The sequence below is a fragment of the Bradyrhizobium sp. UFLA05-125 genome (genome assembly GCF_059803515.1).
The window spans coordinates 1-49,620 of record NZ_JBANBJ010000061.1 but is presented as its reverse complement, the minus strand read 5'-3'; the positions used below and the strand labels follow the sequence as shown (position 1 = coordinate 49,620).

The window sequence follows — 49,620 nt, the reverse complement described above, 5'->3', positions numbered from 1 at the left end:
ACCGCCAGCAGCAGGGTCCCTGCCTCCCCAACACCAGAACCGAAACGCCCTGCCGTGCGGCACCCCCCTCCCTGACCCTCCCCCGCAAGGGGGGAGGCAACGGAGAGAGTGGAGCCCGGCCTCGAAGAAGACAGGAAGCAGTCGGAGCGCGAGCAGGAAAGCTGAGGCTGGTCGAATCTCACGCCGCACCCCCGATCCGCAGCTCCTGCGTGTCGATCCCCAGCGGCATGTGGGTGGCGGCGATGATCATTCCCCCGCGCTCGAGGTGCTGTCGCATCAACCCGCAGAACATGTCCTGGCCGGCGACGTCGAGCGCGGTGGTCGGTTCGTCCAGCAGCCAGACCGGGCGGCGGACCGTCAGCAGGCGGGCGAGCGACAGGCGGCGGCGCTGGCCGGCGGAGAGGAAAGCGGCCGGCAGATGGGTGGCGTGGTCGAGGCCGACCGTCGACAGGCTTTCGGTGCCGTCGAAGCGCTCGCCGCCCAGAAAATCGGCCCAAAATGAGAGGTTTTCCGCCACGCTAAGCGCCGGCTTCAGCGCATCGCGGTGGCCCAGATAGTGGCATTGCTCGGCCAAGCTCAGCTCGGCATCGCCGCCGGAAAGCTCGATCTTGCCCCCGGCCGGAACCAGCAGCCCCGCGATCAGCCGCAGCAGCGAGGTCTTGCCGGAGCCGTTGCGTCCCACGACCGCGAGCGCCTCGCCAGAGGTGACCACAAAATCGAGGTCGGCAAACACCTCGCGGCCACCCCGCACGCATCTGATGCCACGCCCTGAGAGCTGCATGTCGCCTCTTACATCCACGCTCTCGAGCGGGCCCCCACCGATATCTTCAAGAAGAGCCCACCTTCAGAAAATCTTGGGGTAGCGCATCAGAATTTGTGGCTCCCGGATTGCCGCGGCACGATCGTCCTTGTGGCGGTGCGGTTAGAAAGCTTCTATAAGCCCGGAACTTGATGCAGCACTCCACTCGCTCCTGCAAGCGACCCAGCCGGATTTGCTGACGGTGTTAAAGTACCCTGTGCCGGGTATAACTAACAATTGGGATTTCCTACATGACCTCGCTCGACAGCTTCAAATGCAAAAAGACCCTCAAGGTCGGCGCCAAGACCTATGTCTATTACAGCCTGCCGACCGCCGAGAAGAATGGTCTGAAGGGGATTTCGAAGCTCCCCTATTCGATGAAGGTCCTGCTCGAGAACCTGCTGCGTAACGAGGATGGCCGTTCGGTCAAGAAAGAGGACATCGTCGCGGTGTCCAAATGGCTGCGCAAGAAGTCGCTGGAGCATGAGATCGCCTTCCGCCCGGCGCGCGTCTTGATGCAAGACTTCACCGGCGTTCCGGCCGTGGTCGACCTCGCCGCGATGCGCAACGCGATGCAGAAGCTCGGCGGCGATGCCGAGAAGATCAATCCGCTGGTGCCGGTCGATCTCGTCATCGACCATTCGGTCATCGTGAACTTCTTCGGCGACAACAAGGCTTTCGCCAAGAACGTCACCGAGGAATACAAGCAGAATCAGGAGCGTTACGAGTTCCTGAAGTGGGGCCAGAAGGCGTTCTCGAATTTCTCCGTCGTCCCGCCCGGCACCGGCATCTGCCACCAGGTCAATCTCGAATATCTGGCCCAGACCGTCTGGACCAAGAAGGAGAAGATGACGGTCGGCAAGAAGACCGGCACGTTCGAGGTCGCCTATCCCGATTCGCTGGTCGGCACCGATTCCCACACCACCATGGTCAACGGCCTCGCCGTGCTCGGCTGGGGCGTCGGCGGCATCGAGGCGGAAGCCTGCATGCTCGGCCAGCCGCTGTCGATGCTGCTGCCGAACGTGGTCGGCTTCAAGCTGAAAGGCTCGCTGAAGGAAGGCGTCACCGCGACCGATCTCGTGCTGACGGTTACGCAGATGCTGCGCAAGCTCGGCGTCGTCGGCAAGTTCGTCGAATTCTTCGGTCCCGGTCTCGATAACCTCTCGGTCGCGGACAAGGCCACGATCGGCAACATGGCGCCCGAATACGGCGCGACCTGCGGCTTCTTCCCGGTCGATGCCGCCGCGATCGATTACCTCAAGACCTCGGGCCGCGCGGCACCGCGTGTTGCGCTGGTGCAGGCCTATGCCAAGGCGCAGGGCCTGTTCCGGACCGCCAAGTCGGCGGATCCGGTGTTCACGGAGACGCTGACGCTCGATCTCGGCGACGTCGTCCCCTCAATGGCCGGACCGAAGCGTCCCGAAGGCCGCATCGCGCTGCCCTCCGTGTCGGAAGGCTTCTCGCTGGCGATGGCCAACGAGTACAAGAAGGGCGATGACGCCGAGAAGCGCTACGCGGTCGAGGGCAAGAACTTCGAGCTCGGTCATGGCGACGTCGTGATCGCGGCGATCACCTCCTGCACCAACACCTCAAATCCGAGCGTGCTGATCGGCGCGGGTCTGCTGGCACGCAATGCGGCCAAGAAGGGGCTAAAGGCAAAACCCTGGGTGAAGACCTCGCTCGCGCCGGGCAGCCAGGTCGTCGCCGAATATCTCGCCAATTCGGGCCTGCAGGCCGATCTCGACAAGGTCGGCTTCAACCTGGTCGGCTTCGGCTGCACCACCTGTATCGGCAATTCCGGTCCGCTGCCGGAAGAGATCTCGAAGTCGATCAACGACAACGGCATCGTCGCGGCCGCCGTGCTCTCCGGCAACCGCAACTTCGAAGGCCGCGTCTCGCCGGACGTGCAGGCGAACTATCTCGCCTCGCCGCCGCTGGTCGTCGCCCACGCGCTCGCGGGCAGCGTGACGAAGAACCTCGCCACCGAGCCGCTCGGCGAAGGCAAGGACGGCAAGCCGGTGTACCTCAAGGACATCTGGCCGACGACGAAGGAGATCAACGCCTTCATGAAGAAATTCGTGACCGCGTCGATCTTCAAGAAGAAGTATGCCGACGTGTTCATGGGCGACACCAACTGGCGCAAGATAAAGACGGTCGAGAGCGAGACCTATCGCTGGAACATGAGCTCGACCTATGTCCAGAACCCGCCCTACTTCGAAGGCATGAAGAAGGAGCCGGAGCCGGTCACCGATATCGTCGAGGCGCGCATCCTCGCCATGTTCGGCGACAAGATCACCACCGACCACATCTCCCCGGCAGGCTCGATCAAGCTGACCTCTCCGGCCGGCAAGTATCTCAGCGAACACCAGGTGCGCCCCGCCGACTTCAACCAGTACGGCACGCGGCGCGGCAATCATGAAGTGATGATGCGCGGCACCTTCGCCAACATTCGCATCAAGAACTTCATGCTCAAGGGCGCCGACGGCAACATTCCGGAAGGCGGTCTCACCAAGCACTGGCCCGACGGCGAGCAGATGTCGATCTATGACGCCGCGATGAAGTATCAGCAGGAGAACGTGCCGCTGGTCGTGTTCGCCGGCGCCGAGTACGGCAACGGCTCCTCGCGCGACTGGGCGGCGAAGGGCACGCGTCTGCTCGGTGTTCGCGCCGTGGTCTGCCAGAGCTTCGAGCGTATCCATCGCTCCAACCTGGTCGGGATGGGCGTGCTGCCGCTGACCTTCGAGGAAGGCACTTCCTGGCAGTCGCTTGGTCTGAAGGGCGACGAGAAGGTCACGCTGCGCGGCCTCGTCGGCGAGCTCAAGCCGCGCCAGAAGCTGACCGCCGAGATCGTCTCGGCCGACGGCTCGCTGCAGCGCGTTTCGCTGCTCTGCCGCATCGATACGCTGGACGAACTCGACTACTATCGCAACGGCGGTATCCTGCACTATGTGCTGCGCAAACTCGCGGCGTAAGCGCGGACTTGTGAACGATGGCTCACTGCGAAGTGAGTAGAACGTTAAGCGAAGGCGGCCTATCAAGGGCCGCCTTTGTTCGTTTGCGGTATGTTCCAGATGGGCTCGTCCGGCGAAAGATCTTCGTCTCGGATGATGCGGAGCGCACTGCACGCGCAGGATTTGTCCGTAAGACTACGGTGACCAATCGGCGATAAGTTTTCCCCTCGACATCAGCCAAGGTGTGCGGCGTTCAACATGACAATGATGGCCTCTAATCTGATTTCGCGATGGTCCGGTGCGATCTGGTCAGGTGCGATCTGGTCAAGTGCACTTGGTGTCTGCGCAATCATCGCGGTCATCCGTCCTGCCCACGCCGATCCCCGCGCGGTCGTCGAGCTCTTCACCTCGCAGGGCTGCTCGTCCTGTCCGCCCGCCGACAAGATTATCGGCGAGCTTTCCAACGATCCCTCGATCATCGCGCTGAGCATGCCGATCGACTACTGGGATTATCTCGGCTGGAAGGACACGCTGGCGGATTCACGGTTCTCGGCGCGGCAGCGCGCCTATTCGCGGATGCGCGGCGACCGCGAGGTCTACACGCCCCAGGTGGTGGTCAACGGCTCGGCGCATGTCATCGGCAGCGACCGCGCCGGCATCGAAAGCGCGATCGCAAAGACCAGCAAGGCCGACACGGTGATGAGCGTGCCGGTGTCGATGTCGCTCGCAGGCAAGCAGCTCAACGTCTCAGTGGCGGCGAGCAAGGAGGCAGTGGTCTCGCATGGCGAGGTCTGGATCTGCTCGATCACCAAGGCGGTGCCGATCTCGATCGGCCGCGGCGAAAATCGCGGGCAGCAGATCACTTACCACAACGTGGTGCGCAACCTGCTGAAGGTCGGTGACTGGAACGGCACTCCGGAAAGCTGGACCGTGCCGCTGGAGAACCTCACGCGTGACGGCGTCGATGGCGCGGTCGTCTATGTCCAGGATGGCAGCCGCGAGAAGCCGGGCCCGATGCTGGGCGCAGCGTACACGTCGCTGCATTGATCGCTGGATTAAAGTCTCTCATCCCTACCAGATACATATCCGCTCTCGATCCTCATGGTGAGGAGGCGCGCAGCGCCGTCTAGCGGACGATGCTTAGCATCGCGGCGAGAACCTGCAGGCCCACGCTCGGGCAACTCGGGCTCGATCCTTCGAGACGCTAGCTGCGCAGGCTCCTTAGCGAATCTTCGGCGGGGAGAAGTGCGTCGGCAGAAACATCCCCACACAAACAAAAAAGGACCAACTCGCGTTGGTCCTCCTTCGTGCGAACAGGCCCGATCCCGACGACCCCGGGGGGCTGGGGGCTGAGGAATCCGGAACCGAAAGGACCGGGCCAACGCACACGAATCTTTTCGCAGTGCAGGGCGGCAGGCGCTGGGCGGAAAAGCGGCGAGACTAAGATTATTGCTAACGATCCCGTGACGGTATGCCGCGACCGAGCTCCACAGCCGGAAGGTGTATTCGCAATGCGATCTGGAGCCGTGCGGGTAGGTGCCCCTTGCGGCCGGCCCCGGTTGGCGCAATCATACAACTGTCATGATCCGGGGTGCCGGGACGGTTTTTGCGGCCGCCGGTCATGCATTTGAAGCGACAGGAGGCGCTCCATGAGTCTGATGTCGGAGGATGCCGATCCGAGCGAGCAGCGCGCAGTGGCGCGAGGCGCCGCTGCGAGTTCCCAGCCTGGCCGGGTCACGTTCAACCGGCTCGAATTGCATCGCATCCTCAACCTCTACGGCCGCATGGTGGCCGACGGCGAGTGGCGTGACTATGCCATCGACTTCCTGAAAGACCGCGCCGTGTTCTCGGTCTATCGCCGCGCCTCCGAAGTGCCGCTCTATCGCATCGAGAAAGACCCACGGCTCGCCCGCAAGCAGGGCATGTACAGCGTGATCTCGGCGACCGGTCTGATCCTGCGTCGCGGCCACGAGCTCGAGCGCGTGCTGCTGGCGATCGACCGCAAGCTCGCGGTAGTTTAACCACTAGCTCAGTGCCGTAGGGTGGGCAAAGCGAAGCGTGCCCACCGCTTCTGTTTCCGTGGATGGATGGTGGGCACGGCGCAAGCGCCTTTGCCCACCCTACGAGAGTTCCCTACGTCGTCGGCACGCTCGTTGCGCCCTCGCCGAGGTCGCGCTGCATCATCACCGTATCCAGCCAGCGGCCGAACTTCAGGCCGACACTGGGATGCGTGCCGATCATCTTGAAGCCGGCGCGGGTGTGCACGCCGATCGAGCCGGCATTGGCGGAATCGCCGATCACGGCGATCATCTGGCGGAAGCCGCGCGCCTCGCATTCGACGATCAGCCGATGCAACAGCGCCGAGCCGATGCCGCGGCGATGGAACGAGGGCTCGAGATAGATCGAGTTCTCGACCGTGAAGCGATAGGCGGGCCGCGGCCGGTAGGCGCTGGCATAGGCGTAGCCGGCGATGCGGCCATCGAGCATGGCGACGAAATAGGGGTAGCCGCCGTCCGTCAGCGCCTTGTAGCGGCGCGTCATCTCGGCAAGGTCGGGCGGTTCGAGCTCGAAGGTCGCCGTGCCCTTGCGGACGGCGTGCTCGTAAATGGCGGTGATGGCGGGAAGGTCGGCCTCGGTTGTGGGCCTGATTTCAAGTGCAGACATGGGAGGCGAGGATAGCAGCGGCCCCGCTACGGGCAACGAGTGTTTCCGCATACGTCATGGCCGGGCTTGTCCCGGCCATCCACGGCCTTTCTTGCTCGCGGTCGGAAAGCTCGTGGATGCCCGGGGCATGACGGAGAGACTGCCAAACAAAAAACCCGGCCTTGCGGCCGGGGCTCTTGTCGTTCCCTCAGGCTGATCGCCTAGTCGCGCTGGCCGAGGAGCTGCAGCAGCAGCGTGAACAGGTTGATGAAGTTCAAATACAGCGACAGCGCACCGGTGATCGCCGCGCGTTCGGCAATGTCACCGCCGGCCGACGCGTAGCCGTAGATGTAGTCGTTCTTCAGCCGCTGGGTGTCCCAGGCGGTGAGGCCCGCGAACACCAGCACGCCGGCCACCGACACGATGAACTGCAGCGCCGAGCTCGCCAGGAACAGGTTGACGAGGCTTGCGATGATGATGCCGATCAGGCCCATGAACAGGAACGATCCCATCCCGGTCATGTCACGCTTGGTGGTGTAGCCGTAGAGGCTCAGCGCGCCGAAGGTGGCCGCGGTGATGAAGAACACCCGTACGATCGAGGTGTGCGTGAACACCAGGAAGATCGAGGACAACGAGATGCCCATCAGCGCCGAGAACACCCAGAACAGGATCTGGGCGGTCGAGGGGGCCAGGCGGTTGATGCCGGCCGAGATCACGAACACCATGGCAAGCGGCGCCAGGATGAACAGCCATTTCAGCGGGCTCACGAACATCGCGTAGCCGAACGGCGTCAGGAACGCATTGCCGATCTTGGCGGCGGCGCCCGACGGGTCATTGGTCACGGCCGCCATGTAGACACCGAGTGCGGCAAGGCCGGTGATGGCCAGGCCGATGCTCATGTAATTGTAGATGCGCAGCATGTATGCGCGCAGGCCGGCATCGACCGTCGCGGCGTCGACACGCCCGGCGGCCCTGCCGAAAGGAGAAGCATAGTTGCGGTCTAGGTCCGACATGGTCGAATTCCCGTTGGTTGGCCGGCCGGCACAAGGGTTGATGCCGCCGGGTCGTCAAAATTCTATCCCGGATACCGATGCCTGCCGACATTAATTTTGGCTAACAATCGGGGATCCGGACCCACTCGATATGTGGGAAACTAGCACATTCGCTGCAAGCGTTCACGCGCGGCTGAATGTCGCCATGGGCGCAGGTCTGAGGCGCAAGTCTGACGTGTGGACGTGGTTAACCCTGAAAATCCGGGGATTGGGGTACCGCGCCGCCGCCCGCTTCAATTTGTCACAAATTCCGCAACACCGTGGCGGGCTTTTGGTTCAACGCCAGCAGCGTGCCGGCAAGCCCGAGCCCTACCGTGACGACGAGCGCGGAGGCGACCACGCCGGCCGCGCTGCCGGCCTGCCAGACGAAGCTCAGCGTCATCAGCCGGGTCACGATCATCCAGGCCGCGATGCTGCCGGCGATGACGCCGAACACTGCGGTGGCAAGCCCGATCAGGAGATATTCGAGCGCATAGGCGCCGAGCAGCCGCAGTCGCGTTGCACCCAGCGTCTTCAGGATGACGGCGTCATAAACCCGGTGGCGATGCCCGGCGGCGAGCGCGCCACCCAGCACGAGAATGGCGGAAATCAACGTCACCGCGCTGGCGCCGCGGATCGCGAGCGTGAGATTGGTGACGACCGAACCGATCGTCTCCATGACCTCGCGGACCCGCACGCTCGTCACCATCGGATAGGCGTCGGCGACCTGCTTGATGATCCTGCCGTCGCCGGCCGCATCGCCGCCCTGTTCGGTCAGCGTCGCGATGTGGGTATGCGGCGCGCCCTTGAAGGCATTGGGCGAGAACACCAGAACGAAATTGATGCCGAGCCCCTGCCAATCGATGTTGCGCAGGTTGGAGATTTTTGCGGGAATGTCGCGGCCGAGCACGTTGACGACGACCTCGTCGCCGAGCTTGAGCCCGAGCCCGTCGGCGATTTTCTTCTCCATCGAGACCAGCGGGGGGCCGGAATAGTCGGCGTTCCACCATTCGCCCTCGACCACCTTGGAGCCCTTCGGCAACTCGCTGGTGTAGGTCAGGCCGCGGTCGCTTTGCAGCACCCATTCGGCATCGGTCGCGGGCTTCAGCTCCTCGGCCTTGACGCCGCGCGCGGCGACGATGCGACCGCGCAGCATCGGCACGTCCTCAACTCTTGCCCCCGGTGCGATCTGGCGCAGATAGCCGTCGAACTGCTCGGCTTGGGCGCTCGGGATGTCGATGAAGTAGAAGGATGGCGCCCGGTCCGGCAGCGCCGCGAGAAACTGCCGGCGCAGATTGCCGTCGATCTGGGTGATGGTGACCAGCACGGCGAGCCCCAGCCCCAGCGACAGCACCACGGACGGCGTCAGCGCGCCCGGACGGTGGATGTTGGCGATCGCAAGCCGCAGCATCGGCAGCCGCGTGCGCGGCAATCGCCGCGCGATCGTCATCAGGAGACCGGCAATGCCGCGCAGCACCGCAAACACCACGACGGACGAGAGCACGAATACCGTGGCGATGCGCTTGTCGAAGGACAGCCCGATCACGACCGCGACGAGAAGTGCGACCACCACGACCATGAAGGCGAGATAGCGCCAGCGCGGCCGGTGCCATTCGGCGCTGATCGTGTCGCGAAACAGCGCGGCCACTGGTACGTCATGGACGCGCCCGAGCGGCCACAGGCCGAAGGCGAGCGCGGTGAGCAAGCCATAGACGAGGGAGAGCGCCAGCTCGTCGGCATGCACGGCCGGAATCACCGGCAGCGGCAACAGCTTTCCGAACAGGCCGACGATGGCGAAGGGGAGCGCTGCGCCGAGGGCGAGCCCGATCACCGAGCCGATCCCGGCGAGCAGGATGACCTGCGCGAAATAAATCCCGAACACGTCGCGTCCGGTGGCGCCGACGGCCTTGAACGCTGCGATGACCTCGAGCCGGCGGTCGATATGGCTCTTCACGGCATTGGCGACGCCGACACCTCCGACCAAAAGTGCGGCGAGGCCGACCAGCGTCAGGAACTGGGTGAAGCGGCTGATATTGCGCTCGAGCTGCGGCGATGCATTGGAGCGGCTGCGGATCTCCCAGCCGGCCTGCGGCGCCGCGTTGCGGGCGTCGCTGATGAAGGCCTCGGTCGCGCGCTCGCTGTTGGCGCTGTCAGGCAGTTTGACGCGATAGACCCAGCGCGCCAGGCTGCCCGGCTGGATCAGGCCGGTGGCGCGCAAGGCTTCCTCGCTGATCAGGAAACGCGGGCCAAAGCCGATGCCGCCGGCGAGCTTGTCGGGCTCGGCCTCGACCGCGCTGCGGATCTGGAAGGTCGCGTTGCCGATGGTGACGCGGTCGCCGTTCTTGAGGGAAAGCCGCGCCAGCAGCGTCGGATCTGCGGCGGCACCGAACGCGCCATCGCGCTCCACTAGAAGATCGGACAGCGGCAGAGGCGGCGTCAGCGTCAACTGGCCGAGCATCGGATAATTGTCGTCGACCGCCTTCATCTCGACCAGCGCGAGCTTGCCGTCGGCCGCGCGCGCCATGCCACGCAAGGTCGCGGCCACCGACACCGTGCCGCGCGAACGCAGGAAAGCGATCTCCTCGGGCTTTGCCTCGCGCTGGAACAGCACGAACGAGACGTCGCCGCCGAGCAGCGTGCGGCCCTCGCGCGCGAGGCCCTCGCTGAGACTCGCCGCGACCGAGCCGACACCGGCAATCGCCATGACGCCGAGCGCGATGCAGGCGATGAAGACGTAAAAGCCGCGCAGGCCTCCGCGTAGTTCGCGCAGCGCATAGCGCAGCGACAGCGCGGCCGCGCCACTTCGCGCGAACGGTTTTGGCGCGACCGGTTTTGGCGCGAACGGTTCAGCGGCGATGCTCATGGCTGGGAATACTGCGTATCGATGCGCCCGGAGCGCAGGCGGATCACGCGGTCGCAGCGATGTGCGAGCGAGGAATCATGGGTCACCAGCACCAGCGTCATGCCGCGTTCGGCATGCTTGCCGAAGATGAGATCGACGATCTGCTTTCCCGTCGCTTCGTCGAGATTGCCGGTGGGCTCGTCGGCGACCAGGATCGCGGGGTCCGGCGCCAGCGCGCGGGCGAGCGCGACACGCTGCTGCTCGCCGCCCGAGAGTTGCGAGGGATAGTGATGCAGGCGATCGCCGAGCCCGACCGATTGCAGCTCCTGCGCGGCGCGCTTGGCCGCATCCGGATTGCCGGCGAGCTCGAGCGGCACCGCGACGTTCTCCAGCGCCGTCATGGTCGGGATCAGATGAAAGGATTGGAAGACGATGCCGACCTCGCGGCCGCGGAAGCGGGCGAGCGCGTCCTCGTCGAGGGCATTGAAAGGCGTGCCGCTGACCACCACCTCTCCGCTATCAGGACGCTCCAACCCCGCCATCACCATCAGCAGCGTGGATTTGCCCGAACCTGACGGGCCGATCAGGCCGATCGCTTCACTACGGCCGACCCGAAGGCTGATATCCTTGAGAATGTGAACGCGTGCCGCGCCCGTGCCCAGTGAGAGATTGACGTTGGTGATGGAGATGGTGTCCGGCGACGTGCCGGCCAGCGAAGAGGATTCGATGCGACTGTCCATGGTCCGGTCATATGGCAAGTCCGCGCACGCGGTCGAGAGGCGTTACGGATTGTTCATGCACATAGCCGTGTTGATGGTCGCTTTGATGACGGGGATTGCCGGCGCCAGCGCGCAGACCAAATCGCCGGTCAAGCTCGTCGTGCTCGGCGATTCCCTGAGCGCCGGCCTCGGCCTTCAGGGTCAGGACGCATTTCCCATGAGGCTCCAAAAAGCCTTGAAGGACAAAGGTATAGCCGTCGACATGATCAATGCCGGGGTGTCCGGCGACACCTCGTCCGGCGGCCGCGACCGGCTCGACTGGTCGGTGCCGGAGGGAACCGAGGGGGTCATCGTCGAGCTCGGGGCCAACGATGCGCTGCGCGGGCTCGACCCCGACGTCACGCGCGCCGCGCTCGGCGACATCGTGGCGCGGCTGAAGGCGCGCGGCGTTGCCGTGATGCTGTGCGGCATGCTGGCGCCGCCGAATTACGGGGCCGACTATGCCGCGCGCTTCAATTCGATTTATCCGGATCTGGCGAAAAAATTCGACGTGCCGCTGTATCCGTTCTTCCTCGACGGTGTCGCGGCCGACGCCAAGCTCAACCAGGCCGACGGCATTCATCCCACCGCTGCGGGTGTCGACATCATCGTCAAGAACATGATGCCCACCGTCGAGGCATTCCTTGGCACGATAGGCGGGCAACGGCGTTGAAAAGCAGGCAATACTAACCCTAATTCCCAGGGTTTTCCCGGAGTAGCCAGCGCTACGCTTCGCAGAGTCACATAACTGCGATAGGAATCAGGTTACCGGTGATTCGTCACCGGCTCTAATTTGGACATGGGCCTTTTTCAAGGCGCATGTCCAAGCATCGGGAGTGCTCAACGATGCCACGCTTGTTTACTGGTCTGGAAATTCCGGCCGAGGTCGGTCAGACACTTTCCAACTTGCGGGGCGGCCTTCCCGGCGCCCGCTGGATCGATCCCGAAAATTACCACGTCACGCTGCGCTTCATTGGCGACATCGACGGCATTTCCGCCAACGAGATCGCCTCGATGCTGTTTCGCGTCAATCGCAAGCCTTTCGAGGTGAAGGTGCAGGGGCTCACGAGCTTCGGCGGCCGCAAGCCACGCGCGGTCGTTGCAGCCATCGAGCCGAGCCGGCCCTTGATCGAATTGCAGGCCGAGCTCGAGCGGATGATGCAGCGCATCGGCCTCGATCCGGAAGGGCGCAAATTCATTCCGCACGTCACGCTGGCGCGGCTGCACGATGCCTCGGACCAGGACGTCGCCGATTATCTCTCGCTGCGCGGCTACTTTCCGAGCAAGGTGTTCACGGCCGAGCGTTTCGTGCTGTTCTCCTCGCGCGCGTCGACGGGCGGCGGGCCGTATGTTGTCGAAGATTCCTACGACCTGTGCGCGTAGGCGGTCGACGTCGCCGGAAGCCTTCGTTGACGCTGGCATTCCAGAATACGGCGCCTTAACGGCGCCGTAACCCACCAGCGCATACCCCCTGGCACCAATTCTCGGCTTGCATTTTCGGCCGGTCTCTGGCGGTAAGGGGACATGCTCTCCACCCCCAATTCATCGTTCCGAAGCGAATACCAGGCGCTGGTCTCTTCCGGCGCGATCGAGCCGGATGCGGCGCAGGCCGAGGTCGCGGAGGCCTATGCGGCGCTGGATCAGCGGCTTCAAAACTACAAGCCCGTGCGCAAGCAGGGGCTGCTCGGCCGACTGTTCGGCGGCGGCGACAAGGACGATGCGCCGCGCGGGCTCTACATCTATGGCGAGGTCGGGCGCGGCAAGACCATGCTGATGGATCTGTTCTTTCAGCACTCCTCCGTCGCGCACAAGCGCCGCGCGCATTTCCACGAATTCATGGCCGAGGTGCATGAGCGGATCTACGGCTATCGCCAGAACATCGCGCGCGGCGAGATCGCCGACGGCGATGTCATCGCGCTGACTGCGCATGCGATCTTCGAGGAGAGCTGGCTGCTCTGCTTCGACGAGTTTCACGTCACCGACATCGCGGATGCGATGATCCTGGGCAGGCTGTTCGCAAAACTGTTCGAGCTCGGCACGGTGGTGGTCGCGACGTCGAACGTCGCGCCCGACGATCTCTACAAGGGCGGGCTCAATCGCGCGCTGTTCCTTCCGTTCATCGCGCAGATCAACGATCACATGGACGTGCTGCGGCTCGATGCGCGCACCGACTTCCGGCTGGAAAAACTTCAGGGCGTGAAGATGTGGCTCGTGCCGGCCGATGCCGACGCCGATGCCGCGCTCGATCGCGCCTGGGCGAAGATGACTGGCCATGCCAAATGCAAGTCGCGCGACATTTCGATCAAGGGTCGCATCCTGCACGTGCCGTGCTCGGCACACGGCGTGGCCCGGTTCTCGTTCGCCGATCTCTGCGAGAAGCCGCTCGGCGCATCCGACTACCTGCGGCTCGCGCACGACTATCACACCATCCTGGTCGACCATATTCCAGTGATGGACTTCGCCGAGCGCAACGCCGCCAAGCGCTTCATCACGCTGATCGACACGCTCTATGACAATGCCGTGAAGCTGATGGCCTCGGCCAAGGCCAATCCGGTGTCGCTGTATCTGGCCAACGAAGGCAACGAGGCGAACGAGTTCAAGCGCACGTCCTCGCGCCTGATCGAGATGAGCTCGGAATCCTATCTGGCGCAGCCGCACGGCCGTAAGGATTCCACCGCCAGCGGCTCTACCAAGGGCCTGGTGGAGACTTAAGTCCTATTTTCCAACACCGTCATTTCGGGGCGCGCGTCAGCGCGAACCCGGAATCCCGCGCCACAACTTCGAGATTCCGGGTTCGCCCGCGCGATGGCGCGGGCGCCCCGGAATGACAGCGTTATCGTTGCGCGCCCCAATTCTCGGCAAGCTCGACAATTGAGCACTCGGCGACTTGAACGGGGGAGGCGAAAGGGATAACCACCCGTCTCAGTTTTCCCCTCCTTACGTGTCTAAAGGACAGGTTCACATGGCGCGCGACAAGATTGCTTTGATTGGCTCCGGTCAGATCGGCGGAACGTTGGCTCATCTCATCGGCCTGAAAGAACTCGGCGACGTGGTGATGTTCGACATCGCCGAGGGCGTGCCGCAGGGCAAGGCGCTCGACATCGCGCAGTCTTCGCCGGTCGACGGTTTTGACGCGCATTACACCGGCGCGAACTCCTACGAGGCGCTCGACAACGCAAAAGTCTGCATCGTCACCGCCGGCGTGCCGCGCAAGCCCGGCATGAGCCGTGACGACCTTCTCTCCATCAACCTCAAGGTCATGGAGCAGGTCGGTGCCGGCATCAAGAAGTACGCCCCCGACGCCTTCGTCATCTGCATCACCAACCCGCTCGACGCCATGGTCTGGGCGCTCCAGAAGGCCTCGGGGCTGCCGCACAAGAAGGTCGTCGGCATGGCCGGCGTGCTGGATTCGGCGCGCTTCCGCTACTTCCTGGCCGATGAGTTCAACGTCTCCGTCGAAGACGTCACCGCCTTCGTGCTCGGCGGCCACGGCGACACCATGGTGCCGCTGGTGAAGTATTCGACCGTCGCCGGCATTCCGCTGCCCGACCTCGTCAAGATGGGCTGGACCTCGCAGGCGCGTCTCGACGAGATCGTCGATCGTACCCGCAATGGCGGCGCCGAGATCGTCAACCTGCTGAAGACCGGCTCGGCCTTCTATGCGCCGGCGGCGTCTGCGATCGCGATGGCCGAGAGCTATCTGAAGGACAAGAAGCGCGTGCTGCCCTGCGCCGCGTACCTCAATGGCGAATACGCCGTGAAGGACATGTATGTCGGCGTGCCCGTCGTGATCGGCTCCAAGGGCGTCGAGCGTGTCGTCGAGATCGAGCTCGCCGGCAAGGACCGCGAGGCCTTCGACAAGTCGGTCGGTGCGGTGTCCGGCCTGATCGACGCCTGCAAGAAGATCGCGCCCGACCTTCTGGGCCGCTGATCGGAAAGAAATCTCGCCGAGGATCGGACCCGATCCTCGGCGCTTTCATGTCCGGAACCCCCGTCGGGAGGGTTTTCGGGTCCGGCAGTCCAGAGTCCAAAAGATTCCGGGTTGCAGTTGTTCTGGTATATGGTATGCCAGAGAGAATTAGAGGTGAACCCCCGAGGTCACCACGCGCGGGTTCAGGGAGCGACCAGATGAATATCCACGAGTATCAGGCCAAGGCGCTTTTGAACGAGTTCGGCGTGCCGATCTCCAAGGGCGTTCCGGTCCTGAAGGCGGCTGATGCAGAAGCGGCGGCAAAGGCTCTCCCGGGCCCGGTCTGGGTGGTGAAGAGCCAGATCCATGCCGGTGGCCGCGGCAAGGGCAAGTTCAAGGAAGCCTCAGCCGGCGAGAAGGGCGGCGTCCGCATCGCCAAGTCGGCCACTGAAGTTGCCGAATTCGCCAAGCAGATGCTCGGCGCAACGCTCGTGACGGTGCAGACGGGACCTGCCGGCAAGCAGGTCAACCGCCTCTACATCGAGGACGGCTCCGACATCGACAAGGAGTTCTATCTTTCGATCCTGGTCGACCGCGAGACCTCGCGCGTCTCCTTCGTGGTGTCGACCGAAGGCGGCGTCAACATCGAGGACGTTGCGCACAACACGCCTGAGAAGATCGTTACCTTCTCGGTCGATCCGGCGACCGGCATCATGGGCCATCACGGCCGCACCGTCGCCAAGGCGCTGAACCTGTCCGGCGATCTCGCCAAGCAGGCCGAAAAGCTCACCGCGCAGCTCTTTGCCGCGTTCGTCGCCAAGGACATGTCGATGCTGGAGATCAACCCGCTGGTCGTGACCAAGCAGGGCCAGCTCCGCGTGCTCGACGCCAAGGTCTCGTTCGACGACAACGCGCTGTTCCGTCATCCCGAAGTGGTGGCGCTGCGCGACGAGACCGAAGAGGACGCCAAGGAGATCGAGGCCTCGAAATACGATCTCAACTACGTCACGCTCGACGGCAATATCGGCTGCATGGTCAACGGCGCCGGCCTTGCCATGGCGACCATGGACATCATCAAGCTCTACGGCATGGCGCCGGCCAACTTCCTCGACGTCGGCGGCAGCGCGAGCAAGGAAAAGGTTGCCGCCGCCTTCAAGATCATCACCGCCGACCCGAACGTGAAGGGCATTCTGGTCAACATCTTCGGTGGTATCATGAAGTGTGACGTGATCGCCGAAGGCGTCACCGCCGCGGTGCGCGAAGTCGGCCTCAGCGTCCCGCTGGTGGTCCGCCTCGAAGGCACCAATGTCGAACTCGGCAAGAAGATCATCCGTGAATCTGGCCTGAACGTCGTGCCGGCCGACAATCTCGATGACGCCGCGCAGAAGATCGTGAAGGCCGTCAAGGGAGGCTAGGCCATGCCCCAGGACCATCTCGCCCAATCATCTCCGCTGCCGGAACACGCGCGTCTTGCCGCGTTCGCCGGTGAATGGAATGGCGAGGAGATGGTCTACCCGTCGCGCTGGAATGCCGGTGGGCCGGCGACCTCGCGCATCGTGGCGCGCATGGATCTCAACGGCTTCTATCTGATCCAGGACGCTGTCCAGATGCGCGACGGCAAGGAGATCTTCGCCACCCACGGCATCTTCACCTACGACCGCGACGACCGGACCTACAAATTGTTCTGGTACGACTCGCTCGGCTACACGCCGCCCTCGCCCGCCTCGGGCGGTTGGGTCGGCAAGACCCTGACGCTGGTGCGCGGCTCGCTGCGCGGCAATGCGCGCCACGTCTACGAGATCATCGACGACAATTCCTATTCGTTGAAGATCCAGTTCTCGCCGGACGCGGAAGGCTGGGCCGACGTGCTCACCGGCGTCTATCGTCGCATCCACTAAAGTTAGTTCGCGAAAGCAGACCTCATGTCCATCCTGATCGACAAGAACACCAAGGTCATCTGCCAGGGCTTTACCGGCAAGAACGGCACCTTCCATTCCGAGGCCGCGATTGCCTACGGCACCAAGATGGTCGGCGGCACCTCGCCGGGCAAAGGCGGCGCGACGCATCTGGGCCTGCCGGTGTTCGACACCGTGCGCGAGGCGCGTGAAAAGACCGGTGCGGATGCGTCGGTGATCTACGTGCCGCCGCCGGGCGCAGCGGACGCGATCTGCGAAGCCATCGATGCCGAGATCCCGCTGATCGTCTGCATCACCGAAGGCATTCCGGTCATCGACATGGTGCGCGTGAAGCGCTCGCTGGCCGGCTCCAAGTCGCGCCTGATCGGGCCGAACTGCCCGGGCGTCATGACCGCCGGCGAATGCAAGATCGGCATCATGCCCGCCAACATCTTCAAGACCGGCAGCGTCGGCATCGTCTCCCGCTCCGGCACGCTGACCTATGAAGCCGTGTTCCAGACCTCGCAGGAAGGCCTCGGTCAGACCACCGCGGTCGGCATCGGCGGCGACCCTGTCAAGGGCACCGAATTCATCGACGTGCTGGAAATGCTGCTGGCCGACCCCAAGACCGAGTCGATCATCATGATCGGCGAGATCGGCGGTTCCGCCGAGGAGGACGCCGCCCAGTTCCTCAAGGACGAGGCAAAGCGTGGTCGCAAGAAGCCGATGGTCGGCTTCATTGCTGGCGTTACCGCTCCTCCCGGCCGCCGCATGGGCCATGCCGGCGCGATCATCTCGGGCGGCAAGGGCGATGCCGGTTCCAAGACGGAAGCGATGAAATCGGCCGGTATCACCGTTTCTCCGTCCCCGGCGCGGCTCGGTCATACCCTTGCCGAAAAGTTGAAAGACTAGTTCAGTTCTTGGTACTTTTCCGGGCGAAAGTTCGCAACAGATAGGGTAAACGGTGCCTGACACGCCGATCCGCTGCCGGAGGATCGGTGTCGGCGCCGTTTTCATTTGCGCGAACCGAAATCGCCAGGAAGTCAAGAATGTCTCGCCAGGACGCGAACGCAGCCTTTGCCCTCTCATCCTTTTTGCAGGGCACCAACGCCACCTACATCGACGAAATCTACGCCCGCTATGAGAAGGATCCCTCCTCGGTCGACGCCGAGTGGCAGGAGTTCTTCCAGAGCCTGAAGGATCAGCCGGCCGACGTTCGCAAGAACGCGGAGGGGCCGTCCTGGGCCCGGGACAACTGGCCGGTGACACCCCAGGACGAGCTGACCTCGGCGCTCGACGGCAACTGGGCCCAGGTCGAGAAGGCGGTCGGCACCAAGATCGCCGCCAAGGCGCAGGCCAAGGGAGCCGATCTCTCCTCGGCCGACGTGCTCCAGGCCACGCGCGATTCGGTGCGTGCCTTGATGCTGATCCGCGCCTACCGCATGCGCGGTCATTTCCACGCCAAGCTCGACCCGCTCGGCATCGAGGCGCCGCGCAACCGCGAGGAGCTCGATCCGCGCACCTACGGCTTCAGCGAGGCCGACTTCGACCGCAGGATCTTCCTCGATCACGTGCTTGGTCTCGAATACGGCAATTTGCGCGAGATCGTCGCGATCTGCGAGCGCACCTACTGCCAGACGCTCGGCGTCGAATTCATGCACATCAGCAACGCGGCGCAGAAGGCCTGGATCCAGGAGCGCATCGAAGGTCCGGACAAGGAGATCTCCTTCACCCCTGAAGGCCGCCGCGCCATCCTGACGAAGCTGGTCGAAGCGGAAGGCTTCGAGAAGTTCTGCGACACCAAGTTCACCGGCACCAAGCGTTTCGGCCTCGACGGCGGCGAGGCGTTGATCCCCGCGCTCGAGCAAATCATCAAGCGCGGCGGCAATCTCGGCGTGAAGGAAATCGTGGTGGGCATGCCGCATCGCGGCCGCCTCAACGTGCTGACCCAGGTGATGGGCAAGGCGCACCGCGCGCTGTTCCATGAATTCAAGGGTGGCTCGGCCAACCCCGACGCGGTCGAAGGCTCGGGCGACGTCAAATATCACCTCGGCGCCTCCTCGGATCGCGAGTTCGACAGTAACCGCATCCACCTGTCGCTGACCGCGAACCCCTCGCATCTGGAGATCGTTGATCCAGTGGTGCTCGGCAAGGTCCGCGCCAAGCAGGATCAGCATGGCGACCCACCGGACATGCGCATCTCGGTGCTACCGCTCCTGATGCATGGCGACGCGGCGTTCGCCGGCCAGGGCGTGGTTGCGGAATGCTTCAGCCTCTCGGACCTGAAGGGCTACCGCACCGGTGGCTCGCTGCATTTCATCGTCAACAACCAGATCGGCTTCACCACCTATCCGCGCTACTCGCGCTCCTCGCCCTATCCGTCTGATGTGGCGAAGATGATCGATGCGCCGATCTTCCACGTCAACGGCGACGATCCGGAGGCCGTGGTATTCGCCGCCAAGGTCGCGATCGAGTTCCGGCAGAAGTTCCACAAGCCGGTGGTCATCGACATGTGGTGCTATCGCCGCTACGGCCACAATGAGGGCGACGAGCCGGCATTCACCCAACCGGTGATGTACAAGCGCATCGCGGCACATCCGTCGACGCTGACGCTCTACGCCAAGCGCCTGATCGCCGAGGGCGTGGTCACCGAAGGCGAGGTCGACAAGCTGAAGGCCGACTGGCGCGCGCGGCTCGATGCCGAGTTCGAGGCCGGCACCAGCTACAAGCCGAACAAGGCCGACTGGCTCGACGGCAAATGGGCCGGCTTCAAGATCGCCGACCAGGAAGAGGACGCCCGCCGCGGCGTCACCGGCGTCGAGATCGCCGTCCTCAAGGACGTCGGCCGCAAGATCACCAAGGTGCCCGACGGCTTCCGCGTTCACCGCACCATCCAGCGCTTCCTCGACAACCGCGCCAAGGCGATCGACAACGGCGTGGGCATTGACTGGGCGACCGGCGAGGCGCTGGCGTTCTGCTCGCTGCTGGAGGAAGGTCGTCATGTCCGCCTGTCCGGCCAGGACTGCGAGCGCGGCACCTTCTCGCAGCGCCATTCGGTGCTGATCGACCAGGAGGACGAGAGCCGCTACACGCCGTTCAACCATCTCGGCGTTGAGCAGGGACATTACGAGGTCATCAACTCGCTGCTCTCGGAAGAGGCCGTGCTCGGCTTCGAATACGGCTACTCGCTGGCCGAGCCGAATGCGCTGGCGCTGTGGGAGGCGCAGTTCGGCGACTTCGCCAACGGCGCGCAGGTGCTGTTCGACCAGTTCATCTCCTCGGGCGAGCGCAAATGGCTGCGCATGTCGGGTCTCGTCTGCCTCCTGCCGCATGGCTATGAGGGGCAGGGACCGGAGCACTCCTCGGCGCGCCTCGAGCGCTACCTGCAGATGTGCGCTGAAGACAACATGCAGGTGGTCTATCCGACCACGCCGGCGAACTACTTCCACGTGCTGCGCCGCCAGCTGCATCGCGAGATCCGCAAGCCCCTGATCCTGATGACGCCGAAGTCGCTGCTGCGGCACAAGCGTGCGGTGTCGCGGCTCGACGAACTCGCCAAGGGCACGACGTTCCACCGCATCCTCTATGATGACGCCCAGATGCTGCCGAACGAGGCCACCAAGCTGGTGCCCGACGAGAAGATCCGCCGGCTCGTGCTGTGCTCGGGCAAGGTCTATTACGACCTCTACGAGGAGCGCGAGAAGCGTGGCATCGACGACATCTATTTGATGCGCGTCGAGCAGCTCTATCCGGTGCCGCTGAAGGCGCTGGTCGCGGAGCTCTCGCGTTTCAAGAAGGCCGAAGTGATCTGGTGCCAGGAGGAGCCGCGCAACATGGGTGCGTGGCACTTCATCGAGCCCTATCTCGAATGGGTGCTCAACCAGGTGAACGGCGTAAGCCGGCGTCCGCGCTATGTTGGCCGCGCCGCCTCCGCCGCGACGGCGACGGGCTTGATGTCGAAGCACCAGGCGCAGCTCAAGGCGTTCCTGGACGAAGCACTGAGCTGATAGGTTTTTAAGACGTCGTCATGCCCCGCGAAGGCGGGGCATCCAGTACTCCGCGGCGTTCCTTCTGATCACGAAGGTCACGGCGTACTGGATTGCCCGCCTGCGCGGGCAATGACGTATGAAATTCATGACCGCACAAGCGATCTTAGGGAAAAGACCATGACTGAAATTCGTGTGCCGACGCTCGGCGAATCCGTCACCGAGGCCACCATCGGCCGCTGGTTCAAGAAGGCCGGCGATCCCGTCGCCGTCGACGAGCCCCTGGTGGAGCTCGAGACCGACAAGGTCACCATCGAAGTGCCGGCGCCCTCGGCCGGCACGCTCAGCGAGATCATTGCCGCTGACGGTGCGACGGTTGCGGTCGGCGCGCTGCTTGGACAGATCACCGATGGCGCCGGTGCTGCCAAGCCGGCCGCCGCTCCCGCCAAGCCTGCCGCTGCCGCCGCGCCAGCTGCGGCGCCCGCGCCTGCAGCGCCCAAGGCCGCGCCCGCCGATGCGCCGCTCGCCCCATCGGTGCGAAAGCTCTCGGCCGAGACCGGCATCGATGCCTCGACCGTTCCGGGCTCGGGCAAGGACGGCCGCGTCACCAAGGGCGACATGCTTGCCGCGATCGAGCGCGCCGCTTCCGCGCCGACCCCGGTCAACCAGCCGGCCGCGGCCGTGCAGGTGCGTGCCCCGTCGCCGGCCGACGACGCCGCGCGCGAGGAGCGCGTCAAGATGACCCGTCTGCGCCAGACCATCGCGCGGCGCCTCAAGGACGTGCAGAACACCGCTGCGATGCTGACGACCTTCAACGAGGTCGACATGACCAACGTCATGGCGCTGCGCGCGCACTACAAGGATGTGTTCGAGAAGAAGCACGGCTCCAAGCTCGGCTTCATGGGCTTCTTCACCAAGGCGGTCGTGCAGGCGCTGAAGGACATCCCGGCGGTCAACGCCGAGATCGACGGCACCGACCTGATCTACAAGAACTACTATCACATCGGCGTCGCCGTCGGCACCGACAAGGGACTTGTCGTTCCCGTGGTCCGCGATTGCGACCAGAAGTCGATCGCGGATATCGAAAAGGGCATCGCCGATTTCGGCCGCCGTGCGCGTGACGGCCAGCTCAAGATCGAGGAGATGCAGGGCGGCACGTTCACCATCACGAATGGTGGCATCTACGGCTCGCTGATGTCGACGCCGATCCTGAACGCGCCGCAGTCCGGCATCCTCGGCATGCACAAGATTCAAGAGCGGCCGATGGTGATCGGTGGCAAGATCGAGGTCCGCCCGATGATGTATCTGGCGCTGTCCTACGATCACCGCGTGATCGACGGCAAGGAAGCCGTGACCTTCCTGGTTCGCGTCAAGGAGAGCCTGGAAGATCCGGCGCGGCTGGTCCTGGACCTCTGACACCCAAAGTCTTGAAAGTGCCGTCGCCTGCACGGGCGACGGCCTGTGCGCAAGGATGGAGGCGAACGTGACGGACAAGGTTGCGATCATCACCGGCGGCAGCCGTGGCATCGGCCGCGCCACTGCGCTTGCAGCGGCGGCGCGCGGTTTTCGCGTGGTCGTCGGCTATGCCAGCAACAAGAAGGCTGCCGATGAAGTCGTCGCCGCGATCGAAGCCAGGAACGGCAAGGCGATCGCGGTGAAATGCGATGTCGCCGAGGAGCAAGATGTCCTCGCGCTGTTCAAGGCCGCCGACCAGTTCGGCACGCTCGGCGCGCTCGTCAACAATGGCGGTATTGTCGGCAAGAGCGGCGTGCGCGTCGACGAGATGTCGGCTGAGCGCATCCAGCGCGTGATGGCCGTCAACGTCACCGGCTCCATCCTCTGCGCACGCGAGGCGGTGAAGCGGATGTCGACCAAGCACGGTGGCAAGGGCGGCGTCATCGTCAATCTGTCGTCGGTCGCCGCCAAGCTCGGCTCGCCCAACACCTATGTCGACTATGCCGCCTCCAAGGGCGCGATCGATTCCTTCACCGTCGGCCTCGGCTACGAGGTCGCCAGCGAAGGCATTCGCGTCGCGGGCATCCGCCCGGGCCTGATCGACACCGAAATCCACGCCGCCGGCGGCGAGCCCGATCGGGCCCATCGTCTGGCCCATTCGGTGCCGATGAAGCGCGTCGGCACCGCCGAGGAAATCGCCAATGCCATCGTCTGGCTGATGTCGGACGATGCCTCTTACGTCACCTCAGCCATTCTCGATGTGTCCGGCGGACGCTGACACATCCTTTCACGCTTAACCTACGGGACTTCCTCTCATGGCTACCTACGATCTCGTCGTCATCGGCACCGGACCGGGCGGTTATGTCTGCGCGGTGCGCGCAGCGCAGCTCGGCATGAAAGTCGCCGTGGTGGAGAAGAATTCAACGCTTGGCGGCACCTGCCTCAATGTCGGCTGCATGCCGTCGAAGGCGCTGCTGCATGCTTCCGAGATGTTCGAGGAAGCCGCGCACTCCTTTGCCAAGATGGGCGTCTCGGTCTCGGCGCCGAAGCTCGAGCTTCCGGCGATGATGAACTTCAAGCAGCAGGGCATCGACGGCAACGTCAAGGGCGTCGAGTTCCTGATGAAGAAGAACAAGATCGACGTGCTCAAGGGCAACGGCAAGATCCTCGGCACCGGCAAGGTCGAGGTGTCCGCGGACGGCAAGTCGCAAGTCGTCGATACCAAGAACATCGTGATCGCCACCGGCTCGGACATCGCGCGGCTCAAGGGCATCGAGATCGACGAGAAGCGCATCGTGTCGTCGACCGGCGCGCTGTCGCTGGAGAAGGTGCCGGGCAGGTTGCTGGTCATCGGAGCCGGCGTGATCGGGCTCGAGCTTGGCTCGGTGTGGCGCAGGCTCGGGTCCGAAGTCATGGTCGTCGAATTCCTCGATCGCATCCTGCCGGGCATGGACGGTGAAGTCGCACGACAATTTCAACGCATGCTGGAAAAGCAGGGATTCGCGTTCAAGCTGGGCTCGAAGGTCACCGGCGTCGAAACGAACGGCAAGGCACTGCTTGCGAAGATCGAGCCGGCCGCGGGCGGTGCGGCTGAGACCATCGAGGCTGATGTCGTGCTGGTCTGCATCGGCCGCGTGCCCTACACTGATGGCCTGGGGCTGAAGGAGGCCGGCGTTGCGCTTGATAACCGCGGCCGCGTCCAGATCGATGCTCACTTCGCGACCACCCTGAAGGGCGTCTACGCCATCGGCGATGTCGTCGCCGGCCCGATGCTTGCGCACAAGGCGGAAGACGAAGGCGTCGCGGTTGCGGAAATTCTCGCCGGCCAGGCCGGCCACGTGAACTACGACGTGATCCCAGGTGTGGTGTATACCACGCCGGAAGTGTCCTCCGTCGGCAAGACCGAGGAAGAGCTGAAGCAGGCGGGCGTGGCCTACACGGTCGGGAAGTTTCCCTTTACCGCCAACGGCCGCTCCAAGGTCAACCAGACCACCGACGGTTTTGTGAAGATTCTCGCAGATGCGAAGACGGATCGTGTGCTTGGCGTGCACATTGTCGGCCGTGAGGCTGGCGAAATGATCCACGAGGCGTGTGTGCTGATGGAGTTTGGGGGCAGCGCGGAAGATCTCGCCCGCACCTGCCATGCGCATCCGACCCGCTCCGAGGCCGTCAAGGAAGCCGCGCTTGCAGTCGGCAAGCGGGCCATCCATATGTAGGCGACGCGCCGAGCCGAATCGGGCGGGAAACACATGCTGCGCCGCCTTCTTCAACCGGTCTGGGTCCTGCTGGCGATCATCTTTTTGATCGAAGCCTGGCTGTGGGACCATCTCGAGCCGATCGTGGCGCGTGTCGTCGCCGCGATCCCGCTCGCGCAGTTCAAGCAATGGCTGACCGAACGCGTCGATGCGCTGTCGCCGGCGATGACGCTGATCGTCTTCATCGTGCCGATCATCCCGCTGTTTCCGCTCAAGCTGGTCGGGCTGTGGTTGCTCACCCACGAATATTGGATGAGCGCGGTGTTCACGATCCTGTTCGCCAAACTGCTCGGCGTCGGCGTCACCGCCTTCGTGTTCGACGTGACGCGCGACAAGCTGCTGGAGATGGCGTGGTTCGAGCGGCTCTATGACTTCGTGATGATGATCCGCGCCAAATCGACGGCGCTGGTCGAGCCGATCAAGCTGCGCATCAAGAATGCCCTCACTGGTAACGGCGAAGGCTGGTCCTCACGGGCGCTCCGCCTGATCCAGCGCTTCCGCAAGAGTGTGCACGAGGCGCGGTAGCTCTCCGCCACATATTCGGTGTCATTGCCCGCCTTGTGCGCACTTGCGCACTGGAGCGGGCAATCCAGTATTCCAGAGACAGCGACGCATGAGCGGAGAAGCCGCGGCGTACTGGATGCCCCGGTCAAGCCGGGGCATGACAGCGGTATGTATGGTGACTGATTGCTGCGCCGTCTCCGGCGTCCTGCTACCCGTGCAGATGCAACAGATGCGGCCACCACAGGCCGAGCCCGGTCATCACCATGCCGGCGAGCGTCAGGATGCCGCCGACATAGGCGAGCGCAACGATGCCGGTGATGATGGTGGCGGACGCCAGCACGATTCCAATCTGGAAGGCGGCCGAGGCCAGCTCGAAGTGGTGATACTTTGCGGTCGCCTCGTCACGCTCGTGCTCGGCGTGCTTGGCCTTCTCCGCAAGCTGCTCGGTGCCTTCACCGGTCTCCGGCTCGGAGCGATAACGCGCCGCTGTCTTCTGCCAGTCCTCGATCTGCTTCTGGACGGCCGCCTTGGTGGCGTCGTCTGCGGCTGAGCCCAGCGTGAGCTTGCCCTGCTCGGCCGCGGTCTGCACCACGGTACGGCGAACGCTCTTGGCCTGGAAGAACGCCCAGAGATTGGCGGCCTCGACATTCTTGCTGATCGCCTCGGTCTGCGCACCCTTGCCGAGCGTCTCGGAGATCGCAAGGAACAGCGCCAGCACCGCGATCAGAAGGGCGATCTTCTTGTTCTCGCTGGATGCGTGCTCGGCATGCTCCGCGTGCTCCATGCTTTCGTGTGCGCTCATAATATTTCTCCTGCCTCGGTTCCCCACGATTGACCGAACTGCGCGGCGCGCGCAAGAGGCAAGCAAGTTGTGACGTCGGTGTGTCAGCGCCGCGGGTGCGCGCTGGCATAGACTTCGAGCAGCCGCTCGGAATCGATGCCGGTGTAGACCTGCGTGGTGGAAAGCGAGGAGTGGCCAAGCAGCTCCTGGATCGCGCGCAAATCGCCGCCGCGCGACAACAGATGCGTGGCGAAGGAATGCCGAAGCGCGTGCGGCGTCGCGCTGTCGGGCAGGCCGAGCGCGCCGCGCAGCCGCTCCATCGCGAGCTGGATGATGCGCGGGCTCAATGGACCGCCGCGCGCGCCGACGAAGATCGGTCCTTCGGCGGGAAGCGAATGCGGGCACATCGCGACATATTCGGCGACCAGGGCCAGCACATTTTGCAGCACCGGCACCATGCGCGTCTTGTTGCCCTTGCCGGTGACGACGAGCACATCGCCTTCGCCGGGGCGCGGCACGTCGCGCCGCTTCAGTCCAAGGGCTTCCGAGATGCGCAGGCCCGAGCCGTAGAGCAGAGCCATCACGGCGGCGTCGCGCACGAGGATCCAGGTTTCGCGCTCTTCGCCGGCGCGTTCGTCGGCGTCGGTGAGGCGTTTGGCAGATGCCATCGGGAGCGGCTTCGGCAGGCTCTTGGCCACCTTCGGCGCGCGGATCGCCGAGAGCGCGCCGACCTTGCCCTTGCCTTCGCGCTCCAGGAAGCGGCCGAACGAGCGAAGGCCCGCGAGCGCGCGCATCAGCGAGCGGCCTGCGACGTCGTCGGCGCGGCGCATCGCCATGAAGGCTCTGATGTCACTGGCCTCGAGCGCAGCGAAGCGCTTCACCGTCACGCGCTCGCCCCAATGGGTGCAGAGGAAATCCAGGCACTGCCTGAGGTCGCGGGCATAGGCCTCCAGCGTCTTCGGCGACAGCCGCCGCTCGGCGCCGAGATGCGACAGCCAGCGCATCATCTCCTGCGCGATGCTGTCATCGGCGCTGGCGAGCTCGATTTTCGGGGCGGCGGCCGCTCTGCTCATGAAGCCCTGACTTGAGCTCTGGACGTGGTGATTCCGCACAGTATATCGCATCCCACCCGTTTATCGTTCGCTAAGGCCGCTCGGCGGCGCTAGCCTGAACGTCCCAAGGTGCCGATTCTCCGTCAAAGACTGGTCATGGATCACTCGCCGCGCAACGCTCCCCAGGCCATTTCGACCCGCATGGTCGACGTGCTGGTGCCGGTCGCGCTCGACCAGACCTATTCCTACCGCGTGCCGCGCGGCATGGAATTGAAGGCGGGCGATCTCGTCGGCGTGCCGCTTGGCCCGCGCGAGGTGCTGGCGGTGGTGTGGGCGGAGAACGCCAATCCGGATCCGCGCCTGCACAATCGCCTCAAGGACGTCAGCGAGAAGCTCGAGGTCCCGCCGCTGAAGGGCGAGCTGCGCGCGCTCGTGGATTGGGTCGCCAACTACACGCTCGGTCCGCGCGGCATGGTTTTGCGCATGTGCCTGCGCATGGGCGAGAACCTCGGCCCCGAGCGGACGCGTGCCGGCGTGCGGCTGGTCGGCGATCCGCCAAGGCGCCTGACGCCGGCACGGCGGCGGGTGATCGAGGTGCTGTCGGATCGTCTGCTGCACGGCAAGTCCGATGTCGTGAAGGAGGCGGGCGTCTCGGCCGGGGTGATCGATGGCCTCGTCGACGAAGGCACCTTGACGGTCGAGCCGTTGCCGCCGCCGCCACCACCGCCGGCGCCCGATCCAGCCTACGGCCAGCCGGAGTTCACGCACCTCCAGCGCGCGGCGGTCGACGCGATGCGGGCGCTTGCGGCCAACGGCACCTTTCATGTCGCCCTGCTCGACGGTGTCACCGGCTCGGGCAAGACCGAGGTCTATTTCGAGGCGGTCGCCGAGACCATCCGCCGCGGCAAGCAGTCGTTGATCCTGATGCCGGAGATCGCGCTCACCGGCCAGTTCCTCGATCGCTTCACGCAACGTTTTGGCGTGCGGCCGCTGGAATGGCATTCGGAGCTGACCCCGCGCACCCGCGCGCGCAATTGGGCAGCGATCTCGGAAGGGATCGCGCCGGTCGTGGTCGGCGCGCGCTCGGCGCTGTTCCTGCCCTACGCCAATCTCGGCCTCATCGTCGTCGATGAAGAGCACGATCAGGCCTACAAGCAGGATGACGGCGTGCATTATCACGCCCGCGACATGGCAGTGGTGCGGGCGCATATCGCAAAGATTCCGATCGTGCTGGCCTCTGCCACGCCGTCGGTCGAATCAGAGGTCAATGCGCGCAAGGGACGCTATCAGCGCATCGCGCTGCCTTCGCGCTTCGGCGGCCAGCACATGCCGCATATCGAGGCGATCGACCTGCGCCGCGAGCAGCCGGCGCGCGGCCGCTTCATCTCGCCGCGGCTCGCCGGCGAGATCAAGACCGCGATCGAGCGGCGCGAGCAGGCGCTGCTGTTCCTCAATCGCCGCGGTTATGCGCCGCTGACGCTGTGCCGCGCCTGCGGTCACCGCTTTGCCTGCACCATCTGCGATGCCTGGCTGGTCGATCACAGGTTCCGCCAGCGGCTGGTCTGCCATCACTGTGGTTTCTCGATGCCGCGGCCGAACGTCTGCCCGCATTGCGCGGCGGAGGAATCGCTGGTCGCGGTCGGGCCCGGCGTCGAGCGGTTGCAGGAGGAGGCGGCTGCGCTGTTTCCGCAAGCGCGCACCATGGTGCTGTCGAGCGATCTGATCACCTCGATCGAGACCATGCGCTCGGAGCTGAATGACATTGCCGAGGGCCGCGTCGACATCATCATCGGCACCCAGCTCGTCGCCAAGGGTCACAATTTTCCGCGGCTCAATCTGGTCGGCGTCGTCGATGCGGATCTCGGCCTTTCCAACGGCGATCCGCGCGCCGCCGAGCGCACCTGGCAGTTGCTCAACCAGGTGATCGGCCGCGCCGGCCGCGAGCAGGGCCGCGGCGTCGGCTATTTGCAGACGCATCAGCCCGAGCATCCCGTGATGAAGGCGCTGATCGCCTGCGATCGCGAAGCCTTCTACGACAGCGAGATTGATCTGCGTGAGCGCACGCTCTACCCGCCGTTCGGGCGGCTCGCCGGCCTGATCATTTCCGCCGGCGATCGCCCGAGTGCGGAAGGCTTTGCGCGCCGGCTCGTTGCGCTGGCGCCGCGCGACGAGCGCGTGAAGGTGCTGGGCCCCGCCGAAGCGCCGCTCGCCGTGATCAAGGGCCGTTATCGTTTCCGGATCCTGGTGAAATCAGCGCGCGGCTTCGATCTCTCGGACTATTTGCGCAACTGGCTTGCCGTGGCGCCGAAGCCCAAAGGCAATCTCAAGCTCGAGACCGACGTCGACCCGCAGAGCTTTTTGTAGTTGCCCACTGTCATTCCGGGTTCGATGCTGCGCATCGCCCCGGAATGACGGCCGAGTGAAAAGCGACGGGTACACACGAAAAAGCCCGCCGTCCCCCAAGACGGCGGGCTTGTTTCGAACGCAGCAAATCTCACAAGGTCCGTTACGGACGATGAAGCTGCCGGGCTCGTTATGAGATGCGCGTCGAACGACGCGTCAGGAGACGACCTCGGCGGTCACGCGGCCGACGCCGGCGCCGGTCAGGCCGATGGCGCGGGCAGCGCCGGTGGAGAGATCGAGGACACGGCCGCGAACGAACGGGCCACGGTCATTGATGGTGACGATGACGCTCTGGCCGCCATGGGTGACGCGCAGCTTGGTGCCGAACGGCAGCGAACGGTGCGCCGCGGTCATGGCGTTCTGGTTGAAGCGTGCGCCCGACGCGGTGCGGCTGCCGGACTCGTTGCCGTAATAGGAGGCCATGCCGGAGAAGCTGTGGCCGGAACCCGAGGAGGGCGTCACGGAGGCGTTGGCGTTCATCCAGGAGCCTGCATTCGAATCGCTGGTGCTGGCCTCGTGGTGGTGATGGTGCCGGAAATGGTGGTGCCGGGGTTTGGCGGAAGCTTCGGTGGCAGTTCCACCGATGACGAGAGTGGCAGCGACGAAAGCGATCGCCGTCTGCGGCCGGGCGAACCCCAGCGGTTTCAATGACAACATTTATTGGTCCCTACGCTAGTATTGCCACATATGTGGCTAGTGGAGCCCCCATCAGGTTGTGAGCGATTGCGCGTTTCACGTTGCAATGCGGCATGAATTGGGCAGTAATTTCGTCATGTGTCGGGCTGAGACATCTTGTTATCCGATCGGATTTTTCTCGGATATTTTGTTGTCCCTGGCTTTAACGATTTATTAACCGATGGAATACTTGCGAATACTGTAGAGCCAAGTTATCGGCCGACGTGTTGAGAATTTGATAAGTAATTGACCAAGTGAAGCGGCGGCTGCCGACCTCACGCCTCTGCGAGCTGTGTTCATGGCCGGTATGCGAAAAAGGCAGGAACGAATTCCTGTCGGGCCGATCGGTCGGCGCTTCTGGGCGTCGTCAAAAATTGCGGCGCAGCCCGTTGGCCTCGCAGCACCTGTGACCACATCAGGGACGGAGAGCCGCAGCCTTTAATTTGGCGTCATGTTGCACCTGCGCGCCTGCTATGTTAGCAAAGCCGCGATTTTAACGAGCCCGGCACTTCCCTGTGTCGGTCGGAAATCGAAGTCCCGCTTGAATTCCAAGGGCTTGGATCGCTAGGCGCCGCTTCGTGGCGACGGTTTTTCCCTTGCGAATTTGACAGCTATAAAGAGCGCGTCTGTGGCTGCAGAAGATACGTCCGTTTCAGGTGTGTCCGGCCGTTATGCAACGGCCTTGTTTGAACTGGCCCGCGACCAGAATGTGGTCGATGAGGTCAAAGCCGATCTCGACCGGTTCGGCACCATGCTCAGCGACAGCGCCGATCTGAAGCGCCTCGTCCGCAGCCCGGTGTTCTCGGCGGATGCCCAGTCCAAGGCGCTGTCCGCGGTGCTGGACAAGGCCGGCATCACCGGCATTTCCGCCAATTTCCTCAAGGTGCTGACCGCCAACCGCCGGCTGTTCGCGGTGGCCGACGTCATCCGCGCCTACGGCGCGCTGGTCGCCAAGTATAAAGGCGAGGCCTCTGCCGACGTGACCGTCGCGGAGCCGCTCTCGGACAAGAATCTCGACGCCCTCAAGGTCGCCCTCAAGTCGGTGACCGGCAAGGACGTCGCGCTCAACGTGAAAGTCGATCCCTCGATCATCGGTGGCCTCGTCGTCAAGCTTGGCAGCCGCATGATCGATAGCTCGCTTCGCACCAAACTCAATTCGATCAAGCACGCGATGAAAGAGGCAGGCTGATGGACATCCGCGCCGCGGAAATTTCCGCGATCCTCAAGGACCAGATCAAGAATTTCGGCCAGGAAGCTGAAGTCTCCGAAGTCGGACAGGTGCTGTCCGTCGGCGACGGCATCGCCCGCGTCTATGGTCTGGACAACGTCCAGGCCGGCGAAATGGTCGAGTTCGAGAACGGCACCCGCGGCATGGCGCTGAACCTCGAAACCGACAACGTCGGCGTGGTCATCTTCGGCGCCGACCGCGAGATCAAGGAAGGCCAGACCGTCAAGCGCACCCGCGCCATCGTGGACGCGCCGGTCGGCAAGGGCCTGCTCGGCCGCGTCGTCGACGCACTCGGCAACCCCATCGACGGCAAGGGTCCGATCCAGGCCGACAAGCGCATGCGCGTCGACGTCAAGGCGCCCGGCATCATTCCGCGCAAGTCGGTGAACGAGCCGATGGCGACCGGCCTCAAGGCGATCGACGCCCTGATCCCGATCGGCCGCGGCCAGCGCGAGCTGATCATCGGCGACCGGCAGACCGGCAAGACCGCGATCGCGCTCGACACCATCCTGAACCAGAAGCCGCTCAACGCGCAGCCCGACGAGAACATCAAGCTGTATTGCGTCTACGTCGCGATCGGCCAGAAGCGTTCGACCGTTGCCCAGTTCGTGAAGGTGCTGGAAGAGCAGGGCGCGCTGGAATATTCGATCGTCGTCGCCGCCACCGCCTCGGATCCGGCGCCGATGCAGTACATCGCCCCCTTCACCGGCTGCACCATGGGCGAGTACTTCCGCGACAACGGCATGCACGCGGTCATCATCTATGACGACTTGTCCAAGCAGGCCGTCGCCTACCGCCAGATGTCGCTGCTGCTGCGCCGCCCGCCGGGCCGCGAAGCCTATCCGGGCGACGTGTTCTACCTGCACTCCCGTCTGCTCGAGCGCGCGGCGAAGCTCAACAAGGACCAGGGCTCGGGCTCGCTGACGGCGCTGCCGGTCATCGAAACCCAGGCCAACGACGTGTCGGCCTACATCCCGACCAACGTCATCTCGATCACCGATGGCCAGATCTTCCTGGAAACCGACCTGTTCTTCCAGGGCATCCGTCCCGCGGTGAACGTCGGTCTGTCGGTGTCGCGCGTCGGTTCGTCCGCGCAGACCAAGGCTACCAAGAAGGTCGCCGGCAAGATCAAGGGTGAGCTCGCGCAGTACCGCGAAATGGCGGCGTTCGCGCAGTTCGGCTCCGACCTCGACGCCTCGACTCAACGCCTGCTCAACCGCGGCTCGCGTCTGACCGAGCTGCTGAAGCAGCCGCAGTTCTCGCCGCTGAAGATGGAAGAGCAGGTCTGCGTGATCTGGGCCGGCACCAACGGCTATCTCGATCCGCTGCCGCTCAACAAGATCAAGGCGTTCGAGGATGGTCTGCTGTCGCTGCTGCGCGGCAAGAACGTCGAGATCCTCAATGCGATCCGCGACAGCCGCGATCTTTCGGACGACACCGCCGCCAAGCTGAAGGCCGTGGTCGAAGGCTTCGCGAAGAGCTTGGCTTAACAAAAAGCCGTCATGGCGGGGCTTGTCCCGGCCATCCACGCCTTACCGCGTGGAAAGGCGAAGACGTGGATGCCCGGGACAAGCCCGGGCATGACGACTGAGATAGGCTAGCGGCTTGATCGTAAGGGTCGAACCGCGGGGGTGAACTGAGAATGGCTTCACTTAAAGACATGCGGGTCCGCATCGCCTCCACCAAGGCGACGCAGAAGATCACCAAGGCCATGCAGATGGTGGCGGCGTCGAAGCTGCGCCGCGCCCAGTCTGCCGCCGAAGCGGCGCGTCCCTATGCAGACAAGATGTCTGCCGTGATCGCCAATATCGCCAGCGCCGCGGCGGCCTCGCCCGGCGCGCCTGCGCTGCTCACCGGCACCGGCAAGGATCAGGTCCACCTGCTCCTGGTCTGCACCGGCGAGCGCGGCCTCTCCGGTGCGTTCAACTCCTCGATCGTGCGTCTGGCGCGCGAGCGCGCGTTGGCCCTTCAGAACGAGGGCAAGGAAGTCAAATTCTTCTGCGTCGGCCGCAAGGGCTATGAGCAGCTCCGCCGCCTGTTCGACAAGCAGATCGTCGAGCATCTGGACCTTCGCTCTGTGCGCCAGCTCGGCTTCGTCAACGCCGAGCATATCGCAAAGAAGGTGCTGGCGCGCTTCGAGGCCGGCGAGTTCGACGTCTGCACGCTGTTCTACTCGCAATTCAAGTCGGTGATCGCGCAGATCCCGACCGCCCAGCAGGTGATCCCGCTGGTCGTCGAGGAGTCCGCCGCCGGCGCGACAACGACGTCCTACGAATACGAGCCGGAAGAGGACGAGATCCTCACCCGCCTGTTGCCGCGCAATCTTGCGGTGCAGGTCTTCCGCGCGCTGCTCGAGAACAACGCTTCGTTCTACGGCGCGCAGATGTCGGCGATGGACAACGCCACCCGCAACGCCGGCGAAATGATCCGCAAGCAGACGCTGGTCTACAACCGCACGCGTCAGGCGCAGATCACCAAGGAACTCATCGAAATCATCTCCGGCGCAGAAGCAGTCTGACCGGAAGCGAAATTCGGATCGAAGGAGACAGTCAATGGCTACAGCAGCCACCCAGGTCGGTCGCGTTACCCAGGTCATGGGCGCCGTCGTCGACGTGCAGTTCGAAGGCCACCTGCCGGCCATTCTCAATTCGCTCGAGACCAAGAACGGCAACAACCGCTTGGTCCTCGAAGTCGCCCAGCATCTCGGCGAGTCGACCGTCCGCACGATCGCGATGGACGCCACCGAAGGTCTGGTGCGCGGCCAGGAAGTGACCGACACCGGTCAGCCGATCTCGGTTCCTGTTGGTGACGGCACGCTGGGCCGCATCATGAACGTCATCGGCGAGCCGATCGATGAAGCCGGTCCCATCAAGGCCGAGGGCATCCGCGCGATCCACCAGGAAGCGCCGACCTACACCGAGCAGTCGACGGAAGCCGAAATTCTCGTCACCGGCATCAAGGTCGTCGATCTTCTCGCGCCCTACGCGAAGGGCGGCAAGATCGGCCTGTTCGGCGGCGCCGGCGTCGGCAAGACCGTGCTGATTCAGGAGCTGATCAACAACGTCGCCAAGGCGCACGGCGGTTACTCGGTGTTCGCCGGCGTGGGCGAGCGCACCCGCGAGGGCAACGACCTCTATCACGAGTTCATCGAGTCCAAGGTCAACGCCGATCCGCACAATCCGGATCCGAGCGTGAAGTCGAAGTGCGCGCTGGTGTTCGGCCAGATGAACGAGCCGCCGGGCGCCCGCGCCCGCGTCGGTCTCACCGGTCTGACCGTCGCTGAGCACTTCCGCGACCAGGGCCAGGACGTGCTGTTCTTCGTCGACAACATCTTCCGCTTCACGCAAGCCGGTTCGGAAGTGTCGGCGCTGCTCGGCCGTATTCCTTCGGCGGTGGGTTATCAGCCGACGCTGGCCACCGACATGGGCGCGCTGCAGGAGCGCATCACCACCACGCAGAAGGGCTCGATCACCTCGGTGCAGGCCATCTACGTTCCGGCCGACGACTTGACCGATCCGGCGCCCGCGACCTCGTTCGCGCATCTTGACGCCACGACCGTGCTGTCGCGCGCGATCTCGGAAAAGGGCATCTACCCGGCGGTGGACCCACTCGACTCGACCTCGCGCATGCTCTCGCCGCTCGTCGTCGGTCAGGAGCACTACGACACCGCTCGCCAGGTCCAGCAGGTGCTGCAGCGCTACAAGTCGCTCCAGGACATCATCGCCATTCTCGGCATGGACGAGCTCTCGGAAGAGGACAAGCTGACGGTGGCCCGCGCCCGCAAGATCGAGCGCTTCCTGTCGCAGCCGTTCCACGTCGCCGAAGTCTTCACCGGCTCGCCCGGCAAGTTCGTCGACCTCGCGGACACCATCAAGGGCTTCCGCGGCCTCTGCGAAGGCAAGTACGACCACCTCCCGGAAGCCGCCTTCTACATGGTCGGCACCATCGAAGAGGCGGTCGAGAAGGGCAAGAAGCTGGCTGCCGAGGCGGCCTAAGCAGGGAATTGCGAATAGGGAGTGGCGAATAGCCGCTCCCTTCTTTGCCACTCGCCATTCGCTACCCACCATCCGCAGGTTTCCTACATGGCCACCTTCCATTTCGATCTCGTCTCTCCCGAAAAGCTCGCCTTCTCCGGCGAGGTCGATCAGGTCGACATTCCCGGTTGGGAAGGTGATTTCGGCGTGCTCGCCGGACACGCTCCCGTCGTGGCCGCGGTGCGGCCGGGCATCCTGACGATCATCGCCGGCGGCCAGAAGCAGAAGGTCATCGTGACCGGCGGTCTCGCCGAAGTCTCTGACAACCGCCTGACAGTCCTCGCCGACGTCGCGACATCGATCGAAGAGCTCGATCAGGCGCAATTTGCCGATACGATTGCGCAGATGCAGGAAAAGCTCTCCGAGAAGGAGGGCTACGAACTCGATCTCGCGATTACGCGGCTTGATCGCTTCAAGAGCATCCAGCAGCAGCTCAACACGACGGCGATGCACTGATCTGGCGTGCATCGCCTCTTCGTCGAAAAACCCTAACAAATTCAGCGCTCGTCACTCTCGTGGCGGGCGCTGAAACGTTATTGCACCGCGTCCTGGATAACGGCATTCTGCCGCCGCATTTGGAGTTCCAGGGCTGGTGCAGATGAAACGCAAGATCGCGGCGATCTTTGCAGCCGATATTGCCGGCTATTCCAGGCTGGTCGCGGAAGACGAAGAGGAGACGCTGCGGCGTCTTGCGTCCTATCGGGCGGTCGTCGACGATTTCATCGCGAAAGCCGGCGGGCGGATCTTCAATACCGCCGGCGATGCCGTGCTCGCGGAATTTCCGAGCGCAGTGGATGCGGTGCGCTGTGCGATCGACATCCAGGAGTCCCTGCGGACCCGCAACATGGCCTATCCGCCGAGCCGGCAGATGTCGTTCCGCATCGGCATCACCATCGGCGACGTGGTCGAGCGTGACGGTGATCTGTTGGGCGATGGCGTCAACATTGCCGCACGCCTCGAAGGACTGGCCGAAGTCGGCGGCATCTGCGTTTCGCGCGCTGTGCACGAGCAGGTCGCCAACAAGCTCTCGGTGCAGTTCGCAGACATCGGGGCGCAGGAGGTCAAGAACATTCCGACCCCCGTGCATGCCTACATGGTCGCGATGCGCCGCGAGGACGGAAGCTATTCGACACCGCAGGTCAAGAAGCCGGGTGCGAAGGCCACGTCGACGCCGAACTGGATGTGGCCGCTGGTGGTCGCGGTGGTCTCGATCGTCGCGATCGGCGTCGCGGGCTTTCTCTACTTCACCAAGCTGGAGCAGTCATCGACGGCGGTTGCGACCTCGAGCCCGGCACCAAGCGCAACCTCGGCCGCCGTGTCGAGCGCGCCTGCGGCCAGCCCGGCGGCAACGCTGCCTGCAAGCGCGCCGACTGCGACCCCGACGGCAACCCCGACCGCGACCGCAGCAGCCAAGTTTCCGGCAGACTCCGTCCCCTTCGTCAGCGACCGCGTTCGTGGCTATCTCAGCAACGAATACGCGGCGGCCGCAGACTTCAAGGCGTTCGCGTTGAACATTGCCGGCTTCAACGCTGCGGTGTTCAATCAGCCGAGCGAGGACGCTGCACGAAATGCTGCCGTCGAGCAGTGCCAGAAGCACGCCGATACCGCACAATCTCCGCGCCGCTGCGAGATCTATGCGGTCGGCAACACCGTGGTCTATATGCACGGCAAGCCGCCGATGCCCGCGCAGCCCTTCATGCGGAACGACGCGATGACCCAGCGCGCCTTCGCATCGAAGGACGTGCCGCTGTTGCGCGATCCCGGCAAGCAACGACTCGAGACCATGTTCGTCCCGGGGGCCAAGTCGCGCGCGCTCGCGCTCGGCCCTGGCGGGACTCAGTATTTCATGAATATCGGCGCGTCGTCGCCCGACGAGGCGATGCGGCGCGCGCTGGAATCCTGCGGCGCGATCGCCGGCGCCGCCTGCATGATCGTCGCGGTCGACGATAATTTCGTCGTGCCGATTCCGAGCCTGTTCAAGGTCACCGGATTCTTCCACGCCGCGAGCAATGCGTCGATCGCGGCCGACGCGCGCGATGACGTCGTGCGCAAGCTCGGCGATGCGATGGGCTGGAACGCGGTCGCCGTCGGCACCACCGGACGTCCGGGCCTCGGGCTGAAGTCCGCGGACGAGCAGGGCGCCGTCAACACGGCGCTTAACGATTGTGCCAAGCGCGACAGCGATTGCCACGTCATCGCCATCGGCCCGTTCACGGTGGGGCCGAACTAGCTGGCCGAGCCGCACACGCAAACGTCTAACCCTCACCCTGAGGAGCCGCGCGTGCGCGGCGTCTCGAAGGGGAGGGCCACCAGCGGGGCCATTCATCCTTCGAGACGCGCGCGACAGCGCGCTCCTCAGGATGAGGAATTGGCAGGCCGAAATGTCGTCCTACAACTTCGTCAGCGGCCGATGCGCACTGGTCAGCGCGCGTACTTTGCAAACTGCAGTGCCACCGCGCGATAGACCTCGCGGCGGAACGGCACCACGAGATGGGCGACACGGTCGAGACGCTCCCAGCGCCAGGCATCGAACTCGGCGGGCTGTCCGTTGCGCGGCGTCAGCGGATCGATCTCCTCGTCACGCCCCGTGAAGCGCAGCGCGAACCATTTTTGCCGCTGGCCGCGGAATTTCGCCAGGCGATGCGTTTGCGGTCCGTCATAGGGTGGAAACTCGTAAGCGAGCCAGTCGCTCTCGCCGAGATAGTCGGCGTGGATCACGCCGGTCTCTTCCCAGAGCTCGCGCATCGCGGCATCGCGCAGATTCTCGCCGTCGTCGACGCCGCCCTGCGGCATCTGCCAGTCGAGCCCCGGCAGGATGATCTCGGGGCCGTCACCCCGGAAGCGGTGGCCGATCAGCACCAGGCCGTCGGCATTGAACAGCGCGATCCCGACATTGGGACGATAGGGTTTTTGATCGGGCACTGGTTCGCTTCTCGCTGTCATTCCGGGGCGCGAAGCGCGAGCCCGGAATCTCGAGGTTCCGGGTTCGATGCTGTCGCATCGCCCCGGAACGACGGGTCATGCATCAGTCGTGCGCCAACGCAGAGAATTCCTGCACCACGCGATCATAGACCGGGCGCTTGAACGGAATGATCAGCGAGGAAAGATTCTTCATCGGCTCCCAGCGCCAGGTGACGAATTCCGCCTTGTGACCGCCGCCGCCGGGGTGGGCGACGTCGATCTCGCTGTCCTTCCCGGTGAAGCGCATGGCGTACCATTTCTGGCGCTGGCCGCGGTAACGGCCCTTCCAGGCGCGGCCCGCGACCGTGCGCGGAATGTCATAGGTGAGCCAGTCGGCAACCTCGCCGAGCCGTTCCACCGAGCGCACGCTGGTCTCCTCGTAAAGTTCGCGCATGGCGGCCTCCCAGGTATCCTCACCGGGATCGACGCCGCCTTGCGGCATCTGCCAGACATGGCTCTCGTCGACATGCTCGATGCCGCCGGCGCGGCGCCCGATGAAGACCAGTCCGTCCTTGTTGAGCAGCATCACCCCGACGCAGGTGCGGTAGGGCAGATCCTCGTAACGCGTCATTCCGCCAAACCTCTCACCACTCGTGGCCGACCCTTTCGGCCCCCTGGGACCTGCCGTGCCAATCCGTTGATTCAGCTGGATTTTGATTTCAACATCGCGGTTGTCAATGGCACTAGCAGGACACCGCGATCGGGGAGCGTCTTGATCCAGGTACCAATCCGCTCGATCGAGACGGGAAGGGCGGAGGCGGTGCCGATGGCGACGCCGCGCTCGCGGGCAATTGATTCGAGCTTGTTCAGGGCGCGGTCGATCTCGGCGCCGGTCGGCACGGCGTCGATCGCGATGTCGCCCTTGCCGAACGGCATGGCCTGGCTTGCTGCGGCCTGGGGCGCGACGCTGCGCGGCGAGGAACCGTCGTCGAAGAAGCCGAGCCCGCGCTTGGCCGCCTCGCGCACGATCGGCTGCATCGCCGCGTCAGTGGCGACGAAGCGCGCGCCCATGAAATTGGCGAGCCCGGCATAGCCCTGCATCCGGCTCAAATGCCAGTACAGCCTGTCCATGTTCTGCTCAGTGCTCAGCGAGGTCAGCAGGGTCTGCGGACCCGGATCATTGTCCGGGAAGTCGTAGGGCTCCATCGGGATCTGGAGAAAGATCTCGTGGCGCTGCGCGCGGGCGCGCTCGGCGAGCTTGCCGGGATCGGAACCATAGGGCGTGAAGGCCAGCGTCACCGCGCCCGGCAGCTTCATGATCGCATCAGCGGTCTTGGCTGCACCGACGCCGAGCCCACCGATGACGATCGCGACAACGGGCATCTTGGCCGCCTTGGCGCGATCCGCTTCCGCCGCATAGACAGTGAACGGCTTCAGGTCGGCGGCCGCAATCGGGATCATGCCGTAGCGCGATTTCTCGAGCAGCCGCTGGTCGACACCGGACATGATGGCGGGCGCGGCGGAGGCTGGCTCGCCCTTGTCGGCAGCCTCGCTGCCGCTGCCGATCACGACGTCCTGGCGCGCACCGCTCGAGCCGTCGATGATGGTGACGGTCTTCTGGTCGCCGGGCGTCGCCTGCTTCGGCGCCGCCTTGGTCTCATGGCCCGAACTTTCGGGCGCGGCGACCGCCGGCTTGTCCTCGGCGGCCTTCTGCTCGCGGATGGCAACGCGCGTGATCGGCTCGCCGCCGAGTGGGTCCTTGTGGAAGATGGCGAAGCCGGCAAAGGTCGCGAGGAACAGGAGAAGCAGGACGGCGAGGACGTGCAGCCCCGTGAACGGCAGCCGCAGCCGACGTTTCCGGCGCGGCTTGTCCTGTCCGAGCGGGACGCTCAGATCATCGGCCGTTTCAGTCATGCGCGATCCCGAATCACTCGGCAATGACGATACCACGACGCGGTCAAGCGGCGGCAGGCCGGGGGTTTCCCGGGGGCAAGCTTCACAGCAAAAAGGGCGGCTCCAGGAGCCGCCCTTTCGAAACGTCTAGGTTGCTGTGTGGCGTCGGTTCGCCGCCTTAGTTCGCCGCTTTGGGCTTGTCAGCCGCGGCCTTGTCGGTACCCGGCGCGGGCGCCGCAGAGGCGCTGTTCTTGATGCCGTGAAGGAGGTCGTCGGCCATCTTGAGCGCCTTGTCGTCCTTGGCATCCGGCGGAACATAGGACTGCGAGCCGGTCTTCTCGTCGCCATCGTTCTTGAGGTGGCCGCGCAACGAAGCCTCGCCCTTGGTATCGGTGCGAGACTTCAACTCGTCCGGCACGTCCTGGAGCACTTCGATGTCGGGCACGATGCCCTTGGCCTGGATCGACTTGCCCGACGGCGTGTAGTAGCGCGCCGTGGTCAGTCGCAGCGCGCCGTTGCCGCTGCCGAGCGGAATGATCGTCTGCACCGAGCCCTTGCCGAAGGAGCGCGTGCCGACAATGGTCGCGCGCTTGTGGTCCTGCAGCGCGCCGGCGACGATTTCCGAAGCCGAGGCCGAGCCGCCGTTGACCAGCACGATCACCGGCTTGCCCTTGGTCAGGTCGCCCGGATGGGCGGAGCGGCGCTGGGTCTCCTCGGCGTTGCGGCCGCGGGTCGACACGATCTCGCCGCGCTCGAGGAACGAATCGGACACGGTGACCGCTTCTTCGAGAAGGCCGCCAGGATTGTTGCGGAGATCGATGATGTAGCCCTTCAGCTTGTCGCCGATCTGGGTCGAGAGATTGGCGATCTCCTTCTTCAGGCCTTCGGTGGTCTGCTCGTTGAAGGTGGTGATGCGGATATAGGCGATGTCGTCGGCCTCGACGCGCGCGCGCACCGAGCGGACGCGGATGTTGTCGCGCACCAGGGTGACGTCGATTGGATTGTCGACGCCCTTGCGGATGATCTTGAGCTTGATCTTGGTGTTGACGGGGCCGCGCATCTTCTCGACCGCCTGGTTCAGGGTCAGGCCCTGCACCGCCTCGTCGTCGAGATTGGTGATGATGTCGTTGGCCATGACACCAGCGCGCGAGGCCGGGGTGTCGTCGATCGGCGAGACCACCTTGATCAGGCCGTCCTCCATGGTGACCTCGATGCCGAGGCCGCCGAATTCGCCGCGGGTCTGCACCTGCATATCACGGAAGCTCTTGGCGTCCATGTAGCTGGAGTGCGGATCGAGGCCCGAGAGCATGCCGGAGATCGCCGATTCGATCAGCTTGGTGTCGTCGGGCTTCTCGACATAGTCGGAGCGCACGCGCTCGAACACGTCGCCGAACAGATTGAGCTGGCGATACGTGTCCGCGGTCGCGGCGCGCGCGCTCGAACCCATGAACACCGCGCGCGGCTGGGTCACGAACAGCGTCAGCGCCGCGCCGGTGGCCGCGCTGAGGAGGATAACTGAAGTCTTGCGCATCATCCGCGAACCTTCTCGCCTTCATTTGCGGCCCACCATGGGCCTGGATCGATTGGAGTGCCGTCTTTACGGAACTCGACATAGAGCACGGGTTGACTCGCATTGGTGGCGAGAATGGAGGCGACTTGGGATGTCGACCCCATGATCGCGACCGGCTCCCCCGTGAGCACGAACTGTCCGATGTTTACCGAAATGCGCTCCATCCCGGCGATCAGGACATGATACCCGCCCCCCGCGTTAAGGATCAAGAGTTGTCCATAGCTGCGGAAGGGGCCAGAATAAACCACCCAGCCATCACACGGCGTCGTGACCTGGGAGCCAGGCCGACTTGCCAAAGAAATGCCCTTTTGCACGCCGCCGACGCCGTCGGAACCGCCAAAATCCCTGATCTTGGTACCGTTGACGGGCAGCGGCAGTAGGCCCTTGGCCGAGGCGAAGGCGATCGCCGGGCTGGTCCGGGAACGGTCCTTGAAGGTGGCCGGCCCCGGCTTGGCGTTGGCGGCCGCCTTCGCCTCGGCCTGCTTTGCAGCCTCGGCCGCCCTGGCGGCGCTTTGCAGGTCCTGCTCCATCTTGGCAATCAGGCCCTGGAGGTCGCCCACCTGCCTGGAGAGCGTGATGGCACGCGCGTTCTCGGCATCGAGGTCCATTTCCCGCGAGGCCTGCTGGCGCTGCCGCTCGTCGACGAGGGCGGCAAGCCGCGTCTGATCGTTGCGGACCTTGTCGCGGTCGGCGGCGAGCTGGTCGCGCTCGGTTGCTATGGTCTTGCGCAGGGCCACGAGCTCGCCGAGCTCGCTTGCGAGCTTTTCGGCGCGGACACGCAGTTCCGGAACCACGGCGCCGAGCAGCATCGCAGTGCGCAACGATTGCAGCGCGTCCTCGGGTCGCACCAAAAGCGCGGGCGGCGTCCGTCGGCCGGCGCGCTGGAGCGCAGCCAAGACCTCCACGATGTCGGCGCGCCGCGAATTGAGCGAATTGCGCATCTCCTGCTCGCGCCCGTTGAGCGCGGTCAGCCGTGATTCGGCATCGCCGATCTTGGTCTCGACGGCGCGTACATTGGCGGCCGTGTCGATCAGTTGCTGGTTGAGCTGGGTGCGGTCCTGGCCGAGCGAGGCGATCTCGGCCTTCAGCTTGGCCTGTGCTTCCTCGGCACTCTTCTGCCGCTGCCGCGCCGCCTCGAGCTCCTGCTCGCGCTGCTTGATCGCATCGGCCGAGACTTCGGCAGTCTGCGACGCAGGCGTTGCAGTCTGCGCTGCCGCCGGTGCAAGTTGGCTGCCGGCAAAGCCTGCGATCAGCAACAGGTTGAAAAGCTGAGCCTGCATCGCGTCGGAAAAAGTGCTCGTTGAGGCGCGAATCACGCGCGATGATAGGGATGGCCGGCCAGGATGGTTGCGGCCCGATAAAGCTGTTCCAGAAGCATGACGCGGACCATTTGGTGCGGCCATGTCGCCGCGCCGAACGCGATCACGAGCTTGGCCTTACGGCGCAATTCGGGCGAAAGTCCGTCCGCCCCGCCGATGACGAATATTGTATGCGCGCTACCCTCGTCGCGCCAGCGGCCGAGATTCCGTGCGAATACGGTCGAATCGAGATTTTGCCCGCGCTCGTCGAGCGCCACGATCACCGACTTGTCGGGAATATGCGAACTGATGGCCGCGGCCTCTTCGGCCATGCGCGCTGCGGTATCGCGCGCGCGGCTTTCCGGAATTTCATGAATGGCGAGCTCGCGGAAACCAAGCTTGCGGCCGACCTCGTCGAACCGCTGGAAATAGCGATCGGCAAGCTCCCGTTCGGGGCCCTGCTTCAGTCGGCCAACCGCAATGACTGCAACACGCATGACGTCGTAAGAGCCGCGTTTTCAACCCGCGCGCACAACGCGCGCGCACGACGCTAGCATGCGCGTCAGCCGATTCGAAATCGGCCTCTTTGAGCCCTCTAGATCGCCTTCGCCGCCCCAGGGCCCTGCGTGTACAATCTCTCGAGATTGTAGAACTCGCGGACCTCGGGTCTGAACACGTGCACGATCACATCGCCGGAATCGATCAGCACCCAGTCGCAATTGGGCAGGCCCTCGACATGGATGTTCTTGACGCCGGTTTCCTTGAGGCTCTTCGTGACGTTTTCCGCGATCGCGCCAACGTGCCGGTTGGCCCGGCCCGTGGTGACGATCATGTAGTCGGAGTACGCCGATTTGCCGCGAAGGTCGATGGTGACCGTCTCTTCCGCCTTCATATCCTCGAGGCGGGAGAGGATCAGGCTCAGCGTCTTGTCGGCGTCGGGTTGCGCCTTCAAGGCCGCAGCTTGGGTCGATGTTTTACGCGTAGGCTTAGCAACCTTGGGTAAAACAGACTTGGACAATACAGATGTGGCCAGGGACCATTCCTTTCACTGTATCGCGAACGCCGAATCCGGCACTCACTGGTTACACTACATCATGTGGGGTTAAGGGTTTCAATATGCCAGAGCCTGTTTCCCGCACCACGTCCTCACGCCTCATCGGCCGCCTTCCAGCTCCCATCCGGGTTCCGCAAGGTGGTGGACGACAGGCTGAGCTTCAGCCCGGTGAGGAAGACCCATGCCGGCGCCCGCCGGTCCGCGAGTCGCGCCGCCTCGTTCTCGGGCAGGCGGTAACGGGCTAGCGCTCGGGCAGCGGGCGAGGCGAGGGCGCGAAAGCTTTGCGGCGGGCGGTCGATGACCGCCATCGGCACCTGGCCCGCGATGCGCTGCCAGTCCTGCCATCGATGGAATTGCGCGAGGTTGTCGGCGCCCATGATCCAGACAAATCGCAAGCCGCTTGCGCGGCGGCGCAAGAAGTTGATCGTGTCGATAGTGTAGCGCGTACGGATGACGGATTCGAGACAGCTCACCTCGATGCGCGGATCATCAGCAACGTCGCGCGCGGCCTTCATGCGCTCGCCCAGTGCGTGCAAGGCGCCGTTCTCCTTCAGCGGATTGCCTGGCGTCACCAGCCACCAAACGCGATCAAGCTTGAGACGCGTGAGCGCGAAGCGGCTGATCGCGCGATGCGCGTGATGCGGCGGATTGAAGGAGCCGCCGAGCAGCCCGATGCGCATGCCATCGGTGTAAGGCGGCAACGCTTGCGCCACGAAGCGCGGCACGACGAAATGGTTGCTCAATGCCCGCCCTGCGAGGTCACGGCCGCGTCTGTCCGGTGCCGTGGACGCGGTACTTGAAGCTCGTGAGCTGCTCGGCCCCGACCGGGCCGCGCGCGTGGAATCGGCCGGTGGCGATTCCGATCTCGGCGCCGAAGCCGAACTCGCCGCCATCGGCGAATTGCGTCGAGGCGTTGTGCAGCACGATCGCGGAATCCACTTCGCTCAGGAATTTTTGCGCGGCGGCTTCATCCTTGCTCACGATCGCATCGGTGTGGTGCGAGCCATGATTTTGGATATGCGCGATCGCGCCGTCGACGCCGTCGACGACTTTCGCCGCGATGATCGCGTCGAGATATTCGGTGTCCCAGTCGTCCTCGCTGGCAGCTTTGACGCGAGCGTCGATACCTTGCACCGCCTCGTCGCCGCGTACCTCGCAGCCGGCATCGATCAGCAACTCGATGAGCGGCTTCAGGCTCTTTGCAGCTCCCGCGCGATCGACCAGCAGCGTCTCGGCCGCGCCGCAGACGCCGGTGCGGCGCATCTTGGCATTTAGCACGATCGACTTCGCCATCTCGAGATCGGCGCTCGCGTCGACATAGACGTGGTTGACGCCTTCGAGATGCGCGAACACCGGCACGCGCGCCTCCGCCTCGACGCGCGCAACCAGGCTCTTGCCCCCGCGTGGCACGATCACGTCGACGGCGCCGTTCAGGCCTGCAAGCATCATCCCGACCGCCGCACGGTCGCGCGTCGGCACCAGCGTGATCGCAGCCTCAGGCAGCCCTGCCTCGCGCAGGCCCTGCACCAGGCATTGATGGATCGCGCGGCAGGAACGGAAACTATCGGAGCCGCCGCGCAGGATCACGGCATTCCCGGATTTCAGGCACAGCACGCCGGCGTCGGCAGCGACATTGGGCCGGCTCTCGAAGATCACGCCGACGACGCCAAGCGGCACGCGGACACGCTCGATGATCATGCCGTTCGGCCGCTGCCAGCTCTCGGTGACGACGCCGACGGGATCGACAATGCCGCGCACGATGGCAATGCCCTCGGCCATTGCCTCGACGCGCGCAGGCGTCAACGTGAGACGGTCGATGAAGGCGCCCGTTGCGTCGCCGCCGCTGCGGGCCTCGGCCACGTCCTCGGCATTGGCCGCGAGAATGGCCGCCGCGTTCTTGCGGATCGCCCGCTCCATGGCCTCCAGCGCCCGGTTCTTCTGCTCCGCCGGCGCCAGCGCCAACACACGCGCCGCAGCGCGGGCTTGGGCGGCAAGATCGGTCATCAGCGCCTGGAGATCGGCAGTGCCGTCGAGGGCTTTGAGGGGGGCGGCCATGAGTTCAACCTTCTGCTAAGGCGGTGTCCTAGCACGGAAATCCCGCATTTGCGAAGGCCGGGGAGGGTATGGCTGGTACCCCGATGACAGGCGTTGGCTGGGCCAATGGCCTAACCGCGGCGTCATGGCCGGGCTCGACTCGGCCATCCCGCGTTCTTGCCGGCCCGAAAGAACGTGGATGCCCGGGACAAGCCCGGGCATGACGGCTCGCCTGCCTTTGGGGCTACCCGCCCACCACCAGATCGTCGCGATGGATCATCTCGGACCGCCCGCTGATGCCGAGGATGGCCATTACGTCCGGCGAGGAGCGGCCCTTGATCCGCTCGGCCTCGTCGGCGTCATAGGCGATCAGGCCACGACCGATCTCGCGCATGTCGGGACCGCGCACGATCACGGCATCGCCGCGGGCGAACTGGCCCTCCACCTTGATCACGCCCGCCGGCAACAGGCTCGCGCCGGCGCGAAGCGCAGCGACCGCGCCGGCGTCGATGGTCAGTGTGCCTTTCGGCTCCAGCGAGCCCGCGATCCAGCGCTTTCGCGAGGTCACGGGATTGGCAGGTGTGAGGAACCAGGTGCAGCGGCCACCGTCGGCGATCGCCTGCAAGGGATGCTCGATCTTGCCGGAGGCGATCAGCATATGCGTGCCGCCGGTGGTCGCGATCTTCGCGGCCTCGACCTTGGTGCGCATGCCGCCGCGCGACAATTCGGATTCGGCGTCTCCTGCCACGGCCTCGATCTCCGAGGAGATGCTATCGACAACCGGAATCAGCTTTGCGTTCGGATTGTTCTTCGGCGGCGCGTCGTAGAGCCCGTCGATGTCGGACAAGAGCACGAGCAGGTCAGCGCTCGCCATGGTGGCGACGCGCGCGGCAAGACGGTCGTTGTCGCCATAGCGGATTTCGTTGGTTGCAACCGTATCGTTCTCGTTGATGACGGGGATCGCGCGCCACTCCAGGAGCTTGCCAATGGTCGAGCGCGCGTTGAGATAGCGGCGGCGCTCCTCGGTGTCCTGGAGCGTCACCAGAATCTGTCCAGCGCCGATGCCGTGGGCCCCTAGCACCTCCGACCAGATCCGCGCCAGCGCGATCTGGCCGACGGCGGCTGCGGCCTGGCTCTCCTCGAGCTTCAGCGGGCCGCGCGGCAGCTTGAGCCGGCTGCGGCCGAGCGCGATCGAGCCGGAGGAGACGATCAGGACGTCGCGCTCCTCGCGGTGCAGCTTTGCGAGGTCGGCCGCGAGCGCCGCGAGCCAGGACGCGCGCACTTCGCCGGCGTCGGAATCGACCAGCAGGGCTGAGCCGACCTTGACGACGATGCGGCGGAATTGACTGAGTTCGGGGCTGGCCATGGGCGCGCTCTAGAACGATCTGCTCTGCATTTGGGAAGCGGCGGAGCGAAAGAGGCGGCGCCGGTGAGGCCTGCTTTTGCAGCAGGACGATGGCCGGCGCAAGGCGGGGCTGCGGGTAATGGGGCTGCCGGTAGTCAGCGTTAACGGCCTTGTCTGCCGCGGCGGCACCTGTCTAATGCGCCCGGATACGAGGGAGGACACGCAATGGATCGCCGCGACTTCATCGCCGGATGTCTCGGGCTGCCGCTGCTGGCGCGGGCGGGCGGAGCGCAGGCCCAGGCCGGGCTGACCAAGATCATCTTCCCGTTTGCGGCGGGCGCCGGCGGCGACACGCTGTGCCGGCTGATCGCACAGGAGATGGCGCCGGCGTTGCAGAAAACCATCGTCGTCGAGAACCGCACCGGCGGTGATGGCCTGATCGGCATCAAGGCAGTGAAGGGTGCCAATCCCGACGGCAGCATGGTGCTGGTGACGACGGGGCCCACCATGTACCTGCTGCCGATGGTGGAGACGACGCCGACCTTCGATGCGGCAAAGGACTTCATGCCGGTGTCGCTGCTGGCGCGCTTCGAGTTCGCCGTCGTGATCGGACCCGCGATCGCAGCCAGCAATTTCGGCGAGTTCGTCGCCTGGCTGAAGGCGAATCCGGACAAGGCGACGTTCGGCGTGCCCAGCAATGGCACCATCCCGCATTTCATGGGCTCCAAGATGGAGAAGGACCTCGGCATTGCCCTGAGCCGTGTGCCCTATCGCGGCAGCGCGCCGATCCTCAACGACCTCGTCGGCGGCCACGTGCCGTTCGGCATCACGACGCTGGCGGACGCGCTGCCGCAGCATCGTGCCAAGGGCGTGACGATCATCGCTGTCTCAAGCGCCGAGCGTTCGCCGTTCGCGCCGGATGTTCCGACGCTAAAGGAGAGCGGCATCGATCTCGTCGCAGACGCCTGGTACGGCATGTGGCTTCCCGCCGGCAGCCCGCCGGAGTTTTCGCGCAGACTCAGCGCGGCCGCGAGCGCCGCGCTCGCCAAGCCGGAGGTGAAGGAGAAGCTCACCGCGATCGGGCTCATTCCCGTCGGCAGCACGGCGGAGGGGCTCACTCAGGAGCTGGCCGCGAACACGGCATTCTGGCAGCCGATCGTGAAGGCGACGGGGTACAAAATCGAGAATTGAGCCGCACCAAGAGCACCAGCACTCCGTCGTCATGGCCGGGCTTTCGCGGGTGATGACGGCCGAGAGCGTCGGCATCCCGCGCGCTCTCTTCGGCCGACCTGTCGAATGGCTTCGACGACTGCCGGGCTACTTCGCATGGGGTTGTTTTCGATGTTTTTGGTCGGCCGCCAGCAACCTCGGACCGAATCCCTCAAATTTGAACAAACCCCGCAGGTTCCCGTTCAGCACGCGCATTAAGGGCCGGAGAACCTGATGCCGCTAGAGTGGTGCGGTCGAGCGCAGTGCTCTTTTCAGTTGCCCGTTCAGTTGCTTTTGGGGAAGCCATGACCGCCTCAGCCAAACCCGCCGCCAAACGCAGGCTCCTGCTGGCCTCCGACCGCAGCGACCAGAGCAGCGAGCTTGCCCATATCCTGCAGTCCGTCGGCGAGGTCGCAACGGTCTCGACCCAGGAGATCCCCGAGCAGCCGGCGCGCGATCTCTCCGGCATCGTCGTCGACATCAATTTGCGTTCGCCCGAAAGCGTGCAGCGGGTGCGCAACAAGCTGCGCGGTGATGCCTACCGCTCCATGCCGCGGCTGTTCGTGCTGGCGGATGCGCTGCATCACGGCACCATGCAGGCATGGGCGCTGGGCGCCACCGATACGATCTCGCGGCCACTGCAGCCCGAAGCCATTTTGCAGCGCATTCGCGCCGCGTTCCCGGACACCACCACTTACGATTCCAGCGATCGCGGCAAGACGCTGAACCGCGGCGTCGAGGCGGCGCATGGCGTGCTGGCGAAAATGTTCGAGAAACTGCCGCTCGGCGTGCCCCTGACCTTCGATGACGTCGTCGCCGCAGAGAGCAAGATCCTGAAAGCGATCAAGCATTCCTCGCTGCGCGAGTGGCTCACCACCGTCGGCTGCCACCATGTCGGCAGCTACCGGCACTGTCTGTTCGTCACCGGCTTTGCAGTCGCCTTCGCGCAGCATCTCGGCATGCGCGAGGACGACCAGCGCCGCCTGACCCGTGCCGCCTTGCTGCACGACGTCGGCAAGGCCTTCGTGCCGGCACAACTGCTGGACAAGCCCGGCAAGCTCACCGACGAGGAGATGGACGAAGTCCGCCAGCATCCGCGCCGCGGCTATGAGGC

At 64.6% G+C, this 49,620-nt stretch carries 42 protein-coding genes; 24 read left to right on the top strand and 18 right to left on the bottom strand.

Going from position 1 to position 49,620, the window contains the following annotated elements:
• Positions 1–178: 178 nt before the first annotated feature.
• Complete coding sequence (ccmA, locus tag SO156_RS34765) at positions 179–781, bottom strand: heme ABC exporter ATP-binding protein CcmA (RefSeq protein ID WP_498537918.1); 603 nt, start codon at positions 779–781, stop codon at positions 179–181.
• A gap of 269 nt (positions 782–1,050) precedes the next feature.
• On the opposite strand from ccmA, the gene acnA reads away from it, so the two are divergent.
• The 3 genes from acnA to SO156_RS34750 all read left to right on the top strand — a co-directional run bounded on the left by acnA (position 1,051) and on the right by SO156_RS34750 (position 5,771).
• Positions 1,051–3,771: an aconitate hydratase AcnA gene (gene acnA / locus SO156_RS34760; RefSeq protein WP_498537917.1), complete on the top strand. Its 2,721-nt coding sequence runs from the start codon at positions 1,051–1,053 to the stop codon at positions 3,769–3,771.
• A gap of 237 nt (positions 3,772–4,008) precedes the next feature.
• Positions 4,009–4,797 carry a DUF1223 domain-containing protein gene (locus SO156_RS34755; protein WP_498537916.1) on the top strand — a complete coding sequence of 263 codons (789 nt, stop codon included), beginning with the start codon at positions 4,009–4,011 and terminating at the stop codon, positions 4,795–4,797.
• Between the two features lie 602 nt (positions 4,798–5,399).
• Positions 5,400–5,771, top strand: a complete 372-nt coding sequence (locus SO156_RS34750) for a DUF2794 domain-containing protein (RefSeq protein ID WP_458149006.1) — start codon at positions 5,400–5,402, stop codon at positions 5,769–5,771.
• Between the two features lie 112 nt (positions 5,772–5,883).
• Here the strand turns inward: SO156_RS34750 and SO156_RS34745 are convergent, their stop codons facing one another.
• From SO156_RS34745 to SO156_RS34730, 4 genes are all read right to left on the bottom strand, one after another.
• Entirely contained in the window at positions 5,884–6,414 is a 531-nt protein-coding gene (locus tag SO156_RS34745; protein WP_498537915.1) for a GNAT family N-acetyltransferase, read from the bottom strand.
• 200 nt (positions 6,415–6,614) lie between these two features.
• On the bottom strand, positions 6,615–7,406 hold the full coding sequence (locus SO156_RS34740; protein ID WP_458149008.1) for a Bax inhibitor-1/YccA family protein: 792 nt from the start codon (positions 7,404–7,406) through the stop codon (positions 6,615–6,617).
• A 280-nt stretch (positions 7,407–7,686) separates the two neighbouring features.
• Complete coding sequence (locus SO156_RS34735) at positions 7,687–10,287, bottom strand: ABC transporter permease (RefSeq protein WP_498537914.1); 2,601 nt, start codon at positions 10,285–10,287, stop codon at positions 7,687–7,689.
• Positions 10,284–11,006 carry an ABC transporter ATP-binding protein gene (locus SO156_RS34730; RefSeq protein WP_458149010.1) on the bottom strand — a complete coding sequence of 241 codons (723 nt, stop codon included), beginning with the start codon at positions 11,004–11,006 and terminating at the stop codon, positions 10,284–10,286. Before SO156_RS34730 ends, SO156_RS34735 begins: the two co-directional genes overlap by 4 nt.
• A 55-nt stretch (positions 11,007–11,061) precedes the next feature.
• On the opposite strand from SO156_RS34730, the gene SO156_RS34725 reads away from it, so the two are divergent.
• The 12 genes from SO156_RS34725 to SO156_RS34670 all read left to right on the top strand — a co-directional run bounded on the left by SO156_RS34725 (position 11,062) and on the right by SO156_RS34670 (position 25,050).
• On the top strand, positions 11,062–11,697 hold the full coding sequence (locus SO156_RS34725) for an arylesterase (protein ID WP_498537913.1): 636 nt from the start codon (positions 11,062–11,064) through the stop codon (positions 11,695–11,697).
• A gap of 173 nt (positions 11,698–11,870) precedes the next feature.
• A complete protein-coding gene (gene thpR / locus SO156_RS34720; protein WP_498537912.1) occupies positions 11,871–12,407 on the top strand; it encodes an RNA 2',3'-cyclic phosphodiesterase in 537 nt (178 codons plus the stop codon).
• Positions 12,408–12,548: 141 nt separating this feature from the next.
• Positions 12,549–13,736, top strand: coding sequence for a cell division protein ZapE (gene zapE, locus SO156_RS34715; protein WP_498537911.1), 1,188 nt, complete (start codon positions 12,549–12,551; stop codon positions 13,734–13,736).
• Positions 13,737–13,986: 250 nt separating this feature from the next.
• On the top strand, positions 13,987–14,955 hold the full coding sequence (mdh, locus tag SO156_RS34710) for a malate dehydrogenase (protein ID WP_458149013.1): 969 nt from the start codon (positions 13,987–13,989) through the stop codon (positions 14,953–14,955).
• A gap of 197 nt (positions 14,956–15,152) precedes the next feature.
• Positions 15,153–16,349: an ADP-forming succinate--CoA ligase subunit beta gene (gene sucC, locus SO156_RS34705; protein WP_498537910.1), complete on the top strand. Its 1,197-nt coding sequence runs from the start codon at positions 15,153–15,155 to the stop codon at positions 16,347–16,349.
• 3 nt (positions 16,350–16,352) lie between these two features.
• Complete coding sequence (locus tag SO156_RS34700) at positions 16,353–16,832, top strand: DUF1579 family protein (RefSeq protein ID WP_458149015.1); 480 nt, start codon at positions 16,353–16,355, stop codon at positions 16,830–16,832.
• A 24-nt stretch (positions 16,833–16,856) separates the two neighbouring features.
• Positions 16,857–17,741, top strand: coding sequence for a succinate--CoA ligase subunit alpha (gene sucD, locus SO156_RS34695; protein ID WP_498537909.1), 885 nt, complete (start codon positions 16,857–16,859; stop codon positions 17,739–17,741).
• 137 nt (positions 17,742–17,878) lie between these two features.
• Positions 17,879–20,836 carry a 2-oxoglutarate dehydrogenase E1 component gene (locus SO156_RS34690; RefSeq protein ID WP_458149016.1) on the top strand — a complete coding sequence of 986 codons (2,958 nt, stop codon included), beginning with the start codon at positions 17,879–17,881 and terminating at the stop codon, positions 20,834–20,836.
• Between the two features lie 159 nt (positions 20,837–20,995).
• A complete protein-coding gene (gene odhB, locus SO156_RS34685; RefSeq protein ID WP_498537908.1) occupies positions 20,996–22,231 on the top strand; it encodes a 2-oxoglutarate dehydrogenase complex dihydrolipoyllysine-residue succinyltransferase in 1,236 nt (411 codons plus the stop codon).
• A 55-nt stretch (positions 22,232–22,286) separates the two neighbouring features.
• Positions 22,287–23,048, top strand: coding sequence for an SDR family oxidoreductase (locus SO156_RS34680; protein ID WP_458149018.1), 762 nt, complete (start codon positions 22,287–22,289; stop codon positions 23,046–23,048).
• A 37-nt stretch (positions 23,049–23,085) separates the two neighbouring features.
• A complete protein-coding gene (gene lpdA, locus SO156_RS34675) occupies positions 23,086–24,486 on the top strand; it encodes a dihydrolipoyl dehydrogenase (protein WP_498537907.1) in 1,401 nt (466 codons plus the stop codon).
• A gap of 33 nt (positions 24,487–24,519) precedes the next feature.
• Positions 24,520–25,050 (top strand): hypothetical protein, encoded by a 531-nt coding sequence (locus SO156_RS34670; RefSeq protein ID WP_458149020.1) that lies wholly within the window; start codon positions 24,520–24,522, stop codon positions 25,048–25,050.
• A 187-nt stretch (positions 25,051–25,237) separates the two neighbouring features.
• Here SO156_RS34670 and SO156_RS34665 read toward each other — a convergent pair whose 3' ends face one another.
• Together SO156_RS34665 and SO156_RS34660 are read right to left on the bottom strand one after the other, a co-directional pair.
• Positions 25,238–25,831 (bottom strand): DUF4337 domain-containing protein, encoded by a 594-nt coding sequence (locus SO156_RS34665; protein ID WP_458149021.1) that lies wholly within the window; start codon positions 25,829–25,831, stop codon positions 25,238–25,240.
• 83 nt (positions 25,832–25,914) lie between these two features.
• On the bottom strand, positions 25,915–26,883 hold the full coding sequence (locus tag SO156_RS34660) for a tyrosine recombinase XerC (RefSeq protein WP_498537906.1): 969 nt from the start codon (positions 26,881–26,883) through the stop codon (positions 25,915–25,917).
• A gap of 135 nt (positions 26,884–27,018) precedes the next feature.
• On the opposite strand from SO156_RS34660, the gene SO156_RS34655 reads away from it, so the two are divergent.
• A complete protein-coding gene (locus tag SO156_RS34655; protein WP_498537905.1) occupies positions 27,019–29,226 on the top strand; it encodes a primosomal protein N' in 2,208 nt (735 codons plus the stop codon).
• Between the two features lie 195 nt (positions 29,227–29,421).
• On the opposite strand, the gene SO156_RS34650 is transcribed toward SO156_RS34655, so the two are convergent.
• Positions 29,422–29,922 carry a septal ring lytic transglycosylase RlpA family protein gene (locus SO156_RS34650; RefSeq protein ID WP_498537904.1) on the bottom strand — a complete coding sequence of 167 codons (501 nt, stop codon included), beginning with the start codon at positions 29,920–29,922 and terminating at the stop codon, positions 29,422–29,424.
• Between the two features lie 646 nt (positions 29,923–30,568).
• Between SO156_RS34650 and SO156_RS34645 the strand changes: the two genes are divergently transcribed.
• The 6 genes from SO156_RS34645 (at position 30,569) to SO156_RS34620 (ending at position 37,432) form a co-directional block, all read left to right on the top strand.
• A complete protein-coding gene (locus tag SO156_RS34645) occupies positions 30,569–31,129 on the top strand; it encodes a F0F1 ATP synthase subunit delta (protein ID WP_498537903.1) in 561 nt (186 codons plus the stop codon).
• Positions 31,129–32,658 (top strand): F0F1 ATP synthase subunit alpha, encoded by a 1,530-nt coding sequence (gene atpA, locus SO156_RS34640; protein ID WP_458149026.1) that lies wholly within the window; start codon positions 31,129–31,131, stop codon positions 32,656–32,658. Before SO156_RS34645 ends, atpA begins: the two co-directional genes overlap by 1 nt.
• 152 nt (positions 32,659–32,810) lie before the next feature.
• Positions 32,811–33,686 (top strand): F0F1 ATP synthase subunit gamma, encoded by an 876-nt coding sequence (locus tag SO156_RS34635; protein ID WP_458149027.1) that lies wholly within the window; start codon positions 32,811–32,813, stop codon positions 33,684–33,686.
• Between the two features lie 34 nt (positions 33,687–33,720).
• The gene (gene atpD, locus SO156_RS34630; RefSeq protein WP_458149028.1) at positions 33,721–35,163 is read left to right on the top strand and encodes a F0F1 ATP synthase subunit beta; all 1,443 of its coding nucleotides are present in this window, start codon (positions 33,721–33,723) and stop codon (positions 35,161–35,163) included.
• A gap of 87 nt (positions 35,164–35,250) precedes the next feature.
• On the top strand, positions 35,251–35,658 hold the full coding sequence (locus tag SO156_RS34625; RefSeq protein ID WP_458149029.1) for a F0F1 ATP synthase subunit epsilon: 408 nt from the start codon (positions 35,251–35,253) through the stop codon (positions 35,656–35,658).
• Positions 35,659–35,800: 142 nt separating this feature from the next.
• A complete protein-coding gene (locus SO156_RS34620) occupies positions 35,801–37,432 on the top strand; it encodes an adenylate/guanylate cyclase domain-containing protein (protein WP_498537919.1) in 1,632 nt (543 codons plus the stop codon).
• 191 nt (positions 37,433–37,623) lie between these two features.
• On the opposite strand, the gene SO156_RS34615 is transcribed toward SO156_RS34620, so the two are convergent.
• The 10 genes from SO156_RS34615 to proB form a co-directional block, all read right to left on the bottom strand.
• Positions 37,624–38,124: an RNA pyrophosphohydrolase gene (locus tag SO156_RS34615; protein ID WP_498537902.1), complete on the bottom strand. Its 501-nt coding sequence runs from the start codon at positions 38,122–38,124 to the stop codon at positions 37,624–37,626.
• Between the two features lie 103 nt (positions 38,125–38,227).
• Positions 38,228–38,734, bottom strand: coding sequence for an RNA pyrophosphohydrolase (locus tag SO156_RS34610; protein ID WP_458149032.1), 507 nt, complete (start codon positions 38,732–38,734; stop codon positions 38,228–38,230).
• Positions 38,735–38,805: 71 nt separating this feature from the next.
• Complete coding sequence (locus SO156_RS34605) at positions 38,806–40,017, bottom strand: divergent polysaccharide deacetylase family protein (protein ID WP_498537901.1); 1,212 nt, start codon at positions 40,015–40,017, stop codon at positions 38,806–38,808.
• Positions 40,018–40,174: 157 nt separating this feature from the next.
• The gene (locus SO156_RS34600; RefSeq protein ID WP_458149034.1) at positions 40,175–41,530 is read right to left on the bottom strand and encodes a S41 family peptidase; all 1,356 of its coding nucleotides are present in this window, start codon (positions 41,528–41,530) and stop codon (positions 40,175–40,177) included.
• The gene (locus SO156_RS34595; RefSeq protein ID WP_498537900.1) at positions 41,527–42,846 is read right to left on the bottom strand and encodes a murein hydrolase activator EnvC family protein; all 1,320 of its coding nucleotides are present in this window, start codon (positions 42,844–42,846) and stop codon (positions 41,527–41,529) included. Before SO156_RS34595 ends, SO156_RS34600 begins: the two co-directional genes overlap by 4 nt.
• A 32-nt stretch (positions 42,847–42,878) precedes the next feature.
• The gene (gene rlmH, locus SO156_RS34590) at positions 42,879–43,361 is read right to left on the bottom strand and encodes a 23S rRNA (pseudouridine(1915)-N(3))-methyltransferase RlmH (protein WP_498537899.1); all 483 of its coding nucleotides are present in this window, start codon (positions 43,359–43,361) and stop codon (positions 42,879–42,881) included.
• 98 nt (positions 43,362–43,459) lie between these two features.
• Positions 43,460–43,816 (bottom strand): ribosome silencing factor, encoded by a 357-nt coding sequence (gene rsfS, locus SO156_RS34585; protein ID WP_458149037.1) that lies wholly within the window; start codon positions 43,814–43,816, stop codon positions 43,460–43,462.
• A 194-nt stretch (positions 43,817–44,010) separates the two neighbouring features.
• Positions 44,011–44,661 (bottom strand): nicotinate-nucleotide adenylyltransferase, encoded by a 651-nt coding sequence (locus SO156_RS34580; protein WP_498537898.1) that lies wholly within the window; start codon positions 44,659–44,661, stop codon positions 44,011–44,013.
• A gap of 16 nt (positions 44,662–44,677) precedes the next feature.
• Positions 44,678–45,973, bottom strand: a complete 1,296-nt coding sequence (locus SO156_RS34575; protein WP_498537897.1) for a glutamate-5-semialdehyde dehydrogenase — start codon at positions 45,971–45,973, stop codon at positions 44,678–44,680.
• Positions 45,974–46,196: 223 nt separating this feature from the next.
• Entirely contained in the window at positions 46,197–47,318 is a 1,122-nt protein-coding gene (proB, locus tag SO156_RS34570; RefSeq protein WP_498537896.1) for a glutamate 5-kinase, read from the bottom strand.
• 204 nt (positions 47,319–47,522) lie between these two features.
• Between proB and SO156_RS34565 the strand changes: the two genes are divergently transcribed.
• Both SO156_RS34565 and SO156_RS34560 read left to right on the top strand, forming a co-directional pair.
• Positions 47,523–48,488 (top strand): Bug family tripartite tricarboxylate transporter substrate binding protein, encoded by a 966-nt coding sequence (locus tag SO156_RS34565; protein ID WP_458149041.1) that lies wholly within the window; start codon positions 47,523–47,525, stop codon positions 48,486–48,488.
• A 323-nt stretch (positions 48,489–48,811) separates the two neighbouring features.
• A partial coding sequence (locus SO156_RS34560) for an HD domain-containing protein (RefSeq protein ID WP_498537895.1) occupies positions 48,812–49,620 on the top strand: 809 nt, incomplete at its 3' end.

Coding starts and splice junctions, on each gene's coding strand:
- ccmA (WP_498537918.1), bottom strand. CDS start 781: ATGCAGCTCTCAGGGCGTGGCATCAGATGCGTGCGGGGTGGCCGCGAG.
- acnA (WP_498537917.1), top strand. CDS start 1,051: ATGACCTCGCTCGACAGCTTCAAATGCAAAAAGACCCTCAAGGTCGGC.
- SO156_RS34755 (WP_498537916.1), top strand. CDS start 4,009: ATGACAATGATGGCCTCTAATCTGATTTCGCGATGGTCCGGTGCGATC.
- SO156_RS34750 (WP_458149006.1), top strand. CDS start 5,400: ATGAGTCTGATGTCGGAGGATGCCGATCCGAGCGAGCAGCGCGCAGTG.
- SO156_RS34745 (WP_498537915.1), bottom strand. CDS start 6,414: ATGTCTGCACTTGAAATCAGGCCCACAACCGAGGCCGACCTTCCCGCC.
- SO156_RS34740 (WP_458149008.1), bottom strand. CDS start 7,406: ATGTCGGACCTAGACCGCAACTATGCTTCTCCTTTCGGCAGGGCCGCC.
- SO156_RS34735 (WP_498537914.1), bottom strand. CDS start 10,287: ATGAGCATCGCCGCTGAACCGTTCGCGCCAAAACCGGTCGCGCCAAAA.
- SO156_RS34730 (WP_458149010.1), bottom strand. CDS start 11,006: ATGGACAGTCGCATCGAATCCTCTTCGCTGGCCGGCACGTCGCCGGAC.
- SO156_RS34725 (WP_498537913.1), top strand. CDS start 11,062: ATGCACATAGCCGTGTTGATGGTCGCTTTGATGACGGGGATTGCCGGC.
- thpR (WP_498537912.1), top strand. CDS start 11,871: ATGCCACGCTTGTTTACTGGTCTGGAAATTCCGGCCGAGGTCGGTCAG.
- zapE (WP_498537911.1), top strand. CDS start 12,549: ATGCTCTCCACCCCCAATTCATCGTTCCGAAGCGAATACCAGGCGCTG.
- mdh (WP_458149013.1), top strand. CDS start 13,987: ATGGCGCGCGACAAGATTGCTTTGATTGGCTCCGGTCAGATCGGCGGA.
- sucC (WP_498537910.1), top strand. CDS start 15,153: ATGAATATCCACGAGTATCAGGCCAAGGCGCTTTTGAACGAGTTCGGC.
- SO156_RS34700 (WP_458149015.1), top strand. CDS start 16,353: ATGCCCCAGGACCATCTCGCCCAATCATCTCCGCTGCCGGAACACGCG.
- sucD (WP_498537909.1), top strand. CDS start 16,857: ATGTCCATCCTGATCGACAAGAACACCAAGGTCATCTGCCAGGGCTTT.
- SO156_RS34690 (WP_458149016.1), top strand. CDS start 17,879: ATGTCTCGCCAGGACGCGAACGCAGCCTTTGCCCTCTCATCCTTTTTG.
- odhB (WP_498537908.1), top strand. CDS start 20,996: ATGACTGAAATTCGTGTGCCGACGCTCGGCGAATCCGTCACCGAGGCC.
- SO156_RS34680 (WP_458149018.1), top strand. CDS start 22,287: ATGGAGGCGAACGTGACGGACAAGGTTGCGATCATCACCGGCGGCAGC.
- lpdA (WP_498537907.1), top strand. CDS start 23,086: ATGGCTACCTACGATCTCGTCGTCATCGGCACCGGACCGGGCGGTTAT.
- SO156_RS34670 (WP_458149020.1), top strand. CDS start 24,520: ATGCTGCGCCGCCTTCTTCAACCGGTCTGGGTCCTGCTGGCGATCATC.
- SO156_RS34665 (WP_458149021.1), bottom strand. CDS start 25,831: ATGAGCGCACACGAAAGCATGGAGCACGCGGAGCATGCCGAGCACGCA.
- SO156_RS34660 (WP_498537906.1), bottom strand. CDS start 26,883: ATGAGCAGAGCGGCCGCCGCCCCGAAAATCGAGCTCGCCAGCGCCGAT.
- SO156_RS34655 (WP_498537905.1), top strand. CDS start 27,019: ATGGATCACTCGCCGCGCAACGCTCCCCAGGCCATTTCGACCCGCATG.
- SO156_RS34650 (WP_498537904.1), bottom strand. CDS start 29,922: ATGTTGTCATTGAAACCGCTGGGGTTCGCCCGGCCGCAGACGGCGATC.
- atpA (WP_458149026.1), top strand. CDS start 31,129: ATGGACATCCGCGCCGCGGAAATTTCCGCGATCCTCAAGGACCAGATC.
- SO156_RS34635 (WP_458149027.1), top strand. CDS start 32,811: ATGGCTTCACTTAAAGACATGCGGGTCCGCATCGCCTCCACCAAGGCG.
- atpD (WP_458149028.1), top strand. CDS start 33,721: ATGGCTACAGCAGCCACCCAGGTCGGTCGCGTTACCCAGGTCATGGGC.
- SO156_RS34625 (WP_458149029.1), top strand. CDS start 35,251: ATGGCCACCTTCCATTTCGATCTCGTCTCTCCCGAAAAGCTCGCCTTC.
- SO156_RS34620 (WP_498537919.1), top strand. CDS start 35,801: ATGAAACGCAAGATCGCGGCGATCTTTGCAGCCGATATTGCCGGCTAT.
- SO156_RS34610 (WP_458149032.1), bottom strand. CDS start 38,734: ATGACGCGTTACGAGGATCTGCCCTACCGCACCTGCGTCGGGGTGATG.
- SO156_RS34605 (WP_498537901.1), bottom strand. CDS start 40,017: ATGACTGAAACGGCCGATGATCTGAGCGTCCCGCTCGGACAGGACAAG.
- SO156_RS34600 (WP_458149034.1), bottom strand. CDS start 41,530: ATGATGCGCAAGACTTCAGTTATCCTCCTCAGCGCGGCCACCGGCGCG.
- SO156_RS34595 (WP_498537900.1), bottom strand. CDS start 42,846: ATGCAGGCTCAGCTTTTCAACCTGTTGCTGATCGCAGGCTTTGCCGGC.
- rlmH (WP_498537899.1), bottom strand. CDS start 43,361: ATGCGTGTTGCAGTCATTGCGGTTGGCCGACTGAAGCAGGGCCCCGAA.
- SO156_RS34575 (WP_498537897.1), bottom strand. CDS start 45,973: ATGGCCGCCCCCCTCAAAGCCCTCGACGGCACTGCCGATCTCCAGGCG.
- proB (WP_498537896.1), bottom strand. CDS start 47,318: ATGGCCAGCCCCGAACTCAGTCAATTCCGCCGCATCGTCGTCAAGGTC.
- SO156_RS34565 (WP_458149041.1), top strand. CDS start 47,523: ATGGATCGCCGCGACTTCATCGCCGGATGTCTCGGGCTGCCGCTGCTG.